This window comes from Tigheibacillus halophilus, assembly GCF_042683165.1.
Taxonomy (GTDB): Bacteria; Bacillota; Bacilli; order Bacillales; family Amphibacillaceae; genus Tigheibacillus; species Tigheibacillus halophilus.
This window is the reverse complement of the sequence record NZ_JBHUIZ010000005.1, coordinates 57,672-110,118: the sequence shown is the minus strand read 5'-3', so window position 1 is coordinate 110,118 and position 52,447 is coordinate 57,672. Positions and strand designations below refer to the sequence as shown.

Annotated in this window: 82 protein-coding genes and 2 tRNA genes (2 of these 84 only partly in view); 72 read left to right on the top strand and 12 right to left on the bottom strand. The window is 40.3% G+C overall.

The window, feature by feature from the left end:
- Both serS and ACFSMW_RS06855 read left to right on the top strand, forming a co-directional pair.
- A protein-coding gene (serS, locus tag ACFSMW_RS06860) for a serine--tRNA ligase (protein ID WP_390354238.1) crosses the window boundary here: on the top strand, positions 1–4 show its 3' portion. It extends 1,271 nt beyond the left edge of the window; the window shows 4 of its 1,275 coding nt (coding positions 1,272–1,275); its start codon lies beyond the left edge, outside the window; it ends in the stop codon at positions 2–4.
- 308 nt (positions 5–312) lie between these two features.
- Positions 313–405, top strand: a tRNA-Ser gene (locus tag ACFSMW_RS06855).
- A 155-nt stretch (positions 406–560) separates the two neighbouring features.
- Here the strand turns inward: ACFSMW_RS06855 and ACFSMW_RS06850 are convergent.
- A complete protein-coding gene (locus ACFSMW_RS06850) occupies positions 561–1,307 on the bottom strand; it encodes a GTP pyrophosphokinase (RefSeq protein ID WP_390354236.1) in 747 nt (248 codons plus the stop codon).
- Between the two features lie 164 nt (positions 1,308–1,471).
- Here ACFSMW_RS06850 and proC point away from each other — a divergent pair, with 164 nt between their 5' ends.
- Together proC and ACFSMW_RS06840 are read left to right on the top strand one after the other, a co-directional pair.
- Positions 1,472–2,287 carry a pyrroline-5-carboxylate reductase gene (gene proC, locus ACFSMW_RS06845; RefSeq protein WP_390354235.1) on the top strand — a complete coding sequence of 272 codons (816 nt, stop codon included), beginning with the start codon at positions 1,472–1,474 and terminating at the stop codon, positions 2,285–2,287.
- On the top strand, positions 2,287–2,595 hold the full coding sequence (locus ACFSMW_RS06840) for a TIGR04104 family putative zinc finger protein (protein ID WP_390354234.1): 309 nt from the start codon (positions 2,287–2,289) through the stop codon (positions 2,593–2,595). The genes proC and ACFSMW_RS06840 overlap by 1 nt, the downstream gene beginning before the upstream one ends.
- Positions 2,596–2,636: 41 nt before the next feature.
- Here the strand turns inward: ACFSMW_RS06840 and ACFSMW_RS06835 are convergent, their stop codons facing one another.
- Positions 2,637–3,320: a deoxynucleoside kinase gene (locus ACFSMW_RS06835; protein ID WP_390354232.1), complete on the bottom strand. Its 684-nt coding sequence runs from the start codon at positions 3,318–3,320 to the stop codon at positions 2,637–2,639.
- Between the two features lie 29 nt (positions 3,321–3,349).
- The gene (locus ACFSMW_RS06830) at positions 3,350–3,997 is read right to left on the bottom strand and encodes a deoxynucleoside kinase (RefSeq protein WP_390354230.1); all 648 of its coding nucleotides are present in this window, start codon (positions 3,995–3,997) and stop codon (positions 3,350–3,352) included.
- A 141-nt stretch (positions 3,998–4,138) separates the two neighbouring features.
- Between ACFSMW_RS06830 and ACFSMW_RS06825 the strand changes: the two genes are divergently transcribed.
- Positions 4,139–4,211 (top strand) — tRNA-Arg (locus ACFSMW_RS06825).
- 94 nt (positions 4,212–4,305) lie between these two features.
- On the opposite strand, the gene ACFSMW_RS06820 is transcribed toward ACFSMW_RS06825, so the two are convergent.
- The 5 genes from ACFSMW_RS06820 to ACFSMW_RS06800 form a co-directional block, all read right to left on the bottom strand.
- Positions 4,306–5,463, bottom strand: coding sequence for a site-specific integrase (locus tag ACFSMW_RS06820; RefSeq protein WP_390354229.1), 1,158 nt, complete (start codon positions 5,461–5,463; stop codon positions 4,306–4,308).
- Complete coding sequence (locus ACFSMW_RS06815; RefSeq protein ID WP_390354227.1) at positions 5,463–5,624, bottom strand: hypothetical protein; 162 nt, start codon at positions 5,622–5,624, stop codon at positions 5,463–5,465. The genes ACFSMW_RS06820 and ACFSMW_RS06815 overlap by 1 nt, the downstream gene beginning before the upstream one ends.
- Entirely contained in the window at positions 5,602–6,063 is a 462-nt protein-coding gene (locus ACFSMW_RS06810) for an ImmA/IrrE family metallo-endopeptidase (RefSeq protein WP_390354226.1), read from the bottom strand. The genes ACFSMW_RS06815 and ACFSMW_RS06810 overlap by 23 nt, the downstream gene beginning before the upstream one ends.
- 80 nt (positions 6,064–6,143) lie before the next feature.
- Complete coding sequence (locus tag ACFSMW_RS06805) at positions 6,144–6,674, bottom strand: hypothetical protein (RefSeq protein WP_390354224.1); 531 nt, start codon at positions 6,672–6,674, stop codon at positions 6,144–6,146.
- A gap of 74 nt (positions 6,675–6,748) precedes the next feature.
- Positions 6,749–7,165 carry a helix-turn-helix domain-containing protein gene (locus ACFSMW_RS06800; protein WP_390354222.1) on the bottom strand — a complete coding sequence of 139 codons (417 nt, stop codon included), beginning with the start codon at positions 7,163–7,165 and terminating at the stop codon, positions 6,749–6,751.
- A 160-nt stretch (positions 7,166–7,325) separates the two neighbouring features.
- Here ACFSMW_RS06800 and ACFSMW_RS06795 point away from each other — a divergent pair, with 160 nt between their 5' ends.
- The 59 genes from ACFSMW_RS06795 to ACFSMW_RS06505 all read left to right on the top strand — a co-directional run bounded on the left by ACFSMW_RS06795 (position 7,326) and on the right by ACFSMW_RS06505 (position 41,936).
- Positions 7,326–7,559, top strand: coding sequence for a helix-turn-helix transcriptional regulator (locus ACFSMW_RS06795; RefSeq protein WP_390354220.1), 234 nt, complete (start codon positions 7,326–7,328; stop codon positions 7,557–7,559).
- Positions 7,560–7,715: 156 nt separating this feature from the next.
- Positions 7,716–8,450: an antA/AntB antirepressor family protein gene (locus ACFSMW_RS06790; RefSeq protein WP_390354218.1), complete on the top strand. Its 735-nt coding sequence runs from the start codon at positions 7,716–7,718 to the stop codon at positions 8,448–8,450.
- A complete protein-coding gene (locus ACFSMW_RS06785) occupies positions 8,451–8,690 on the top strand; it encodes a hypothetical protein (protein ID WP_390354216.1) in 240 nt (79 codons plus the stop codon).
- Complete coding sequence (locus ACFSMW_RS06780; RefSeq protein WP_390354214.1) at positions 8,691–8,972, top strand: helix-turn-helix domain-containing protein; 282 nt, start codon at positions 8,691–8,693, stop codon at positions 8,970–8,972. It abuts the gene before it with no gap.
- A 125-nt stretch (positions 8,973–9,097) separates the two neighbouring features.
- A complete protein-coding gene (locus ACFSMW_RS06775; protein WP_390354212.1) occupies positions 9,098–9,379 on the top strand; it encodes a helix-turn-helix domain-containing protein in 282 nt (93 codons plus the stop codon).
- A complete protein-coding gene (locus ACFSMW_RS06770) occupies positions 9,376–9,657 on the top strand; it encodes a hypothetical protein (protein WP_390354210.1) in 282 nt (93 codons plus the stop codon). Before ACFSMW_RS06775 ends, ACFSMW_RS06770 begins: the two co-directional genes overlap by 4 nt.
- 97 nt (positions 9,658–9,754) lie before the next feature.
- On the top strand, positions 9,755–9,952 hold the full coding sequence (locus tag ACFSMW_RS06765; protein WP_390354208.1) for a hypothetical protein: 198 nt from the start codon (positions 9,755–9,757) through the stop codon (positions 9,950–9,952).
- Between the two features lie 198 nt (positions 9,953–10,150).
- Positions 10,151–10,372, top strand: a complete 222-nt coding sequence (locus ACFSMW_RS06760; RefSeq protein WP_390354206.1) for a hypothetical protein — start codon at positions 10,151–10,153, stop codon at positions 10,370–10,372.
- 99 nt (positions 10,373–10,471) lie between these two features.
- The gene (locus tag ACFSMW_RS06755; RefSeq protein WP_390354204.1) at positions 10,472–11,404 is read left to right on the top strand and encodes a YqaJ viral recombinase family nuclease; all 933 of its coding nucleotides are present in this window, start codon (positions 10,472–10,474) and stop codon (positions 11,402–11,404) included.
- A 1-nt stretch (position 11,405) separates the two neighbouring features.
- Positions 11,406–12,239, top strand: a complete 834-nt coding sequence (locus tag ACFSMW_RS06750; protein ID WP_390354202.1) for a recombinase RecT — start codon at positions 11,406–11,408, stop codon at positions 12,237–12,239.
- Between the two features lie 264 nt (positions 12,240–12,503).
- Positions 12,504–13,220, top strand: coding sequence for a hypothetical protein (locus ACFSMW_RS06745; protein ID WP_390354200.1), 717 nt, complete (start codon positions 12,504–12,506; stop codon positions 13,218–13,220).
- 10 nt (positions 13,221–13,230) lie between these two features.
- Entirely contained in the window at positions 13,231–14,019 is a 789-nt protein-coding gene (locus ACFSMW_RS06740) for an ATP-binding protein (RefSeq protein WP_390354198.1), read from the top strand.
- Positions 14,019–14,180 carry a DUF6011 domain-containing protein gene (locus tag ACFSMW_RS06735; protein WP_390354195.1) on the top strand — a complete coding sequence of 54 codons (162 nt, stop codon included), beginning with the start codon at positions 14,019–14,021 and terminating at the stop codon, positions 14,178–14,180. Before ACFSMW_RS06740 ends, ACFSMW_RS06735 begins: the two co-directional genes overlap by 1 nt.
- A complete protein-coding gene (locus ACFSMW_RS06730) occupies positions 14,177–14,701 on the top strand; it encodes a hypothetical protein (protein ID WP_390354193.1) in 525 nt (174 codons plus the stop codon). Before ACFSMW_RS06735 ends, ACFSMW_RS06730 begins: the two co-directional genes overlap by 4 nt.
- Before the next feature lie 52 nt (positions 14,702–14,753).
- Positions 14,754–14,882 (top strand): hypothetical protein, encoded by a 129-nt coding sequence (locus ACFSMW_RS06725; protein ID WP_390354191.1) that lies wholly within the window; start codon positions 14,754–14,756, stop codon positions 14,880–14,882.
- The gene (locus tag ACFSMW_RS06720) at positions 14,879–15,142 is read left to right on the top strand and encodes a hypothetical protein (RefSeq protein WP_390354189.1); all 264 of its coding nucleotides are present in this window, start codon (positions 14,879–14,881) and stop codon (positions 15,140–15,142) included. The genes ACFSMW_RS06725 and ACFSMW_RS06720 overlap by 4 nt, the downstream gene beginning before the upstream one ends.
- A 131-nt stretch (positions 15,143–15,273) precedes the next feature.
- The gene (locus tag ACFSMW_RS06715) at positions 15,274–15,828 is read left to right on the top strand and encodes a hypothetical protein (protein ID WP_390354187.1); all 555 of its coding nucleotides are present in this window, start codon (positions 15,274–15,276) and stop codon (positions 15,826–15,828) included.
- Positions 15,821–16,210, top strand: coding sequence for a YopX family protein (locus ACFSMW_RS06710; protein WP_390354185.1), 390 nt, complete (start codon positions 15,821–15,823; stop codon positions 16,208–16,210). The genes ACFSMW_RS06715 and ACFSMW_RS06710 overlap by 8 nt, the downstream gene beginning before the upstream one ends.
- Positions 16,210–16,596, top strand: a complete 387-nt coding sequence (locus tag ACFSMW_RS06705; protein WP_390354183.1) for a hypothetical protein — start codon at positions 16,210–16,212, stop codon at positions 16,594–16,596. The genes ACFSMW_RS06710 and ACFSMW_RS06705 overlap by 1 nt, the downstream gene beginning before the upstream one ends.
- Positions 16,596–16,904 (top strand): hypothetical protein, encoded by a 309-nt coding sequence (locus ACFSMW_RS06700; RefSeq protein WP_390354182.1) that lies wholly within the window; start codon positions 16,596–16,598, stop codon positions 16,902–16,904. Before ACFSMW_RS06705 ends, ACFSMW_RS06700 begins: the two co-directional genes overlap by 1 nt.
- Positions 16,891–17,298 carry an MreC domain-containing protein gene (locus ACFSMW_RS06695; protein ID WP_390354180.1) on the top strand — a complete coding sequence of 136 codons (408 nt, stop codon included), beginning with the start codon at positions 16,891–16,893 and terminating at the stop codon, positions 17,296–17,298. The genes ACFSMW_RS06700 and ACFSMW_RS06695 overlap by 14 nt, the downstream gene beginning before the upstream one ends.
- 141 nt (positions 17,299–17,439) lie before the next feature.
- Complete coding sequence (locus ACFSMW_RS06690) at positions 17,440–17,739, top strand: MazG-like family protein (protein WP_390354178.1); 300 nt, start codon at positions 17,440–17,442, stop codon at positions 17,737–17,739.
- Positions 17,736–17,885, top strand: coding sequence for a hypothetical protein (locus tag ACFSMW_RS06685; protein WP_390354176.1), 150 nt, complete (start codon positions 17,736–17,738; stop codon positions 17,883–17,885). Before ACFSMW_RS06690 ends, ACFSMW_RS06685 begins: the two co-directional genes overlap by 4 nt.
- A 3-nt stretch (positions 17,886–17,888) precedes the next feature.
- Complete coding sequence (locus ACFSMW_RS06680) at positions 17,889–18,164, top strand: hypothetical protein (RefSeq protein WP_390354174.1); 276 nt, start codon at positions 17,889–17,891, stop codon at positions 18,162–18,164.
- Between the two features lie 21 nt (positions 18,165–18,185).
- A complete protein-coding gene (locus ACFSMW_RS06675) occupies positions 18,186–18,506 on the top strand; it encodes a hypothetical protein (protein ID WP_390354172.1) in 321 nt (106 codons plus the stop codon).
- On the top strand, positions 18,499–18,714 hold the full coding sequence (locus ACFSMW_RS06670; protein ID WP_390354171.1) for a hypothetical protein: 216 nt from the start codon (positions 18,499–18,501) through the stop codon (positions 18,712–18,714). The genes ACFSMW_RS06675 and ACFSMW_RS06670 overlap by 8 nt, the downstream gene beginning before the upstream one ends.
- Positions 18,711–18,893 carry a hypothetical protein gene (locus tag ACFSMW_RS06665; RefSeq protein ID WP_390354169.1) on the top strand — a complete coding sequence of 61 codons (183 nt, stop codon included), beginning with the start codon at positions 18,711–18,713 and terminating at the stop codon, positions 18,891–18,893. Before ACFSMW_RS06670 ends, ACFSMW_RS06665 begins: the two co-directional genes overlap by 4 nt.
- Positions 18,890–19,156 (top strand): DUF3310 domain-containing protein, encoded by a 267-nt coding sequence (locus ACFSMW_RS06660; RefSeq protein WP_390354167.1) that lies wholly within the window; start codon positions 18,890–18,892, stop codon positions 19,154–19,156. Before ACFSMW_RS06665 ends, ACFSMW_RS06660 begins: the two co-directional genes overlap by 4 nt.
- A gap of 208 nt (positions 19,157–19,364) precedes the next feature.
- On the top strand, positions 19,365–19,811 hold the full coding sequence (locus ACFSMW_RS06655; RefSeq protein WP_390354165.1) for a DUF1064 domain-containing protein: 447 nt from the start codon (positions 19,365–19,367) through the stop codon (positions 19,809–19,811).
- On the top strand, positions 19,811–20,053 hold the full coding sequence (locus ACFSMW_RS06650; RefSeq protein WP_390354164.1) for a hypothetical protein: 243 nt from the start codon (positions 19,811–19,813) through the stop codon (positions 20,051–20,053). Before ACFSMW_RS06655 ends, ACFSMW_RS06650 begins: the two co-directional genes overlap by 1 nt.
- Before the next feature lie 26 nt (positions 20,054–20,079).
- The gene (locus ACFSMW_RS06645) at positions 20,080–20,232 is read left to right on the top strand and encodes a hypothetical protein (RefSeq protein WP_390354163.1); all 153 of its coding nucleotides are present in this window, start codon (positions 20,080–20,082) and stop codon (positions 20,230–20,232) included.
- Between the two features lie 21 nt (positions 20,233–20,253).
- A complete protein-coding gene (locus ACFSMW_RS06640) occupies positions 20,254–20,712 on the top strand; it encodes a sigma-70 RNA polymerase sigma factor region 4 domain-containing protein (protein WP_390354162.1) in 459 nt (152 codons plus the stop codon).
- Between the two features lie 157 nt (positions 20,713–20,869).
- On the top strand, positions 20,870–21,340 hold the full coding sequence (locus ACFSMW_RS06635; RefSeq protein WP_390354160.1) for a terminase small subunit: 471 nt from the start codon (positions 20,870–20,872) through the stop codon (positions 21,338–21,340).
- A complete protein-coding gene (locus tag ACFSMW_RS06630) occupies positions 21,333–22,619 on the top strand; it encodes a PBSX family phage terminase large subunit (RefSeq protein ID WP_390354744.1) in 1,287 nt (428 codons plus the stop codon). Before ACFSMW_RS06635 ends, ACFSMW_RS06630 begins: the two co-directional genes overlap by 8 nt.
- Before the next feature lie 64 nt (positions 22,620–22,683).
- A complete protein-coding gene (locus ACFSMW_RS06625; protein ID WP_390354158.1) occupies positions 22,684–23,304 on the top strand; it encodes an HNH endonuclease signature motif containing protein in 621 nt (206 codons plus the stop codon).
- 76 nt (positions 23,305–23,380) lie between these two features.
- Complete coding sequence (locus ACFSMW_RS06620; RefSeq protein WP_390354156.1) at positions 23,381–24,850, top strand: phage portal protein; 1,470 nt, start codon at positions 23,381–23,383, stop codon at positions 24,848–24,850.
- Positions 24,822–25,073, top strand: a complete 252-nt coding sequence (locus tag ACFSMW_RS06615; protein WP_390354155.1) for a hypothetical protein — start codon at positions 24,822–24,824, stop codon at positions 25,071–25,073. The genes ACFSMW_RS06620 and ACFSMW_RS06615 overlap by 29 nt, the downstream gene beginning before the upstream one ends.
- Positions 25,063–25,983, top strand: a complete 921-nt coding sequence (locus tag ACFSMW_RS06610; RefSeq protein ID WP_390354154.1) for a minor capsid protein — start codon at positions 25,063–25,065, stop codon at positions 25,981–25,983. Before ACFSMW_RS06615 ends, ACFSMW_RS06610 begins: the two co-directional genes overlap by 11 nt.
- Before the next feature lie 106 nt (positions 25,984–26,089).
- Positions 26,090–26,320 (top strand): hypothetical protein, encoded by a 231-nt coding sequence (locus ACFSMW_RS06605; protein ID WP_390354152.1) that lies wholly within the window; start codon positions 26,090–26,092, stop codon positions 26,318–26,320.
- A 198-nt stretch (positions 26,321–26,518) separates the two neighbouring features.
- Positions 26,519–27,166, top strand: a complete 648-nt coding sequence (locus tag ACFSMW_RS06600; RefSeq protein WP_390354150.1) for a DUF4355 domain-containing protein — start codon at positions 26,519–26,521, stop codon at positions 27,164–27,166.
- Between the two features lie 11 nt (positions 27,167–27,177).
- Positions 27,178–28,116 carry a phage major capsid protein gene (locus tag ACFSMW_RS06595; RefSeq protein WP_390354148.1) on the top strand — a complete coding sequence of 313 codons (939 nt, stop codon included), beginning with the start codon at positions 27,178–27,180 and terminating at the stop codon, positions 28,114–28,116.
- Positions 28,117–28,182: 66 nt separating this feature from the next.
- Complete coding sequence (locus ACFSMW_RS06590; RefSeq protein WP_390354147.1) at positions 28,183–28,425, top strand: collagen-like triple helix repeat-containing protein; 243 nt, start codon at positions 28,183–28,185, stop codon at positions 28,423–28,425.
- Positions 28,426–28,427: 2 nt separating this feature from the next.
- Entirely contained in the window at positions 28,428–28,772 is a 345-nt protein-coding gene (locus tag ACFSMW_RS06585) for a phage head-tail connector protein (RefSeq protein ID WP_390354145.1), read from the top strand.
- Positions 28,772–29,074, top strand: coding sequence for a hypothetical protein (locus tag ACFSMW_RS06580; protein WP_390354144.1), 303 nt, complete (start codon positions 28,772–28,774; stop codon positions 29,072–29,074). The genes ACFSMW_RS06585 and ACFSMW_RS06580 overlap by 1 nt, the downstream gene beginning before the upstream one ends.
- A complete protein-coding gene (locus ACFSMW_RS06575; protein WP_390354142.1) occupies positions 29,071–29,397 on the top strand; it encodes an HK97-gp10 family putative phage morphogenesis protein in 327 nt (108 codons plus the stop codon). Before ACFSMW_RS06580 ends, ACFSMW_RS06575 begins: the two co-directional genes overlap by 4 nt.
- Positions 29,398–29,406: 9 nt before the next feature.
- Positions 29,407–29,799, top strand: a complete 393-nt coding sequence (locus tag ACFSMW_RS06570; RefSeq protein WP_390354140.1) for a hypothetical protein — start codon at positions 29,407–29,409, stop codon at positions 29,797–29,799.
- Between the two features lie 11 nt (positions 29,800–29,810).
- The gene (locus ACFSMW_RS06565; protein ID WP_390354139.1) at positions 29,811–30,353 is read left to right on the top strand and encodes a phage major tail protein, TP901-1 family; all 543 of its coding nucleotides are present in this window, start codon (positions 29,811–29,813) and stop codon (positions 30,351–30,353) included.
- Positions 30,354–30,402: 49 nt separating this feature from the next.
- Positions 30,403–30,783, top strand: a complete 381-nt coding sequence (locus ACFSMW_RS06560; RefSeq protein WP_390354137.1) for a tail assembly chaperone — start codon at positions 30,403–30,405, stop codon at positions 30,781–30,783.
- Between the two features lie 20 nt (positions 30,784–30,803).
- The gene (locus tag ACFSMW_RS06555; protein WP_390354135.1) at positions 30,804–31,112 is read left to right on the top strand and encodes a hypothetical protein; all 309 of its coding nucleotides are present in this window, start codon (positions 30,804–30,806) and stop codon (positions 31,110–31,112) included.
- Positions 31,113–31,303: 191 nt separating this feature from the next.
- On the top strand, positions 31,304–33,619 hold the full coding sequence (locus tag ACFSMW_RS06550; RefSeq protein WP_390354134.1) for a tape measure protein: 2,316 nt from the start codon (positions 31,304–31,306) through the stop codon (positions 33,617–33,619).
- A gap of 2 nt (positions 33,620–33,621) precedes the next feature.
- Positions 33,622–34,542, top strand: a complete 921-nt coding sequence (locus ACFSMW_RS06545) for a phage tail domain-containing protein (RefSeq protein ID WP_390354133.1) — start codon at positions 33,622–33,624, stop codon at positions 34,540–34,542.
- 11 nt (positions 34,543–34,553) lie between these two features.
- Positions 34,554–36,932, top strand: a complete 2,379-nt coding sequence (locus ACFSMW_RS06540; RefSeq protein ID WP_390354132.1) for an SGNH/GDSL hydrolase family protein — start codon at positions 34,554–34,556, stop codon at positions 36,930–36,932.
- A 30-nt stretch (positions 36,933–36,962) separates the two neighbouring features.
- Entirely contained in the window at positions 36,963–39,398 is a 2,436-nt protein-coding gene (locus ACFSMW_RS06535) for a phage tail spike protein (protein WP_390354130.1), read from the top strand.
- Entirely contained in the window at positions 39,398–39,604 is a 207-nt protein-coding gene (locus ACFSMW_RS06530; protein WP_390354129.1) for a hypothetical protein, read from the top strand. Before ACFSMW_RS06535 ends, ACFSMW_RS06530 begins: the two co-directional genes overlap by 1 nt.
- 56 nt (positions 39,605–39,660) lie before the next feature.
- A complete protein-coding gene (locus ACFSMW_RS06525) occupies positions 39,661–39,951 on the top strand; it encodes a head-tail connector protein (protein ID WP_390354127.1) in 291 nt (96 codons plus the stop codon).
- A gap of 68 nt (positions 39,952–40,019) precedes the next feature.
- Positions 40,020–40,220, top strand: coding sequence for a hypothetical protein (locus ACFSMW_RS06520; protein WP_390354126.1), 201 nt, complete (start codon positions 40,020–40,022; stop codon positions 40,218–40,220).
- Positions 40,221–40,330: 110 nt separating this feature from the next.
- Entirely contained in the window at positions 40,331–40,633 is a 303-nt protein-coding gene (locus ACFSMW_RS06515; RefSeq protein ID WP_390354124.1) for a hypothetical protein, read from the top strand.
- A gap of 12 nt (positions 40,634–40,645) precedes the next feature.
- The gene (locus tag ACFSMW_RS06510; RefSeq protein ID WP_390354123.1) at positions 40,646–40,921 is read left to right on the top strand and encodes a phage holin; all 276 of its coding nucleotides are present in this window, start codon (positions 40,646–40,648) and stop codon (positions 40,919–40,921) included.
- Positions 40,922–40,964: 43 nt separating this feature from the next.
- Complete coding sequence (locus ACFSMW_RS06505; RefSeq protein ID WP_390354121.1) at positions 40,965–41,936, top strand: GH25 family lysozyme; 972 nt, start codon at positions 40,965–40,967, stop codon at positions 41,934–41,936.
- A 28-nt stretch (positions 41,937–41,964) separates the two neighbouring features.
- Here the strand turns inward: ACFSMW_RS06505 and ACFSMW_RS06500 are convergent, their stop codons facing one another.
- A complete protein-coding gene (locus ACFSMW_RS06500; protein ID WP_390354120.1) occupies positions 41,965–42,360 on the bottom strand; it encodes a YhjD family protein in 396 nt (131 codons plus the stop codon).
- The gene (locus ACFSMW_RS06495; protein WP_390354118.1) at positions 42,353–42,559 is read right to left on the bottom strand and encodes a helix-turn-helix transcriptional regulator; all 207 of its coding nucleotides are present in this window, start codon (positions 42,557–42,559) and stop codon (positions 42,353–42,355) included. The genes ACFSMW_RS06500 and ACFSMW_RS06495 overlap by 8 nt, the downstream gene beginning before the upstream one ends.
- A 262-nt stretch (positions 42,560–42,821) precedes the next feature.
- Between ACFSMW_RS06495 and ACFSMW_RS06490 the strand changes: the two genes are divergently transcribed.
- From ACFSMW_RS06490 to acsA, 5 genes are all read left to right on the top strand, one after another.
- Entirely contained in the window at positions 42,822–44,063 is a 1,242-nt protein-coding gene (locus ACFSMW_RS06490) for an FtsK/SpoIIIE domain-containing protein (RefSeq protein WP_390354117.1), read from the top strand.
- On the top strand, positions 44,014–44,586 hold the full coding sequence (locus ACFSMW_RS06485; RefSeq protein WP_390354115.1) for a replication-relaxation family protein: 573 nt from the start codon (positions 44,014–44,016) through the stop codon (positions 44,584–44,586). The genes ACFSMW_RS06490 and ACFSMW_RS06485 overlap by 50 nt, the downstream gene beginning before the upstream one ends.
- 10 nt (positions 44,587–44,596) lie before the next feature.
- On the top strand, positions 44,597–44,965 hold the full coding sequence (locus ACFSMW_RS06480; protein WP_390354113.1) for a hypothetical protein: 369 nt from the start codon (positions 44,597–44,599) through the stop codon (positions 44,963–44,965).
- Entirely contained in the window at positions 44,965–45,201 is a 237-nt protein-coding gene (locus ACFSMW_RS06475) for a hypothetical protein (RefSeq protein WP_390354112.1), read from the top strand. The genes ACFSMW_RS06480 and ACFSMW_RS06475 overlap by 1 nt, the downstream gene beginning before the upstream one ends.
- A gap of 482 nt (positions 45,202–45,683) precedes the next feature.
- On the top strand, positions 45,684–47,399 hold the full coding sequence (gene acsA / locus ACFSMW_RS06470) for an acetate--CoA ligase (protein ID WP_390354110.1): 1,716 nt from the start codon (positions 45,684–45,686) through the stop codon (positions 47,397–47,399).
- 53 nt (positions 47,400–47,452) lie between these two features.
- Here the strand turns inward: acsA and hmpA are convergent, their stop codons facing one another.
- Positions 47,453–48,688 carry an NO-inducible flavohemoprotein gene (gene hmpA, locus ACFSMW_RS06465; protein ID WP_390354109.1) on the bottom strand — a complete coding sequence of 412 codons (1,236 nt, stop codon included), beginning with the start codon at positions 48,686–48,688 and terminating at the stop codon, positions 47,453–47,455.
- 285 nt (positions 48,689–48,973) lie between these two features.
- Between hmpA and ACFSMW_RS06460 the strand changes: the two genes are divergently transcribed.
- From ACFSMW_RS06460 to ACFSMW_RS06450, 3 genes are all read left to right on the top strand, one after another.
- Positions 48,974–50,065 carry a hypothetical protein gene (locus tag ACFSMW_RS06460; protein WP_390354108.1) on the top strand — a complete coding sequence of 364 codons (1,092 nt, stop codon included), beginning with the start codon at positions 48,974–48,976 and terminating at the stop codon, positions 50,063–50,065.
- Between the two features lie 83 nt (positions 50,066–50,148).
- A complete protein-coding gene (locus tag ACFSMW_RS06455) occupies positions 50,149–50,586 on the top strand; it encodes an Rrf2 family transcriptional regulator (RefSeq protein ID WP_390354106.1) in 438 nt (145 codons plus the stop codon).
- Between the two features lie 71 nt (positions 50,587–50,657).
- A complete protein-coding gene (locus tag ACFSMW_RS06450) occupies positions 50,658–51,176 on the top strand; it encodes a type 1 glutamine amidotransferase domain-containing protein (RefSeq protein WP_390354104.1) in 519 nt (172 codons plus the stop codon).
- A gap of 159 nt (positions 51,177–51,335) precedes the next feature.
- On the opposite strand, the gene ACFSMW_RS06445 is transcribed toward ACFSMW_RS06450, so the two are convergent.
- A protein-coding gene (locus ACFSMW_RS06445; protein ID WP_390354102.1) for a LysM peptidoglycan-binding domain-containing protein crosses the window boundary here: on the bottom strand, positions 51,336–52,447 show its 3' portion. It continues 187 nt past the right edge of the window; only the last 1,112 of its 1,299 coding nucleotides appear in the window; its start codon lies beyond the right edge, outside the window; its stop codon occupies positions 51,336–51,338.

Here is a 52,447-nt window from a genome sequence, read left to right as displayed (position 1 = left end):
ATAAGCCGGACGTTTATTTAGAACATAGCAGGGAAGATTACGCCAATTGCTATGCGAATGATAGAATAAATAAAAATGTTGCATGGAATGTTTTAGCTATTTGCTATAAATACTTTACAGTAGAAAATCCAAGTTGGAGAGGGGTTCCTATCAAGAATCCCTCCTTTCTTTAACAAGGTTTTATCCTTCCTTTTGAAAACTTTTGGCAAAAATTTCTCCATGATTTTAGGGAGCAGTGTCTTCGATTTTTTACCTGTTTTTCGCTTGACATTGTTTTTAAATTAAGGTATATTTATTGATGTTGCTGTAAACGGAGGTATACCCAAGTCTGGCTGAAGGGATCGGTCTTGAAAACCGACAGGGGTGTCAAAGCCCGCGGGGGTTCGAATCCCTCTACCTCCTCCATTCAAATGAAAAGCGCATAAAATTTGGAGATAAAAACAACGCCGCTGTCTATCTGTCAGCGGCGTTGTTTTTTGTGAAAAGGCAAAAATCTGCCGTTTTCATCCGACCATGTACAATGTGCCTGGGCACAGGAGAAAAGTGGCAGTTTGATAGATTCATTCGTCCTCTTCCCTGCCCATGAAGGAGTTCAGCATATTCATCGGCAAATGGAATCGTTCGTTGTTGATTTGCAACAAATTCAAATCATCCTCTGCTTCTACTTGCAGTTCCTTGATATGCTGGACTTCACGATGAAGTTTTTCCATACGTTCATCCAGATTATTGGCGACGGCAGCCGTATCTCTCAATTCTTCAATCAGGTTTTCAGGTATATTTTTATTATATTTATAGTAGATCTTATGCTCCAAGCTTGCCCAAAAATCCATTGCCACTGTCCGGATCTGCAGTTCTACATGAACCTGTTCTTCTCTATCTGACATGAAAACCGGTACTGTAAGAATCAGGTGCAGGCTTTGATAACCATTCGGCTTTGGATGTTTGATATAATCCTTACAGGTTACAAGCGTTACATCCTTTTGTTGTTGGATCATCTCGCTCAGCCGGTAAATATCCGAGGTGAAGGAACAGACAATACGGAAACCGACGATGTCTTGAATATTTTCTTTGATAGCATCAAGAGTGACAGGTAAGTTTTTCCGGGTCAATTTTTTTAAAATGCTCTCTGGGGATTTAATCCGTGATTTGATATGTTCAATTGGATTATAATCGTGAAAATGCTGAAATTCCTCTTTTAAAATCATTAGCTTTGTATTCATTTCATCCAACCCGAATTTATATGTCATCATAAAGCGTGTCAAATCATTGCGGGCTTGCTTCATATGTTTTAATCGTTGTTCTTTCATTTGAATGCCTCATTTCTGATAAAAGCATATTGTATTACATACATTATATTAGAAAGCCTTACAGACACCAAATGAAAATATGATATACTGTTTTTATATTTGACAATTCTGATTTGAAAATTTATGCTAGAATACAATTATTTTGATTGAAATGAGGGTGGCGAATGGCTGACAAAATCGCATTTATTGGTGCGGGATCGATGGCTGAGGCAATCATATCCGGGATTTTGGAAATGGGTGTGTGCAGCAATGAACAAATTTTGGTAACAAATAAGGAAAACGAAGATCGGCTTGCATATTTAAAAGGAACCTACCATGTGCAAACTGGACAAAGTAAAGACAATATCATGCAAGATGCTGCCATTGTTGTACTTGCAACCAAACCATATGATATCAAGCAAGCGATTATGGGCATCAAACCATTTGTTAAGCCAAACCAGCTCATTATTTCCGTTGTAGCAGGGATTTCGACAGACTTTATTAGTACACTGCTCGATAAGAAGGTAGCTGTTGTCCGTGCTATGCCAAATACTTCTGCATCCATCGGTATGTCAGCTACAGCACTTGCCGCGGGAGAATTTGCCCTGACGGCGGATATGCAAAGGGCTAAAAAGTTATTTGAAACGATTGGAACTGCAGAAATTGTTGCTGAAGCAGATATGCATGCGGTCACAGCTGTTTCTGGGAGTGGTCCAGCCTATATTTATTATTTGGTTGAAGCAATGGAAAAAGCGGCTGTTCGAGCAGGATTGCCAGAAAAGGTTGCCAAACAGCTGATTGTTCAGACGGTTCTTGGTGCCGGGGAGATGCTGCAAAAAACAGGGGAAAGTGCCGATATGCTTCGGGAGAAAATCACCAGCAAAAAAGGAACGACAGAAGCCGGCATTAAAACACTCTCAGAAAATCATTTCTATGAAACAGTGATGGCCTGTGTTGAAAATGCCAGGAAACGCTCGATAGAGCTGGGCAAGCAAAACTGATGTCAGGGGGCGAATACATGCCGACATGCAGCCATTGTCATCGTGAATGGACCTATTGGCAGGCATTTAAACAATCTTTTCGGCTGACGAAAATATGCCCTTTTTGCAGGAAAGAGAATTATGAGGGCAACCAGAAGCAAGGCGGAATATATTCATTGATCCTTGTATTGTTATTCATTTTAGCAAACAGCTTTTTTGATATTCCTATTGCGTGGGTCCTTCCTATAGTGATCATTTATTTTGTGTTGTTCACCTTTATCAGACCATGTTTTATGAAGCTATATACCAAACAACAGCCGTACTGGTAAATAAAAAACGAGAACATCTGACAGTGTTCTCGTTTTTTCCTTCATTTAATCAATTGCCTTGAAGTCCAGCGCCGGGAATGCTGGATAGCCGTACCGATTTTATCAAGGATCGGTTCGATGGAATTTTTTTCATTCATTAAATCATAATCAGCTATGTTGAGTCTGAGAACGGGACAGGCGTTGAAATTATCAATCCATTCCTCATAGCGCCGGTACATCTCTTCCCAATAGGAAAGCGGCGTGGCCTTTTCCATCTCTCTGCCGCGCGTTTGGATGCGGCTGATGACTTCATCCAGGCTGCCTTCCAGGTAAATCAGCAGATCGGGATGCGGGAAATAAGGTGTCATCACCATGGCGTCAAACAGATTCTTATAGGTTTCATAATCAACCGGTGACATGGTGCCATTTTCAAAATGCATCCTGGCAAAAATACCAGTGTCTTCATAGATGGAGCGGTCCTGGACAAAGCCCCCGCCATACTCGAATATCTTCTTTTGCTCTTTGAAGCGCTCGGCTAGAAAATAAATTTGCAAATGGAAGCTCCAGCGTTCAAAATCTGCATAGAAGTTTTCCAGGTATGGATTGGCAGCTACTTTTTCAAAAGAAGTTTTGAATTTCAATGCATTTGCAAGACTTTGGGTCATCGTCGATTTCCCTACACCAACAGTTCCTGCGATGGTGATGATGCTATCATGCGGAATATTGTATTTTTCCCTGAGATTCATTGGATTAATTCCCCTTTAAATATATGTTATTAGGACTCGAACGTCGCAGCTGGTTTGTTTAGATGGGCGATGACCTGATTGAAGATCTGCTCCAGATCATCCTGATGCTGGACGAAATCGCAATGGTCGCCATCAATACGAATCACTGGTATTTCTGGATGCATTTTTTCGAATTCATCCATAAACGTTGCATAATCAGCTGCAAGCTGCATCAGATAGGAGGGCTGGATATTTTGTTCAATGTCACGCCCGCGGCAGGCGATGCGTTCCAGAAGTGTATCCAAACTGGCATGCAGATAAATCAACATATTAGGCAGCGGCATATCTTCTGTCAAAATAGCATAGATCTGCCGGTATTTCTCCAATTTATCTTCAGGCAGTGTCCGCGAAGCAAAAATCATATTTTTGGATATATGATAATCAGCAATTACCGGTTTTTGCTGCTTTAAATATTTTTTATCGATATCTTCCAGTTGTTTGAATCGATTGCATAAGAAAAACATTTCGGTTTGGAAACTCCACTCGGCAATATCGTCGTAAAATTTCCCAAGAAAAGGATTCTCTTCGACGATTTCTTTCAGCAAATGAAATTGCAGCCGGGCGGACAGCTTTTTCGCAAGTGAGGTTTTTCCAACTCCGATTGGTCCCTCAATAGCAATGAAAGGTACCTCAGCCATGAGTCTTCCTCCATTTCCTGTCCTTAACTAGTCAATCATTATTTTATCATATTGGGGACAATAGTACCATTGCCGAAAAATGAAAATGCTTGAGATTTATGCCATATATTGTATAATAGGATTGTTGCACTTATATATAATGCCCCCGTAGCTCAGGGGATAGAGCATCGGTTTCCTAAACCGTGTGCCGCAGGTTCGAATCCTGCCGGGGGCGCTATAACAAATGTAGTCACATCAAGGGTTTGGGAGTTATTTCATTCCTTGGGTGTTTTGTGCATTTAACAGAAGTGGTGCCAAATTGGTGTCCTTTAGTCTGTTAAAGCGAAATCTTGTTCTTGTTTTTCTTGTTCTTTTTTGAATGCAGATTCCAAACTTGCAGCTGCTGCTTCTTGCATATTCGGTACCATGTGTGAGTATTTATCCATTGTTACTTGAATAGAAGAGTGACCTAATCTTTCTTGCACGACCTTGGGATGTTCTTTCAAGGCAAATAGCATAGATGCATGGGTATGCCGAAGATCATGAAAACGAATCTTTTCCACTTCCACATTCCCGAGACAGCGCCGATATGCCCGCCCTAAATTGTTAGGTGTAACAAAAGAACCTGTACTTCCTGCGATAACTAAATTCTGATCCGCATAATCATTGCCCATTTTTAGCTTTATCTTACCTTGTTTTTTCTGATGTGTTTTTAAAGCGAATATGTCACTATCCGATATGGATATAGAGCGATAACTTGGGTCGTTTTTTAATTCGGATATTTCATATTTTCCCTTTTCTCGTTTCAATGCACGGCGTACATAAATCACTTTGTTATCCATATCCACACAATCCCATTTCAACCCTAATATCTCACCTTGCCGCATCCCGGTGAACAATGCTAGATACCAGGTAATGTAATGAAATTCTTGTATGGTTGCTTTTAAGAATTTATTAACACTGTCCATGTTCCAATATTTCATTTCATTTTTAGGCACCTTTACAGGTGATACAGCTTTCATAATGTCTCGAGGAATTTCACCAATCCTTGCCCCTCGTCCTATGGCATTTGACAGTATTCGATGTATATGGTGTATGGATCGGGCTGACAAAGTTTTGTTTTCCAATAGAGAATCATAAAATTGTTCCACTTGTCGTGTGGTTAAATCAGCAACCTTAGTATTGCCCAGCGCCGGTTTGACATGATTATTGATATACCCCTCATAATGCAAGTATGTAGCGTGTGCTACCCGTTTTTCCTTGAATTCAAGCCAATCCTCAAGATAGTCCGCAAGCTTCAAGGTAGTCGGTTCTACATACGTCCCTTTATTCAAATCGGCAATCATGTCTATCATGGCTTTTCTTGCCTTTTTTTCGCTGGTAAATCCAGAAACACGCTTTCTTTTCCGTTTTTTCGTGACGGGATCTCGACCGATGTCGATGACAAACGACCACATATTCCCGCGCTTTTTTACTGATCCTTGCATTAGTTGACTTCTCCTTCCGCTGGTAATAGTTCAACTGGCAATTCCTTGTATCCCTCTAATAGCCCCACCACCTTTCCATCGATCATTTTGATTTTAGAGAATACCGGAACCTGTTTTGTCTTTTTCACTTCGATTAAATTAATAGGCTGATGCTTGTCCATAAATTAGTCCTCCTAGTTTATTATTTTGATAGATTTCTAGCCGTCTGACAGCGAATTCATATTCAACATTGAATAAATTCATAATTTGTTTAACACTTATCCCAATTAATTGTTGCAACATGAAAGTTGGTACACAGAAATGATAAGCGAAATACGTTGCCTGATATTCTTGTAACTGTCGGAATAAAGGATGCATATTCAATTGTTGACCGCAGTGCCTAAGGTGATGGGCTAGTTCGTGTCCAAATTCTTGCCACTCTTTTTGTTTTGTTGATCGTACGAGAGTAATACTGTCATCTAATCGTATTGCGGCCTTGCGATAGAACACTTCAATTTTTAACTTTTTTGCGATTTCTGGTATGGATAATTGTTCAGGTTTATCAATGGACAATGACTTGTACAAATCGCAAATGTAATCTTCTAAATGTGTATAATGCACAACATCACCACCTAAACAGAATATATGTTCTTTTTAATTGTATAATATATGGTGTACATATTAATGCACACCATATATTACTACTTGATTTTCCATCCTTTATCCAATGTTTTTGGCTCGGCCGCCATTTTTCCATCCGTGTATTTGAAATATACCCAAATTTTATCAGATGTATCACTATGATAAATCCTAGAACGGACATTTCCCATTACTTTACCGCCAAACCTATCAACAAATTCTTGTTTTTCGCTTTTATTTAGCGCCTTAAAACTATCATCAACAAATACGTCTACAAGATCATATCTTTTATCATCTTCAAATTCTATCTTATGGATTGTATTGTTTGATTCGTCCATGATTCGCGTCCAAGATTCTTTCAGTCCATTCATGTCATCTTTGGTGAATTTTGGTGTATCATTCTTCTTTTCTTTTTTATCTACCTTATTTTTGGTATTTTTGCTGTCATCCTGTTTCGTATTAACATTGTCATCTTTTTTGTTTTCGATGCTATCGCCATTTATTCCATTAACAATAACAATGACTACAATCGCTGCGACCACCCAAAACCACCATTTTTTGTAAAGTGGTTTTTTTACTTTTTCTTTAGCCATAATTTCCCCCCTAAATTTAGTAAAATAGAACTATATAATATCTATAAATAAAACGACCAGAACGGATCGTATATTTATTTCTTTTGTTGTGATTTAAACTTTATAAATTCATACACATCTTCTAGTTGTTCCGCATCCAGGCTTGCCAGGTCGTGGAACATTAAATCTGCATCTGGAAATTCTTCAGATATTTTTTTAATAACATTCAACTTTTCTTCTTCCTTGGGATCTGCAGGAGAGAAGAACGCTTCTAAACCTACACCTTTTTTCAAAGGAGCATAGCCGGCTTTGACATACAATTCGCTTTTGTCTAATAGCAAAGCGTCAGCTAAAATTGATAAAGTTGTTTTAGTTGGTGTGTGTTCCCCACGTTCAATTTTACTCAAATGCGAGAAGCTAATACCAGTTTTTTTAGATAGTTCTCGAAGAGTAATATCGTTGTCTTTTCTATAGCTCCTTAGATATTCACCGATTTTGTTTTCTTCTATCATATATAAATCACCACGATTCTTTATATAACACGATTGTATCGTAACACAACACAAAAATAAATGTTTTTCACAAAAGTGTTGACAAGTGACACAAAACAAGTTATATTGGTGTCAGAACACAACACAACACAGTAAAGTGTATTCGGAAGGAGGTCTGGTTATGACTATAATTTTCAACAAGATTAAACAGCTAAGGAAAGAGAAAGGTATCAGTCAACAAGCGTTAGCAGACTATCTCGGGATTGAAAGGACTTCGCTTTCTAAAATCGAAAACATGAAATATAACCCTAGCGCAAGAATAATTACAGAAACGTCTAATTTTTTTAACTTACCAATTGGAGATATTTTTTTTAACACATCTGTGTCATCTGTTAACACGAAAGAAGTCATCTAACCAAAGCTTTTTCACATCCGAATTTCAACATCTAAACGAGCGGAGCGTGCCAAGACCTATCAAATGAGATAGCGAGCAGCAGCAATAGCCAATCGCCATGACTTTAGGTGCTGAAATTCGGGTGTGATGCAAAAGCGAATACAAGGAGGTAAGTCTATGAATCAATTAAAAGTAATTGCTGATGAAATGCTGCCAGTTTACGAAAGCGAAACCGGAGAAAGATTGGTGAATGCTAGGGAACTACATCAACAGTTATTAAGTAAACAAAAATTCACTGACTGGATCCAAAGAAAAATTGTAAATTACGGTTTTGTTGAGTCGGAGGACTTTTTCATAAGTTTAGGAAAAAGTACAGGCGGCCGACCATCAACAGAATATTTACTAATGCTCGATACCGCAAAAGAAATTGCGATGGTTGAAAATAACGAGCAGGGTAGAGCAATCAGAAAATATTTCATCCAGGTAGAAAAGCAATCCAGAGTTAAACAACCGCAAACACAAGCTGAAATGATGTTGATGTTTGCTGAACAATTCGTAAATCAAGAAAAAGAGATAAAGCAGATCAAGCAAGATAACCAAGCATTAAAACAACGAATGGATACCTTTGACAACCTTGATACAATCGGTGACTTGCAACAAAGACTCAACAAAATGGTCCAGAAATATGCTGCTCAAAATGGTGTATCTTTCCCACAGGCTTGGCGTGATTTCAGAAAATCATTTAATACAGCATACAGAACAAATTTGAAGATGTTGGTACAAAACCACGCTTTAAAACATGGTTTAAAAAGCTTGACAGCTCCACAATATCTTTCACTTACAAACAGATTGGAAGACGGAATCCGTGTTGCCGACAAAATGCTAAACCAATCAGAAAGAGAGGCCATATAAATGAACTATACAAAACTAAACTTATTTTTCAGCAATTGCGGCGCAGACATCACTTTAGAAAATAACGGTGATGATCAAGTCATTATTTGCATCAGTGAAATGGCAAAAAATGAAAGCAAATCATCTATAGACAACGAAGTTATCGAACCAGTGAGCACCACAGAAATATATTTGGGTGCAGAAGAAGCACACGCATTATTGAATGCACTCAACTACATTGTTCCAAGGGATGTGTTTTAAATGTCCATGGAAGAAACCATTCGCCAAATCATCCGTGAGGAAAACGAGAAGCACTTCCAGGACATAAAAGCACTGATCCAATCCTGTTCAGAACCGGAAGCACCTAAAACGCTATCAGTCAAGGAAGCTGCCAAAATACTAGGGTTTGGCGTAACGAAAACTTACGAAATGATTCAACAGGCAGAGCATACGGGATTCCCACATATTAGAGATGGCAACAGGATAAGAATCCCGTATCAGGCTTTAATGCAATGGATGAATCAAGCTTCTAAAGCTATCTAATACCGATAAGGGGGTCGGTAATTACATCTTACGAAAAACAACAAGAAAAGTCTTTGCCCCGAAAGCAAAAATCATTGCTGCAGTAGCAAATTTGCTCACAAAGCAAAAGTAAGGGGGTGAACGGAATGGAATTCGGTTCTATTTTACGCAAGACACGTAAAAAAGCCGGGATGAGCCAAGAAGATATGGCTCTCGAACTACATATGTCAATTAGCAACGTATCCCGACTCGAAAGCAATAAGTACGAATTGAAAGCTGCGGATTTAATTAGGTGGTGCAACATCACAAATGCGCAAGAGGTACTAATAGCATTGCTTTGTGGCATGGACGGAATCACAATCATGCAACAACTAATGGACACAGCAACAACACTAGTCGGAACCATAATAGGAGGGTTATTTATATGATCGTTTCACATACACACTTTTTAGAGCAGGATCTAAACCAAGCGTATAAAGAGCAAGAATGTCTGCAAGCTCTTGTCAAATCGGTTACAAATCACATCAAACAAGGCGAATTCGAACTGGCGAAACATCGTTCACAGGATATGCTGTTGTCGCTTCACGAACTATCTCAACTTGCTTACAAAAAGAAACAGTATGATCGCGCTGGAAATCTATTAAACCGAATGGAAGCTATGGGAATCCATGTGGAAGTAGTCAGGGGGCTTATCAATGGAAAATGAACCGACTTGGGCCAAATGGTTTTATCCGATCGTATTCGGAATCAGTCTAGTATTTCTATATTTTTCTTTAACAAACGCATAGGAAGGGGTGAAGCGCATGGAAGTAAGAGAACTAATATCAAGAATTAGAAAACTTGAATGTTCGCAGAAAAACACAATCTTGTGGGATTTGCTGTATGAAGCTGATGAAAGCCAATTGCAGAGCGTTGCAAAAGATGTAGAGATTTATGAACAGAACAACTCAGAGATTGAAATGGAAATAGAAAACGCCCACCGCAGCAACGGAAGGCGCTAAACAAACATCATAGTAATTCTATTTTACCAAAAAGGAGGTAAAAATGCAAGGCGCTTAAAGAGCGCAATAACCACTCTATATATTGTAAGGTCGGGCCTTGTCAGCCCTTCCTTCATGGGCAAGAAAATAACTCTACCATATCACAATTCTTGCCTGTGAAGGGTCGGCTGACCCTAATAAATGAAAGGAGGAATACACATGCTGGATTTAGAGCATCCAATGATCACACGCATGGAAAGGACGGGCATTCCATACAGCGCCAAACGAGAAGCATATGGCAAAGATCCATTCGAAAATGAAGTTTGGCCAGGTGATCAAATTCTGATGCTGGATGATGATTTTTATCTGGTTGATGAGTTACCAGCAGAAGCAATTGAAATATTGGAACGTCACGGTGCCAGTTATCGAATTGCGCAATAAAAAAACATCCTTGGCGCAGGATGTTTGAAGGTCTTTCAAATTAAATATCGTGCTCTTATTATAGCCTATCCAACGGATAAGGGCAAGGGGAGGAAAATCATGGTTAAAAATACAGTCGATATGACACACCAGGAATGGCTGCAGGAACGCACTAAGGGCATCGGCGGCAGTGATGCTTCTATCATTCTTGGATTGAATAAGTATAAAACGCCTTTTGAATTGTGGTTGGACAAGACAGGACAAACCACATTGGAAGATCAAACGAGTGAAGCTGCATATTTTGGAAACATATTCGAGGACATGGTTGCCAAAGAATTCGAAGTGAGGTCCGGAAAGAAAGTGCGCCGTAATAACTTCATGCTACAGCATCCAGAGCATCCGTTCATTAAAGCAAATATTGACCGCAAAGTCGTTGGCGAAAACGCAATATTGGAATGCAAAACTGCGAGCGCTTATCTTGCGAAGGATTGGGAAAGTGACGAGATCCCGGAGAATTATCTTGTCCAGGTACAGCATTACCTTGGTGTTACCGGATATGTTCACGCCTATATCGCTGTTTTGATTGGCGGTCAACGTTTTGTATGGAAAGACATTGAAAGAGATGACGAACTGATCAAAATGATTTTCGATGCGGAAATCCATTTCTGGAATCATCATGTGCTTGGAAATGTACCGCCTGCGTTGGATGGATCTAGTGCTGCAGAGAAGTTCTTGAAGGAGAGTTACCCTGAAACGGAAAAAGGAAAAACAGTGGACCTTGGCTCTGATTACAAAAAGAGCATTGATAATTACTTGGAATTAAAAGAAAACATCAAACAGCTGCAGACACTTGCTAAGGAAACAGAGAACAAACTGAAACATGAATTAAAAGAAGCTGAAACTGGTTTTATCAATAACTATCAAGTTGATTGGAAGCCAGTAACCTCTAATAGAGTCGATAGCAAGCTTTTGAAAAGTAAATATCCCGATGTATACGAAAGTGTTTTAAAAGCTTCTACATCACGCAGATTCAATATAAAGGAGATTGGATAATATGGCGACAAATAATACTTTAAAAAACCAAATTGCAAATAAAGGTAAAAGCAACAACGCACCATCTACACAAGGAACTACGATGAAAGGATTGCTTGCTAGCCCGGCTGTAATGAAACGATTTGAAGAGGTTTTGGGCAAGCGTGCGAATCAATTCACTGCATCCATTTTAAGCTTATACAACAGTGAAAAAATGCTGCAAAAAGCAGAGCCTATGAGTGTTATTTCATCAGCTATGATTGCGGCGACTTTAGATCTGCCGATTGACAAAAATCTTGGCTATGCCTGGGTGGTTCCATACGGCGGCAAAGCACAATTCCAACTTGGTTACAAAGGTTACATTCAATTGGCATTGCGCACAGGACAGTACAAAAACATTAACGTCATCGAGGTGTATGAAGGGGAGCTTCAATCTTTCAATAGGCTTACAGAAGAAATTGAGCTTGATTTTGATTGCAAAGAGTCGGACAAGGTGATTGGTTATACCGGATATTTTGAACTGATCAACGGATTCAGAAAGACGGTTTATTGGTCAAAGGAACAGATTGAGAAGCATAAACAAAAATTCAGCAAGTCGGCATTCGGATGGAAAAACGACTGGGATGCCATGGCTAAAAAGACTGTTATCCGTAACATGTTGAACAAATGGGGCATCTTATCCATTGATATGCAGACAGCTGTTATTACTGATGAAAATGCTGTTGTGCAGGATTTTGACGATAAAGACGGCGGCGTGATCATTGATGCGGATTTCACAGAATTAGAAGAACACCAAGAAACCAACACAAAGTCGAATGAAGAAATTGCCGAAGAATTGACTTTTGAAGATGCATAATCAGTCAAATGTGCGGCTCCCGGATTGGATCTGGGAAACCGCACATGATAAAGAAGATTTAAAACAGCTTATTCTACAGTATATGCGTCGTTATGAAGGATATACGGTTTTGAAAGTAAAAGGTCGGATTGCAGTTTGCGAGATTCCTAGATAAAAGGTGAGAGGGTGATGATGGTGCAAGGATATATCAAGTTATACAGAAAATTGATGGACAGTCCTGTTTGGAGTGATCCAAATTACCTCAAGTTATGGATGTACTGTTTAATGAAAGCCACTCATAAACAAAGAGAATTAATTTTTGGTAATCAAGTCATCACCCTTGAACCCGGGCAGTTCGTCACAGGCAGAGAATCTCTTGCAGATGATTTGAATAAGGGCACCAAACCTAAACAAAGACTTTCAGAAAAGACATGGTATCGGTACATCGGAAATCTAGAAAAGTGGCAAATGTTGACCATCAATAAAACAAATAAATACAGCGTCATATCAATATGTAAGTGGTCAGAGTATCAGGATAGTGACCAACAAATGTCCATCAGTTGTCCATCAGATGACCATCAGATGTCCACAAACAAGAATGTAAAGAATGAAAATAATGATAAGAAGAATAAAGACTATACGTCAAAAATCAAAGATTTGTTGCCGGTCTTTTCTTCCATAAATAATTTCAATCAATTGAACAAGCGTTACTGGGATGCCATAAGAGAAACACGAAAAACAGGTCAAGTCTCCAAGAGTGTTATTTACAACACCATGAAGAAATGGGAGAAATACAATCCGGTTGTTATTGAGTATGCTTTGAAATCTCATATTGATTTACACGTTGGCAAAAAAGAAGAATACACAATCGGCATCATGAGAAACACCAGTGAGGAAGAAGCTAAAAGCCGGATGACCATCAAGGACAACACTATACCATTTAAGCCGAAAACCAAGTCAAGAGCAGAATCACGGTACGACAACATTGATTACGGATTCTAGGGGGTTCGCTATGAAATCTGTGGATATGATCAATCAAATAACCAAGCCGAAAGAGCGATTTATCAAAGAATATGTTTGTCCAGATTGCAATATGACAGTCACGCAAAAAGAGTTAGTCATCCCTATGGGCCCTAGAAAGGGCGAAACAGTCGTTGCTAACTATGGTTGCGTCTGTGCAGATATAAAACTAGCAGAAGAAGCGAAGAAACAACGTAAACAGCTTCAAAACGACAAAATGAAACAACTGTTTGATTACTACTCGCTGCTGAATGGTGCGCTGCAAGAAGCAACACTGGAAAACTATGAACCTACCAGCAAAGAACTAGCAAAAGCCAAGCGAGACATCGAGAGCTACATAGACAACTTTGACGGTAAAGAGAATCTGTTGCTGCATGGTGGTTACGGAACCGGAAAAAGCCATTTGTCGGTTGCTGTTACCAAAAAACTGATGGAACAAGGGAAAGAATGCTTATTCCTTTCATTGCCAAAGTTGCTGACAAAAATCAAAGAAACGTACAACAACAAAGGAGTTACAGAGGATGAACTGCTGGAAGTGATTAAGCGAGTGGATCTTCTAGTATTGGATGATCTAGGAGCAGAGCATAACACCGATTGGGCGATATCTAAGGTATTTGAAATACTGGATGATCGGTCTGGAAAAGCAACAATATATACCACAAATTTAAACAGTGAGCAATTGCGGGAACGTTTCAATGAGCGAAACTTCTCCAGGCTTCTTGAAAACACAAAAGTAATTGTTATGAATGGTGAAGATTACAGGAGGAAGGTGAAGTTTTAATGAATTATACAGAATGTATCACCTGTGGCAGAAAGTTAAAGGACAAGAAGAGTATCGAACGCGGTTACGGGCCAGTCTGCTATGAAAAACTCATGAAAGCATTCGAAGATCAAGAAAACCAAGTAACTATTGATGAGGTTATAGAGGGGGATGCGGTGTGAAAGCAAATATAGCATTGGAAATTAATAAAAATGATCTAAATTATGAACTGGAAAAATTAGTAACGAGAATTGCTTCAGAAGAAATAGAAATAATGGTGAGAGAACAAGCACAGCAGATGGTCAAGGAAGAAGTTAAGAAAATTATTTCTCCAATCGTTGATAGTTATCTAAATAATGCGGTTGTAGGAGAAGAATATCAGTCATACCACAGCAGCAAACCTCCAAGAAGTGAGGTCGATAAGTACATCAAAAGAGTTTTACAAGATTATTTAGATGAACCTTGTTATGAGTTTTCTAAAAGCTCTAGTAAATTATCTGAGAAGTATAGGCCATCTGCATCTGGCGGTACAAGGACAACTAGAGCAGAGCATTGGATTGCTGATAAAGCAAGAAAATATGTTGATGAGGAACTATTCAAGAAAATGGAAATGAAGATTGAAGAAACAGTTAAATTAGTGACTCCAAATGAAGAAGAAGTACAAGAAATAATTAAACGCGAAATACGAGAAAAGTTTAATTAAAAAGGGGATAAATCCAATGTGTAAAACATGCAACGGCGAGGGTGGGCTAGTAGTGAAACAGTCGTGGGGATATAAATTCATCCCCTGCCCGGATCCGAAATGCGATTTCAATAAGAAACAAGCGCAACAGAAGGTGTTTTCTGACCTTGACAGATTGATGGAGAAAAAGGTGAGCGCATGAGCCTAGCTGATCCGAGGTTCGGAAACCCGAGTTTTCAATATAAAAACAATGTGATTTTACTTGAGGACCTGGATTTTTCTATGGATAAGAAGGAATTGAACGAGATTACTGCACTACACAATGCTGGATGGGATTACCGTAAGATTGCTAAAAAAGTGAAACGGAATAAGTTTGAAATCATCATAGCGCTACTGCATCAGGTGAAGAAAGGAAAGCCCATGAGACCATTTGCAGCACTCTTAAAGGAGGAAACCATATGAACTGCATCAAATGCGGGGATAAAGCATGGAACGATAGAGCGAGCTTATGTCAATCATGTATGGATGCGTTGCTGGAACGGAATATCGATACACCGGCGGAGAAGATGTTTTAAAAAAATGGAGGGATTAGGATGGAAAAAGTGAAAATTACTCAAGAGCAAGCTGATGCAATTGAATATTTCAAAGAACACTTGGAACCAAAATTGAAAGGAATGCTCAATAGAGATTTAATAGCTGCCTTGAGTGACGGCTATGAAGTGGAACCAGAGTACCAATGTGGAGAATGGATTGCGTATAAAAGGTCGGACGGAACAACAATAATAGCAAAAATCGTTGAGGTTGAAGATGATTCGGTTTTAACAGATTACCAAGTAGCTGTATGTAATCAAAGATTTTATTTTCCTTCAATTCGTCACGCCACACCATCAGAAATAGCTGCTGAAAAAGAGCGGAGATTTTGGAGTGAAAATAACAGAAACACTTGGGAGCTTAAAGAAAATGATGTCATATATGACGAATCAGAACAGTATGCCACTGTTGTGGACAAAGTTCATATTGATAGCAAACGTGAGACGATAGTTATTTTTAAAGATGGAGAATGGGAGTTTCGTGACAATGTGGTTGAACAGTTCAAGGTGCTGTGCTTCGCTGAATCCCGTCTAGATAGAGGTGATGAGCATGCGTGAGATAAAGTTTAGGGGAAAGATTGCAATATCAAGCGGTTGGGCGTACGGACACTATGCACTAGTTAAAGAAAATGGACAAGAATATCCAGTTATATATGAGAATGGAAAACCTATAGTTGTTAGAACTCATACGGTCAGTCAATACACAGGCTTAAAAGACAAGCATGGCAAGGAGATTTATGAGGGGGATGTTGTAGAAGCTCCATATGACGGAGAAGGATTTACAGGGGTAGTTGTTTATGACTTATCAGAATTAGATTTCAAAGCAACGAACGGACAAGAAAATTATGGAAGTAACTTTCAATATCTAACTTGTGCTGATGAGATTAAGATTATCGGCAACGTACACGAAAACCCAGAATTATTGCGAGGTGATGAATAGTGAATGAAAAGGAAAGTATCCAAGAAATGCGCCAGAAATTGAATAAAATAGCATGGCAAAAAGAACAATCTGATAAAGAAAAACTATCATATGATTTTATTGCAATGTATTCTGGTTATTTAATCACCAAAGCAGAAGAAAAGATAAAGCTGCAGGAACGTGTGGACGGGATAATGCAAGAATACATTGCGCTAAAAAATTTGCATAACATTTCTGTTAAAGCAAGCGATATGACAACCAAAGAAAACCAACGCTACAAACAGGCTTTGGAGTTTTATGCGGATGAAGGTAATTATGTATTATGGAACTCTATGGTCAACAGCCAAACCGAGATAGAAAAAGATAAAGGCAAGAAGGCACGTCAATCATTACGAGGTGATGAGTGATGGACGATAAGGAACGGTTGGAAGAGATAGAAAAGGATATATTCATCAACAGAAAATCTGATATGACAAAATTACTTCATGGAGATGCGTTATGGCTTATCCAACAGGCTAATCGTGTGGAGAAATTGGAAAAGGAAAATGCTGTAATTTCAATTCAGTTAAGAACAGCAGAAATAAAAAGTATTGAATACAAACAGGCTTTGGAGTTTTATGCTAATCGAACGGAATGGATTGAAGGAGATATTTATTTGGACGCCGGAGAAAAAGCACGCCAATCCTTACGAGGTGATTCCCATGACAGTGTATGAAGAAGAAACCCACATACCATCCATCAGCGAATTACGTCAGCTGGAACATCGGAACAGTGTATTGCAGGTAGAGAATAATGAACTGCGACGGAAGCTTCGGAAATCAAATCAAACACTTGTGAAAGAGAATGAAAGCCTAAAAGAGCGCAATTACAGGCTTGAAAGACAACTTGAAGGTGTAAGAGTTAAAAAACAAGTAAAAGCTCGCACGATAGCTGTATATGACATTTACGATAACGGAAAACACGTATTTACCGGAACGGTTAAAGAATGTGTGGAGCATTTCAACATAAGTAGGAAAACGGTCTATTACTGGAGGGACCATCCGGGGAAAATGTCAGCGGTAATCGTCAAAGAAATAGGCTTAGAAGAATACAGGAAGCGAATAAGTTAGGTGAATATCTATGAATCTAACACATCTCATCACCAAAGCACGTGAAGCACTCAACCAGGGAGATCATGCTGCTGCAAGTAAATTATTGAAACAGATAAATGAGTTGTTGAACGCTAATAGATAAAGGGAGGAAAACAGAATATGAACGAATTAATCAAATTAGTTGAGGAATGGGCAAAAAATAAAGGATTGGACAAGGCAGATTCGAGTAAGCAATTTCTGAAAGTTACAGAGGAAGTGGGCGAGGTAGCTGCAGCGTTAGCAAGAGGTGATGTGGATTTACTACGTGATGGGATTGGCGATGTAGTGGTAACGCTTATTATCTTGGCTAGACAAAACGACATGGATTTATACGAATGTTTAAACCAAGCATATACAGAAATCGCAGACAGGAAGGGCCAAATGGTGAACGGGGTATTCGTGAAAGAAGCAGACCTATGATTAAAACCCTATACAAGCGCATAGAGGGGCAAACGTTAGTCATCGTGGGTGAATTATCGAATCAAGAGATAAAAGACCTTAAACAGGCTGGATATCGTTTTGAGGAACCGAATGTAAATAAACATGGGATAAGGGTGGAGGTGTAGAGGGTGGAAAACGCAAAAAAATTAAATTTGGATAATGTTTCATATGAACAACTAGAAGAGATGGAGCATGCTTTAGGTATGCCGAGGAAAGCAAGACCTTATAGGAATTATTTCAATTGTAGTGCCGATGACAAAAATTGGAACGACTTAGTCGATAAAGGATTTGCAACAAAGAGTAAATCATGGTCAGAAGACAAAGCTAATTTTCACCTAACTTATGAAGCAACTAAGCTTGTGTACGGTAAGCGAATGTCGAAAAAGTATTATAACGATTTATAAACCACAAGGGAGGAATGGGGTATGGCGAAAGCGATGGAATTAAACATAAAGGGTATCAAATGTGACAACTGCGATTACAAAAATATGGGTGTAAAGTTCGAGGAATACGACCAATGGTTGAATAAACCTTGTCCTAAATGCGGCGCAAATCTTCTGACACAAGAGGATGTAGACAGTATGGATATGTTAATACAAATTGCGGAAATGACAAACGAAATATTTCCTGATGGTTTTGATGGAGATGATTCCAAAGGGGAGGAATTTAACAAACGGATTAAAGGCGTGGTGAATATGGATGGCTCTGGCAAAGTGGATATTTCTTTAAGTGATGCCGATGACTAAACCCACCACCAAAGTAACAGGCCAAACCAAATTCGAATTAGTCTACCATATCCGCAAGAAAAAGGCAGAAGGATGGAAGGCTGGTAAAATACGTTACGAAGAAAAACGAGCTAAGCATTTCAGACAGCGTGGGAAATTCACCGAATATGCAGGGGATAGCATCACACAGCAGTATGTGTGCCATATGTGGAAGGAGGATGGGAGATGACACCAAACGATAAGGAATTGTTAGTCCAAGAAAATGATTATATGAAAAAGGAACTTAAGGAACGCAGAGAAAAGATTGAACAGCTTAGGCAAGATGTGAAGCGAGCTTATTTCGATGGATATAAGCAGGGCAGGTATGACGAACAAATGTGCATTTTGAATAAGGAGGACAAGTCATGAACCACATAGAAAAACCTAAGACGAGAAGCGAAGTGATAAACGAGCACTTCAAATCCGTCAACCATCCATCACACTACCAAGGCAAGACAGAAGTAATCGACATCATAGATCAAGCAGTAGATGGATTATCTGGCTCTGCTGCCTTTAACCGAGGGAATGCAGTTAAGTACATTATGCGTGCTGGGAAAAAAGGGGACGCTGTCACTGATCTTGAAAAAGCAATTTGGTATATAAAGAGGGAGATTGAATTGGAGGGGAAATGATGTTAAGCAAATTAGCAATCTGGTATCTAAGAAAGAGAAAAAAGTCAGTAATGATTGGGATGTTAGCGAACGGAGGTAACATTCAACAAAATAATAGGAACAGTTTCTTATATGACAATCATCTTTGCAACGTAAATTATTTCACATATGACGGTAGTCGTCTGGATTTACCTGAAAGGAAATTCCATTTCGAACTGGAGGGGAAATGATGCCAAGACGGCGGAAGAAATATAATGCTAGAAAAATAGCCTTTCAGGGCAACGAATTTGATTCCAAAGCAGAATATGAATACTTTCTCATCCTCAAAAATGACAAGCTGGTCAAAGACATAGAATTACAGCCGGAATACACGATCATAGACCCGTACAAGGTCGAATGCGGTCGATGTGATGGTAGAGGGCAGATATATAACCAACGCACTGGAAACTTTAATAAATGCACGTTATGCAAGGGATATGGAACAAGGACAAAGCAAGGGGCAAAGTATACAGCGGATTTCAAAGTTACTTATATCGATGGTCATGAAGAAATTATTGATGTTAAGGGCGGACCAACAAGCAGGGATTTTACATTAAGGCGCAAGCTGTTTGAAATTCAATCGGGCAAAGAACTGGTTATTGCGAAAAAGACACGAAAAGGGTGGGAGGTCAAATAGTGGACGATTTGCAAAGGAAAATCATTATGTGGAAAAAAGAGCTTGAAAGACAAGAAGCTAGTATGGGAGTCAAAATGATTTTTGACAGTATATGTGTTTATTTGGGAGAACAGGAACGGAAAAAACAGGAATTGATAGACAAGAATGAGCTATTGAATAACAAGTTAGACACCTGGATGCAAAGAACATTTCAAGCACAAGAACGCACTGAAAAGCTCTACAGGATAACCAAAGATTGTTAGAAAAACGAATGTAGGGAGGTCAAATAATGGTGACAGCCTTTCAGGTGCTTTTAATCATCATCATGGCGATAACAGCACTGGGAGCAATCGGAGAAAAAGATAGGAAACAGGCAAGCAACATGGCATGGGTTTGCGTCTGCAGCATGACGGCATTCATCGCAGCAACAGTCTGGCTTTAATATCATAAGGGGGCGGTATTGATGGACGAAAAGGCAGTTGAAAATTTAATCTATGAGTACCATTGGCGGCAAAAAGAAATGAACAGGATTAGTGGTATTTTATGGGGCGGGTTTTCCAGAGGCTCATCATTCGGACTAGTACAACAGTATGGAGAAGAAGCTGCCATGCCGAAAGCGAATGTTAGCATTAAGAGCGCAGCCGAGATCGATGCAATGGACAGAAGGGAACAACGGCTGTATAAACGCTGGGAAGAATATTACCACCATGTAAACGCTATAGAATCTATCGGGGACTATTTAGAGGATGAGCAACAGCAAATTATACTAGATTGCATGATGGAAGGGATGAGTTATCGTTCCATCGCTGATCATCTGGGAGTGAACAGAAACAAAATAAGGGAGTTAAAGGACAGTATGCTGTGCCAAATATGCCAAAAATGCCATTTCTTGCATGATTTGATAGATAAAAAATCGGCATGATAGACTGGAAGGGAGGACGGCGAGGTAAAATTCCCCAGGATAAGCGCTGACTCGATAAGAGTTGGTGCTTTTTATTTAGTATGTATTTAAGACCGTAAGGTCTATTAAGAATAAGCACTATAAATATTATGTAGTGGGGAGGAATGGTGATGCGATAATGGACAAATTTAGTGCAAAACAGCAGATTTTCGTGGATGAATACATTATTGATATGAATGCTACTCAAGCAGCTATAAGAGCTGGTTATAGCAAAAAAACAGCAAGACAGCAAGGACAGCGTCTGTTGACAAAAGCTGTCATTCAACAGGCTATTGAAAAACGCTTGGATGAGAAAAAAGAAGAGTTGATTATGAAGCAAGATGAAATACTCATTCTACTATCAGAACAAGCGAGACGCCAAGCGACCGATTATCAAGTAGTGTTGACTGAAAAGCCGAGGTTTGACGATGATGGAAATTTTCTTGGGATAGAAAAGAAACCGGAGATTGTAGAAGTGCCTACTCAAAATAAAGATGCCATCAAAGCACTTGATCTGCTAGGTAAACGCTATGCCATGTGGACTGAAAAACAGCAAGTCGAGAACATTACACCGGTATTCGTGGATGACATACCTGATGACGATGACTAAGCAACCGCAAATATCAATTGCTAAAGAAATAGGCGGTGGCTATAACCGTTTCTGGCATAATAAGCAGTTTTATAGAGTCGTTAAAGGCAGCAGGGGTAGCAAGAAATCCAAGAACACAGCACAGAATTTCATTTATCGCATTATGAAGTACCCATGGGCCAATTTACTTGTCATTAGACGGTACTCCAATACAAACAAACAATCCACATATACGGATCTCAAATGGGCGGCTAACAAATTAAAAGTTAGTCACCTTTTTAAGTTTAATGAAAGTATGCCGGAAATCACCTATCTACCAACTGGACAAAAAATATTATTTCGTGGCCTGGATGATGAATTAAAAATCACATCGATTACGGTGGATGTCGGTATCTTGTGTTGGTTGTGGGCAGAGGAAGCATATCAGATTGAGAATCCGGACAAGTTTAGGACGGTTGTTGAATCAATTCGCGGTACCTATGATGACCCGGAATTTTTCAAGCAAATAACTGTCACCTTTAACCCGTGGTCGGAGCGTCACTGGCTCAAACCGATGTTCTTCGATGAGGAAACCCGTGAAAAAGACACATTTGCTTATACAACCACATTCAGATGTAATGAATGGCTTGACGATGTAGACCGTGCCAGGTATGAGGATTTGTACCGAACCAATCCAAGGCGTGCCAGAATCGTTTGTGACGGTGATTGGGGCGTTGCGGAAGGTCTTGTATTTGAGAATTTTGAGGTTAAAGAGTTTAATCCGTTGGATAAAATCAAACAGATACAGGAAACTACGCACGGTATGGATTACGGCTTCACGAATGACCCGACAACGCTTGTTGGGTCTATTGTGGATCTGGCTAATAAAGAAATATGGATATATGACGAGCATTACGAAAAAGCTATGACAACGCAAGATATCTACACCATGCTTTCTGAAAAAGAGTTGCTTAAAACATCTATAACGGGAGATAGTGCAGAACCAAGGCTAATCAAGGAATTGGTATCTAAGGGTGTTAAAAGGCTTCACAAGTCCGTTAAAGGAAAGGACAGTATTATGCACGGAATAAACTTCTTGCAGGGATTTAAAATATACATCCACCCGACTTGCGAACACACTATTGAGGAATTCAATACGTACACCTTCAAGCAAGACAAAGAAGGGAAATGGTTGAATGAACCGATAGACGAAAATAACCATCTGATCGATGCCCTACGCTATAGTTGTGAAAGGTATCATTTAGGAAAAGGTAAGGATAAAAAGGATAAGTATAAAGCCCTCCAATCACTCGGTTTATAAGAGTTTTATACATTGACTTCATAGACGCATTACGTTATACTTTAGAGTATAGGGAGTGGTGTTTGTGAAGTATCTTTACTATAATGGATTGAAGTTCACGAGGGATGAAGATACAGGTTATTATCTCAACTCTTCGATAGGAAAAAGGATTCACAGATATGTGTGGGAGAAAGAGAAGGGCGCTATACCAAAAGGTTTTCATATACATCACATTAACCATGATAAGAGCGATAACAGGATAGAAAACCTTGAATTAGTGGAAGCAGGGAAACATCATAGCTACCATGGAGAAATAAGGGCAATCACCGACTACGACAACATGATAAAAAACCTAGATGAAGTTGCCCGACCTAAAGCTAGTGAGTGGCATGGTTCAGCTGAGGGAATCGCGTGGCACAAGAAACAATATAAGGCGACTAAAGATAAATTGCATGAAAAAGTGGTTTTGACGTGTGAACATTGCGGAGAGAGATTCAGTAACATAAAGCGCACGAGGTTTTGTTCTAACAAATGCAAGGCTGCTTGGCGAAGAGAAAGTGGTATAGATGATGAAGTAAGGGTGTGCGTTGAATGTGGTGAAAAGTTCACAATTAACAAGTACAGAAAAACGCAATGTTGCAGTAAGTCTTGTTCAAATAAACACTTCCCCAGATTACCGCAGTTAAAAAATATGATTGATTCTTAACATCTACATTCAGTAGGTGTTTTTTTATTACAAATACAAAGCGTTGCAGTCTCTAGGATTGTAGGAAGGAGGACATATGGCACAAGTAAATGAGTTTGAAACAGCACACTACAACTATGAATCTAACACAAAACAGCGCTTCTCTGATGAAGCGAACACGCATTATACCTATTCAAGTTCTGATAATCTTGTAAATAATCTTGATGATTTGAGCGAGATGATACAGCACCACCGACAGCACCAGCGACCTAGATTACAGGAATTGCAAGAATACTACAAAGGAAATAACAGCACGATATTACGTAACAAACGAAGAAAAGAGGATCACCTTGCGGACCACAGAGCAACACATAACTTCGCTAAATATGTGAGCCAGTTTATACAAGGTTATATGGTTGGTGTCCCGTTGAAAACGACATACACCAAGGGTGATGCGATAAACGAGAAAATACGTGATATGAACCGTGAAAACGATGCAGATGAACATAATTCTGATTTGGTGCTGGACCAATCAATATACGGCAGGGCATACGAACTGTTGTACCGAAATAAACAGGATGACACCCGATTCACCATCCTGAACGTGTTGGAAACGTTCGTCATATACGACGATACGGTGGAAATGAACCCTATAGTGGGTGTTCGGTATATTGGGAATAGATTCCAAGATGATGTGACTGTTTATGTGTATACAGACAACGAAATCGTCACATACAAAATGGATGATGCTTTCAATTTGACGGAAGATGACAGAAAACCGCATTATTTCAAAGGTGTTCCAATTATTGAATATGATAATAACTCATTCAGACAGGGTGACTTCGAGAATGCGATGAACTTGATCGATTTATACGATGCAGCGCAATCCGACACAGCAAATTACATGTCAGATTTGAATGATGCAATGCTGAAAATAAAAGGAAGTCTTGATTTAGATGTGGAAGAAGCCAAGAAGATGAAAGAAGCCAACATTATTATGTTGCAGTCGGAACAAAGCACAGACGGACGTTTCTCTGATGTAGATGCTGATTACATTTATAAAAAATATGATGTTCAAGGAACTGAAGCATATAAGGACAGGGTATTCAATAACATCCTCCTATTCACATCTATACCGAACTTGCTTGATGATAAAAAAGGATCTAGCCCACAGTCTGGTGAAGCGCTCAAAATGAAGCTGTTTGCCTTAGAACAAATGAGGGCAATAAAAGAAAGACTGTTTAAAAAGTCGTTACGTGACCGGTATCGATTAATAAACAACATAATGAGCATGGCATCCGAGGGTGAATTCGATGTCAATGATCTATCAATATCGTTTACTGAAAACTTACCAAAAGCAGTAGACAAAGAGATTGATTGGTTTAGCAAGATGGGCGGCCAATTATCACTAAGAACCATGCTATCTCAATTATCATTTGTCGAAAATCCCGATGAGGAAATGGAACAGATCGAAGAAGAAAATAAGTTAAACCAAGAATTGTATGGATTTCCAAAGAATGCGCAGGAGGTGACAGAGGATGCCGAGGAGGAGAATGAGTCAAAATAAAGAGACCCTACCTTCGACTGAACCTGATTTGCTTGATTTCAAGGAAGGTGTGAACGATTTTTTGGATAGAGGAGCCAAAATCGCTGTCTCTTTTGTAAAGCAAAATGATGGTACCGTGTCAGTGATAACTACCGATGGGGATCCTGTTGAAGTTATCGGACTTATAGACGTAGGGAAACAACTGGTTTTTGATGATAGATGGAGAAACAACAATGACGAATAGCTATTGGAAAAAGCGAGAACAAGACCACATAGCCAAACAACTTAAAAACGATGCAGCCATAGCGAAGCGCATTCGCCAGAAATACATGGATGCTATGGAGGAAATCCAAACGCAGATAGAAGCGTTTTACGGACGTTATTCTGAAAACGAAGGTATAAGCATGAGTGAAGCCAGAAAACGTGTCGGCAAGCTTGATATTGACAAATACAGCAAGAAAGCAAAGAGGTATGTCAAGCAAAAGAAATTCACCAAGCGAGCCAATGAGGAAATGCGTCTGTACAATGCCACCATGAAGATTAACAGACTGCAACTGCTTCGTCTAAACATCGAGTTGGAGTTAATGGCTGCCGTTAGTGATGAAGAACGTATATTGCTGCAGGAATTGACCAAACAGGCCAGGAGCGAATACCAAAGGCAGGCTGGCATTCTTGGTGAGTCGCTTAATTACAACGAAATGAGCATCGCTACTATCGTGAACGCTTCTTTCCTATCAGCAACATGGTCTGATAGACTATGGTCTAATCAGGCGGCTTTACGTGCTGAATTGGATAAGCTACTGAACCGAGGTATTGTTCAAGGTAAGAACCCTCGGGAATTGGCCAGAGACTTGCGTAAGACATTCAACACTAGTGTTTATAACTCCGAAAGATTGCTAAGAACTGAAATGGCAAGGGTGCAACAAGATGTATTTCAAGACAGCATGAAGCAAGCTGACATAGAAAGATATGAATATATCGCAGAACCGACAGCGTGTGATGTCTGTAGTGCGCTGGATGGTAAGATATTTAAGTTGTCAGATGCTGAACCAGGTGTAAATGCATTTCCCATGCATCCAAATTGTCGCTGCAGTCAAGCGGCTTATGTTGATCGTGAAGCTTGGGATGCTGAATTGAGAGCGAGGGGATTGTGAATGGTTGTATTGAAAGCATTGCTTTTGGGCTGGTTTCAGCAGAAAGGTAAGGTGATCCATTATCTCCCGCCCCTGGGTTACGGGTAATCTGTTTAGGTGGTGCGTTATGATTATTTATGAAGCTTATATTAATGGTGGAGATTATTACAATCCAATTCAAGAAGTAGGCATTTACAATGACTTTGAAATTGCGAAGAAGGAGGTGGAAAGTGCCTCTGAATATATAGAAGAGTTGTATGTAAATGTTTTGGAATTGAAAGGTAATCGATTCGAAATAACAGAAAGATGGTCACTAGATAAAAACGATAAAAACTCGATATGGAAGAAGGAAGAGTAATATTTGTCTTTAGCCAACAGACGCCATAAACAGGGCTATTTATTATATCTAAAATCAATCGTGCATGGGCATTTAACAGCTTAATAGAGTAATTGCATTCAATTAGTCGTATAAGGGCTTAAATAGCGTTTATGGGGCTTTTTTTCATGCCATGAAATAGAAAGCGAGAATGCGTGTGTGGGAATCGGAGGAAATGAAATGTCAAAACCAATAAATGTATTAAGCAATGATTTTTTCAAAAAACAAGCTGACCCATTGAAATTGAATTTGCAGTTCTTTGCTGAAGGTGACGAGGATCCACAGAACCCACCAGGTGATAGCGGTGAAGATAAAGGAGATGACTCACCAGAAAAGATTGAATTAACTGCTGATGAGTTAAAAAAGAAGATTGAATCAGAAGCAGATCGCAAATTAAACAGCGCCCTTGAAAAGAAGGAAAAAGAATGGCAAAAACAGCAACAAAAAGCCATCGATGATGCCATAGCCGAAAAAGAGCGCCTATCTAAGCTGTCTGAAAAGGAACGTAAAGAAGAACAGATGACCAAGCGTGAAAAGGAACTAAACGACAGACTGGCGGAGATCGAACGTAAAGAATTGCGTGCAGATGCCGTGTCGGATTTGAATGATAAAGGTTTGCCTGCTGACTTCGCTGACTTCCTGTTGGCAGACAACGCTGAAAACACGCTTGAGAATATCAACACTTTCAAAGATGCGTTTGACAAGGCTGTCAATGAAGCTGTTAAGGAGAAATTACGTCAGGACACGCCGAAAATAGGCGGTGGTTCAGGTGTGAATAAAGTACCATCAGTAAAAGAAATCGCAGCACAAAACAGATTGATAAAATAGGAGGAATTTACATGAAAAACAAACCGGAATTGTTGAAACTGAACATCCAACACTTTTCTGAATTTAATCCAGATAACGTATTATTGCAGGATGCAAGATCAGGTAAGATTCCAGAGGAACAAGGAACATTAATTTTGAAAGAAACAATCTCTAATTCGGTCATGATGCAACTGGCCAAGTACGAGGAAATGACAAAACAAAAGAAAACATTCAACTACCTAGCAGAAGGCGTGGGCGCTTACTGGGTTGGTGAGGGTGAAATCATCAAGACAAGCAAACCACAATGGCTCACTGCTGAAATGGAAGCCAAGAAACTAGGTGTCATTGTACCTGTTTCTCGTGAATTCTTGCAGTACAGCGTAACAAACTTCTTTTCGGAGGTGCGTCCGTTAATTGCGGAAGCGTTCTACAAGAAGTTTGACGAAGCAACTATTTTGGGTGTAGACAATCCATTTAGTCAGTCTGTTGCAAAGTCTGTAACAGATTCAAACCACGTGGTCGAGGGAGAGTTGTCTTATGAAACTCTCATGGACTTGTATGGACTTCTAAACGATGCAGACCATGATCCTAATGCGTTTATTTCCCGGAAAAACAACAATTCTGCATTCCGTGGCATTGTTGAAACATCAGGAAATATGAGCGTCCCTTTGTACGATCGTAATGCCAACACGTTAGACGGTATCCCAATCGCGAACTTGAAGTCTAGCGAATTGAAGAAAGGCGAACTGTTCGGTGGCGACTTTGACTTCGCTCGATACGGCATACCTTATAACCTGAACTATGCTATTTCCGAAGAAGCGCAACTTTCCTCTATTACAGGTGAGGACGGAAACCCAGTAAACTTGTTCGAGCGTGAGTTGATTGCTATTCGTGCGACTATGGACGTTGCGTTTATGGTGTTGAAGGACGATGCGTTCGCCAAACTTGAGCCAGGGGAAGATACTCCCTAAGGTTCCGCCGATTGGCGAGGCGGAGATTGGAAAAACATTCGAAATACAATAAGGAGCTGATAACGCATGGCTAAAACGAAAGAAGAATTAAAAGAAATGTTCAGCACTGGTAAAAAGCCTACAGGTGATGATTTTGCTGAATTGATTGACGGTGTGGAAGGTCCCCAAGGTCCAAAAGGCGATACAGGAGCTAAAGGCACCAAAGGAGATAAAGGTGACCAAGGACCAGTTGGCGCCGATGGATTCGGAACAGAGGAACAATATAACGATATCATTTCCCGATTAGAGGCTCTCGAAGGGGCTGAATAATAATGATGATAGATCGCATCAAAACATTATTAGATATTGAGGACGACAAGCAAGACAAAGTCCTCAATATCATTATCGAAAACGTGACAAGTCATTTATTTGGTAAATTAAAGAAAGTGAACAAGACTATCACGACCGTTCCGAGTGAGTTGGATTATATCATCGAAGAAATATCTATCAGAAGGTACAACCGCATTGGAACTGAAGGGGCTAAATCCGAATCTGTAGAAGGACACACGATTTCCTATTATGAATTGGATAAGGATTTCACTCCCTACGATGAGATCATTGATGACTACGAAGAAACACCACCAGAACCAAAAAGGGGAAAGGTGATGTTTATCTAATGAGATTTTCAGATAGAATTGCCTTTGTCAATGAAGGTGAACCATACTACGATCCGGTGAAAGGCGAGTATGTGGAGGGTGAACCAACTACTGATATAAAACCTTGTAAACTTTCTACAATGGGTGTAGACAGGACAAATGAGTTGTTTGGGCAGATTGATAGAGTTGTCACGATTGCTCGTCTACAGCACCCTTATAACAAGGAATTTGACTATGTTCTAATCAAAGAACAAAAATACAACGTAAAACGCCAATCTGATTACAGAAAAGGCGTTTTTTATTTGGAGGGTGTTTCTTCATGAAACTTAAAGGCGCTGATCAACTCATCGGTAAATTGAAACGAAACGCCAATCTGGGTGATGTGAAAAACGTCGTTAAGATGAACGGGTCAGAGATGCAAAGGAGCGCGCAAAGGTATGCACCAGTCGATACAGGTAATTTAAAGCGTAATATCAAATACAATTCCCAAGATGATGGATTTACCGCGCAAGTGGCGAGTGAAGCTGAATATGCAGCTTACCAAGAATATGGAACACGTTATCAAAGTGGTAAGCCACATGTTAGGCCAGCTTATCATGAACAAAAATCAAAGTTTGTAACAGATATGAAACGACTTATGAAATAAGGTGATGAAATGCCAATTGATCTAAAATCACCACAACAGCAGATATTCGATGCGGTTTATGCTGCATCGCTTAAGTTAGGGTATGCAACATTCGACTATTTACCAGCGAATAAGGTTGCATACCCTTTTGTGTTTGTTGGAGAGCAATCTGATCAAGACAGACGTAACAAATCCATCATATATGGTGATGTTCAGCAAACAGTGCACATCTATCATAACTATAAAAAACGTCGTGAATTAACAACAATGATGGACAAGTTGAAGGTGTCCTGTAGGTCACTTAAAAGAACTGAAAACTTTTATGTCACTTGCAAGAACATCACAGCGCAGACTATTACTGATGACAGCACTGCAGATCCGTTGCTACACGGCATTTTAGAAGTTGAATTTACATTCAATTAGGAGGTAATACCATGGCAGAAGAAGCACGCAAAGGTATGTTGCAAGGAAAAAATAAAATTCTATTGTTTCGTTTGTTGAAGGAATCAGAGAAAGAGGCTGCTAAGCTATCATTTCAGACGGGCCATACATTCTCCCTATCCAGGGATTCCGATTCCATCACCACAAAAGACGGTAAAATCGTCAAATTAGGTGAATTGGAAGGGGAAGTAACTGGCATTGAAGCTGTACAATCCAAAGATGATCCAGTCGCTGATATGTTGCTACAGGCAATGCTCAATGGAGAAAAACTGGAACTGTGGGAAGTAACGGTGGATGAAGATGTAAAGAACGAAGAGGGAAAATATCCAGCCATGTATGCGCAAGGGTATCTCACTTCATGGGAAGAAGAAGCAAGCGCCGAGGACGAAGCAACGTATTCTGGTGACTATTCCATTGACCTGGTACCGCAATTTGGGTTTGCTACTCTTACACCAGATCAAGAGGAAGCTGTCCAATATGCATTTCGCGATGTAAAAGCAAATTCAGAACCAGAAACAGAGCAAGAAGGAGAATAAGAGAGGGCAAATGCCTTCTCTTTTTTAATTTGAAAGGGGATAAACGTACATGGAAATGAAAATCAATGGTAAAGATGTAAAACTAAAATTTGGTGTGAAATTCTGCCGTATCATGGATGAAAAGCACAAGATCGATTATGAGGGCATGCAATTTGGTATGGGTGTGGTCAATGCACTCTTGGGATTAGAACAAAAAAATGTATCTGTCCTTTCTGACATTATCGATGCAGCGACCAAAAGCGAATACCACCAGGACGATGTAGACGATGCGATTGAGGATTATGCCGAAAGAGAAGGCGGACTCAAAAAGTTGTTTGAACAGGTTAAGAGTGAAATGGGAAAGTCTCCGGTCGTCCAGGAGACGGAAAAAGCATTCAAAAACGCCCCGAACGATACAAAAACCAATCAAAAGAAACCTACGAAGGCATAATATTAAACTGTTTTCGCTACTTGGGATATAAACATTTATCCGAAATTGAGGATATGAGTCTGTATGAGTACGAAATGAAGATGCAGGCATTTAATCTGTCACAAGTGGATAAACAACATGAAATGCATATGCAGGCATGGTTGAACCACCAAGTAACTGCCACAAAAGAATCTGGTAAAAAACAAGTTCCTGTATTCAAAAAATACGAGGACTTTTTTAATTACGAAAAATCACTGAAGCAAGTTGAAAAACCAAAACAGAAGTCTATTTCGCCACGAATGAAACGAATGGCAAGAATTGCCGCCAAATTAAATCGTGAAGGGAGGTAATCGTTATTGCCGAAACATATTCCGTAGAAGCATATTTAAAAGCCACTGGCGCCGATAAGTTTGCATCTGCATTTAAAAATGCATCTACCCAAGTAGACGGATTTAAAGGACATGTTGATAAGGCGTCATCTGGCATTAAAGGATTTTTAAAGGCTGCTGGTATCCTCTATGTCGCCAAAAAAGGTTTCGACATGGTTAGAGAGTCGGTCACCGGCGCTACCAAGCGCATTGACACGTTTGAACAATTCGAGCGAGTTATGAAAGCTGTCACCGGAAGTACATCAGAAACGAATAAAGCGCTGGACAAAACCAACGAGATTGTAACAGGCACGGGGTATACGCTAGACGGCGCGGCACAAGCTGTGCAGAATTTTGTTACGCGCGGATCAACCGTAGATAAAGCGACAAAGTATGTGGAAGCCTGGGGGGATGCCGTAGCCTTCTATGGTGACGGTTCGCAGGAGCAATTCGCTAACGTTACGGATGCGCTGGCTAAGATGAAAACCAAAGGCACGGTTGGCATGGACCAGCTTAACAGACTATTTGATGCCGGCATTGATGCTGTAGGCATGTATGCCAAAGCAACTGGCAAAAATGCGGATGAAGTACAAAAAGCGTTGTCGAACGGTAGTATATCAGCCGATGATTTTATTGATACAGTATCAACAGCCATGATGGAAGGCACAAATGGTGTCATTAAGATTAAAGGTGCAGCCAAAGATGCTGGGGCTACCTGGGGAAGCACCTTCGCTAACATGAAAACAGCAGTTGCTCGTGGTGTAGCCAACATTATCACAAGCATCGATGACATGCTAACAAGTAATGGATTGCCAGATATGCGTGCTATGGTTAAGTCCTTCGGGGACAAGTTTGAATCAGTGTTGTCAGGAATAGCAAAGGGAATACCCGCGGTTATTAACAAAATAAAAGGATGGTATGATGCAGCACAAGAATATATAGGGCCTGTTGGAGATTTGTGGGACAGTTTAAAAGACAAAATTGAGAAGTTCAAAGAGATCCTTTCACCAATCTTTGATAGTATGAAAAATTCTTTTCAAACTCTTTTAGATTCGGTCGGTCCAATAATGGAATCAATAGGCAATCTTTTTGAAAGTTTATGGCCGATTATAAAAATGGTCGCAGCGGTAATAATGGGTTCACTTATAGTTGCGTTTGGAGAGATGAGTGCTTGGTTTTCGGCAATTGTAGCATCTGTAGGTCCTATAATAAAGGCATTTTTTGACTTGATCGACATGTTCGTTAACGTCGGTAAAGCGATTTATGCATTGTTTACGGGCGATTTTTCCGGAGCGCTCGATTATTGGAAGCAAGCAACGGAAGATTCGATATCTGTTGTTAAGGGATTGTGGGATGGTGTTGTTAACTTTATTAGTACATTCGTGGAGACAATCATCGGGTTCTTTAAAAATCTGTGGGATGTGCTGGTTGGTCACTCTATTATACCAGATACAGTAAACGCCATAATCGATTGGTTTACTAAGTTGTTTACCGAAGGACCGAAGATTATATGGAATATGGTTAAAAAAGTAATTGGTTTCTTTGGAGACTTATTCACTAATGCTGGCAAAAAAGCAACCGATTTATACAACGGAGTGAAACAGAAATTCGGTGAAATGAAAGACGCCGTGGTCAAAAAAGTATCTGAACTTTATCAAGGTGCAGTTGATAAATTCAACGCGATGAAAGACAAAGTTAGCAGCGTTATGGGGCAAGTGAAAGGATACGTGTCTGATAAATGGAATCAAGCTAAAGACGCAACAGTGACGGCTGTATCAAATATTAAGACGGCGGCTGCTGATAAGTTCAATCAGGCGAAATCTGCTGTATCAGAAAAGATGTCATCCATTAAAAGCACAATATCCGACAAATGGTCACAGGCGAAGTCTAAAACGGTCGAATTTGCGGGAAAGATACTTTCATCTGTAAAAGATAAATTCGGAAAAATGAAAGGTGCAGTATCAGAGAAGTTCGAAAGCGTTAAGGGGGCAGTGTCAAAAGGGATGTCGGGTGCCTTAGAAAAAGTAACTGCTATGAAAGACCGATTCTTTAGTGCTGGCAGTAATATAGCCGGGACAATCGCCGATGGTGTTCAAGATGGCATTGGAAAGGTAAAAGAAGCTATTGGAACAGTTACTTCTAAGATACGTAATTTCTTGCCATTTTCCCCAGCTAAAGAGGGACCGTTACGAGATTTAAATAGACTTAATTTCGGAGGGACTATTGGAGACAGTATTAGACACGCATTACCCCAAGTACAAAAACAAATGAACCGTTTAGTTGCGTTGCCAGATATAACTTCGCCGGACATTGGAGGGCAAGTCGCAAGTATAAACAGAATGGCCAATAAGCGCATTACAAGTGATATACAAAGCAATGTAACGGTAGGTAAGCAACCTATCGTGGTAAACGTGTACGATAACAAAGAAGCTGTCAGAGCGTATGTTAACGAAAATAACGCGGTAGATGCACAGATAAGGAGGTTTTGACGATGGACGCGCAAATATATAAGCCAAGCGGCGAAACCTTCACATTAGAGGAATACGGCATCATTGCGCATGATTTCAAAGTATCATCTATAGAGATCAGTCCGGAATATCAACAGGTTGACGGCGGGGATGGAAATATTGATTACGGCGCTGTGTTTGGCAATCGTACAATTTCCGTCCCCTTTACGATGAAAGCGTACGATTTAATGGATTACCCATTGTTGCGCGATAAACTGTTCTCTTTAATTTTGGATAAGCGTCCGTTTTATATCAGGGAATTGCGACGTTCTAAATATCAGGCTTATTCATTTGTTGATCTACATGAACCGGCGAAAAACAGTGAAGAATCCAGCAACATGTATGTCGGCGGAAAACGGTATTTGGTTCGATTGCAGAACACTTTCGAATTAGAACAGATGCTCAAATACGGTGATGGTGAATTAGTATTTGAAACAACCAATTTACCATTCGCCGAGTCCATCGGCACCACAGCAGACATTGATAAAAATGGCTTAACCTATGACTCTGGTATATGGGCATATGGAATGGGATTACTATACGAAGATGAATCCCACCAGTACACGCACACCGGCACATCATTCAGGATATACAATGCTGGGAATGTCCCATTGCATCATCCGTTTGAAGAAGAATTAAAAATAACCATCAGTGATGTTTTAGGATCGTCTAGTTATCTGGAATTAACCAATACAACCACCGGAGATACGTTTCGTGTCAATGAAGGTGTGGGCAGTGATAAAACTATCGTATTAGATGGCCCGAATATCACAAATAACGGATTACAGTACTTCAGAAAGACGAACAGAAAATTTATAACATTGGTTCCCGGATGGAATCAGTTCACGATAAAAGGCGCATCGAGTGCGAAGGTTTCATTCGATATGCCTTTTTATTATTTGTAAGGGGTGACAGCATGGAACAAAAACATATAGGAAATGCGATGGATAGGGAGCAAAGGGACGCTCATGAAAGCAACTATACAACATTGTTTGAAAAGGTTAATGACATAGCTGGTTCTATCACAGATGCAGTTTACGCCGAAATAGTGGATAGCGCAAAGCTTGAATGGAAAGAACCTGTGGAGACAATGGATGATTTACCATCTGATGCTGAACAAGGGGAGACACGACAATCGAGAGACACAGGAAAGGTTTATCGATTCAGTGATGGTGATTGGAAAGAAATACAGCAGATTGATGCAGGTCCGGTTAATGAAGTTGATAAAAGACTTACAGCACAGGTATTACGAAAACCAAGCGAAAACCTAATCGAACGCATTAAAGAAGGGTATATTTCTTGGTCTACTGGCGAATACGTTGATAACTCCGGAAGTGATTCGCATGACGCTTCCTCTGATTTTATACCTGTACAAGAGGGACAGTACACTTTTAGTATCGATGGAGAAAAAAGCAATGAGATAGATTGCAGGATATTTTTGTATGATGGGGAAAAGAACTTGGTTGATAAATATGGCTTGAAAACAGATGAACCACCTTTCACCTTTTCTGTTCCCGCCAATGTCAAATACGTCAGGGTTAATACACAACAGTATTACCTGTTTGGCGGGACAATAAAGATGAAGTTGGAGGACGGAACCCAGGTGAGTTATTGGACCCCTTCATCTTTAGAAACTGCGGATATTCTACAAAAACAAGCGTCGTTTGGCTTGCAGACAGGGAAATTCGGGAATTTAATTAAAAAACTGCATAGCAAGCAGGATATCAAGATTATCACAAAGGGTGATTCCCTTACCTATGGATGGGATAATCATTCTGCTGATAAAAGGGAGCCCATTGGAGAAGCAGATAATGGCGATATTATTTCCGATTACAGGGCAAGTACCACTTACCCGGAATCCCTTCAGGAAAAATTACAGGCGATATACAATAATAACGTAACTGTCGTTAATAAAGGTTTCCCTTCCGATACAGCGGTTTTATCATATGAGCATTGGGATTTTGAACCGGCTGATTTGACAATTATCATGTTGGGAACAAACGACTCCCATTCCTTTTCACCGCAACAATTTGCAAACAACATGCGAAGATTGATAGGTAAAGAGCTATCTGGCGGGAATCCAGTCATGTTACTTACTTTACCGTTAATAGAAGAATCAGGAACTGATAAAGCTTATGGGTATCAACCATACAGACACGTTGTTATTTCACTAGCGAAAGAATACAACATCCCTGTGATGGATATGGTTGAAACCACTGAAAACATGATATATGACAGTCATTCTGGTAACGTTCATTTTACAGGAAAAGGTTATGACTACATTGGATCCAGAATAGCTGCTGCATTGACAGGAAGTTCCATAATTAACCCGATTACAGCATCAGACGGTATCAAGTTGCTTGGAAGAAGAGCGGTTGATTCTGTCGTTTACAGTTCTGGAACAATAGAATATCTAAGCGAATCGTCCGGAGATCAGCCTTACCCCACGCCGGAGGAAATGGATGCCGGTAGGGGAACGAAGACTATGTTGCATGCTGGCGCCAAAATAACTTTCGGGTTTTATACAGAAACAGATGACTTGATTGCAGTGCCAAACATCATCATCGTGGGTAACAATAATACGTTAAAATGCACACTTGATTTTGGATTGGGTATGCAGCAACAATCGAACTATTGGTCAGATCATTTAAACTATGGTCAAAGGGCTAACCGAAACACTTTGGTGGATGTTGAAATAAAAGGAACAGATGCCAATTGGTTTTACAGCGCTGACTATGGACCATTTGGATACTCCGAAATGGGATTCACTGATATTAATGGCAAAGCGCTTCACATTGCCAAAAAAGGATGGCATACGATTACGCTCGAGAACAAATCAAACGATTCGTATATTCATTTTTACTCTCTCAATTTCATTTCCAAGCAGAACCTGTTGAATTTTATCAAGGCCAAAAGAAAAGGCAGATATGAATTTGTTATTGGAACAACTGCTTCTGGAAGCACACCGACAACAGAGTCAAAAATGGATTGGGTGATGCTTCGAAATATGCTTGATTTACGCGAGAACAATAACAGCTGGTGGAAGAATCCACCTATTAAGGTAACCGTTCATAATTGGGGACAAAATGTGCTTACTTATACTGTAATCCCTGGTTCTACAACCGTGGGCGATAATTGGTCCATTGTAGATACACAAGAAATTAAAATAGCATCTAGTCCAAGTTCATATCGGAGTCTATCTGGTGTTTCTTTTGATGTGAGTGGCCAACAGTTCACTTTAAAATGGGGAGGAAAAACTGACAGATCTTCGGTTATAACAATAGGCGTATCATAGAAATCCGCTATTACCGGAGGAGGTGAATAAATGCACGTCATAGACCTAGAAGGCAACGAATACCCCTTACAAGCCACATCAACGAACGAAGGGGAAGTAAACGGCAACCAGTCGCTATCAGCTGCTATATACGCCACAAAGGTTAATAAACCTTTTATAGGGAATATAGCTGAAATGTGGAATGTGGTTGACCATGATAACGTTGAACAAAAAATCATATATTGCAAACGCCAAGGTAAAGGCGATTTAATGACAGCGGAGATTAAGGCAATCCCGCTGTTTTTTGATGTCTTGGATAATGACAGGATTTACGAACGCATTGACAAGCACATGACAGCAATGGAAGCTTTCACAAAAATATTTGCTGATACTGGATTTACGTTCGTATTATCCGATCAGTTCGATGCAGTGGAGTGGGAAGGATTTGGAGATGGCGAGTCTAAACTAGAAACCTTCAAACGTGCTATAGAGCGGTATAAATGCGAGTTTCGTATATCAGGTAAAATTGTGTATCTTGAAAACCAAATTGGTCGTGATACACAGTTCATGTACAGATATCGGCTGAACGCTTCTAACATCGTACAGGAAATAGATGCTAATGAGATGTGGACGTATGCTAGGGGTTATGGTGATTACGGTGACGGAGAAGGCGGGGAAGATTGGCAGAGTGCTAAACTTTTTCGGGAATACACTTCACCGCTTGCAAAAATACCCACTATAGGAATACGTCATGCTCCAAGAATAACGGATGGCAATATTAAAGATAAAGACACAATGGATACAAGGTTAAAAGCACTTGTTGATGAATCATTGAAAATCAGCCTAACAGCCGACCTGCAAGACTTACAGGAACAAGGTTATCCTATTGCCCAATCTGAATTGGGGGATAGGGTATTTTTGATTGACGAAAGAATCGGTCTTGATGAGGAAATAAGAGTAGTTGCTCATTCCAAGACGAGGGACTGGCGTGGGAAAGTGATAGACCTTACAAACACTTTTGGTAGTGAGGGGCTAACAAAACGCCACCAATCACAAATGAACACTGCCGCAAAACAAATAAACGACTTAATTGCAGGAAGAAAAAAGCTTCCATTCAGCGTACTTCCAGAAGCGAAGCAGAACGCTATTAAAGCGTTGGAGTCTGCACAAACAGAATTAATATTCGGAGATGCTGGAAACGGTGTGCAAGGGATTATAGCGCAGGATAAGAACGACCCTAACAAACTAGTTTGGTTGAACTCTGCTGGTTGGATGATTTCTACAGACGGTGGAGCAACGGCTACAGTTGCTGCTACTGCTGACGGAATTGTGGCGGATGTTATCACTGCTGGAATACTAAATGCCGATCAAGTGGCTATTCGTGGTGGGAGTGGTAAGAATTACGTTTATATTTCAGGGGATTTGCTTGAACAGTCAGGAACGTATACCCGTACTTGGAAAGGCCAAACATCAACCAACGAAGCGAGTATAAAACTCGAAAACGGATATATCAGATTACGTGATGAAAAAAGAGGTTTATCTCGATACATCATGCCTAACGGTGACTCTACTTTTATGGATGGAGAAGGAGAATATTTAGATCAACCAGGCTCATCCGGCACAATTGAATGGTGGGATACCACATATTCACCTAGTGGTGCTCACGGTATAACAATGTCCAGTTATGGCGGAGCGGTTGCGTTGCGATCTGATTTAAGTCACGTTGTTTTGGATTCTTATCAATCTGTGGATATATATAGCAAGAATTCCGTTGTTTATATCACGCCAAAGTCGAACGAATCTGGGAATAGTAATTTCTGGTTCAACCGAATTGATGGAACTAATGATGGTTTCTTGATGTTCGGATCAAGAGAAACGCAGCCTGGTGTAGGATTGCGATTTTCCAAGTCTGGTGCAACATTATCTGTAGTGGATAAAGACTATAACCGCGGTGGTGACACTACGTTTGATGTGGGCAGCATCAAGGTCAATAACATTACTAAACGTAATTCCAACACTGCGCCATATTGGAACAACACCAGCGGTGGCAGCACAAGCATAGAGGTGAATCCTGATGTTTTTAGAGCATCGGGAATTCGTGCTATAACCGGATCAAAAGATATATTCTTTGCAACGAATGAAGGAGGTTGGGTTCGTGCTACCAATGAACTTGGAAACAATCAAGGCGGAGAGATAACCTATCGAGGTTTTGTGGGGAGTGAATTCCGAAAAATAGAAAATGGCGCATCGGCAGCGGGAACATTTAGTTTAATGTCTTTACGCCCACAAGTAGATGAAGCTTCGAAGATTATATATGATTTGGACATATCTAGGCGTACCGAGAATGGCAATCCGGCATTTTATCTTATGCAGGAATCTCCAATTCATAGCGGAGAGGGTACGGATATAAGCAAAGCCGTTATGTATCTTTTGAAATCCCAACAAGAAGTGTTAAGTAGGGTTGATAAATTAGAGGGGGTAAGTTAATGGAACAAAAAATCGAATTTAATGACGTGGTGGAATCTTTAACAAATCAAGTAGCAGGATTGTCACGATCAATCGCATACAATGAAGCTGTGATAAAGCAAAAAGACATCGAGTTAGCAGAACTAAATAAGGAACTAGACAAGATGAAAGAGGAACAGGTAAAGCGGTTGGATGAGGAAGCGGAAAAAGAAAATAAAAAGAAATAAAAGCAGGTCTTTGGTCCCCTCTTGTCGAATGTAGTAGATTAGGAGGGGATTTAATAATGACTCAGACTATTGAGGATATTATAGAAATGAAAAATCACACAAATGATTTTGGGATTAATATTTATGATTGGTTTTTCAATGATTTAGAAAACAACTATATATCTAAACTTAATGGCACAAAAAGAAATGTTTCAATCTTGGAAAAGTACAACAAGGAGGCTCAATCCTATATAATTCATCAATTATTTTATATAAATAAAGATGCCTCGGATGAATTGATGAAAGAACTTAAATTAGTTGAGCCGTTTGTATCAAATGAAAATCATAGTCATATTAACAAACCTTAAACGATAACTAAATTTTATTAAGCACCCCCTATGGTGCTTTTTTATATGAGAATAAAGGAGATGGAACAATGCTAGTAAGTAACAATAAGGAAACGGTAATTCGCGAAGATGGAACAGTCGATATTCGTAATGTGGTAATAGAGGAATTACACCCGGAGGATGAACCGTGTGGAACAGATACAAAATTTGTAATCAATCATTCAAACGAAACACTTGGAACAGATATGAAAATAACAACAGGTACTCTGTACGCCGAAAAAGTGAAATGAGATTTTTATAATGAAATAAAGGGCAGCCGCAACTGCCCTAGCCGTCATGGGTCACTGTGACGGCTTATTTATATAGATACGAGTAACGTCGGAACGTAAGGGGGTCGAGCATGTCACAAGACAAGGAGATGGACGACATGGCGATTTGGCAAAACCACGAGCAACGAATAACCACTCTTGAGGTTCTCACGTCAAATATGCAGGGTGAGTTTAGAGAAGTTAAAGATAAAATTGACAAAGGAAATGACGAACAAAAGCAAAAGCTTGACGTGATTGACAAACGATTGATGGATGAGTTTTTTCACAAACGAACATCCACACGGGATAATGCTTGGAAATTAGCTATGAAAGTTTCCGGCAGTTTGTTAGGCGCTGGTGGAGTTGTTTATTTTATTGTAGATAAATTTTTCTAGGAGGATGATTACATGAAAATCAATTGGAAAATCAGATTTAAAAACCCGAATTTTATTGCACAGTTTGTGCTAGCCATCTTTGTACCAATCCTGGCATATGCCGGGATTACCGCCCAGGACCTCACGTCTTGGCCGATTGTAGGCAATCTATTGTTAGATGCCGTCAGTAACCCATACGTGCTTGTATTGGTTGCCGTGAGTATATATAACGCTGTAACTGACCCAACTGTAGATGGTGTGGGAGATAGTACGCAGGCGCTGACATATCAAAAACCAAAACAGAAATAAGGCATCCATATGGATGTCTTTTAATTTATAAGGAGGAATACAAATGAAGCTCATAGACGTATCTCATTGGCAGGGTAATATAGATTGGTCTAAGGTAGCCAAAGACGGCATACAAGGTGCTTATATTAAAGCCACAGAAGGCTCTGCTGCCGGTTCTGCATTCGTTGATAATAAGATGGATGCGAATTTTAAAGGGGCTACCGCAAACGGATTGCATGCGGGATTTTATCACTATGCGAAATTCGTTTCTGTTAATGATGCCATCGAGGAAGCGAAATGGTTCGTGAAGCACATCAAAGGTTATAAATTCAACATGCCACCAATGTTGGACCTTGAGGAAAACCACTGTGGTTCTGATGCTAACATGAATAAAGCTGCCAAAGCATTCATGGAGCATGTGGAGAAAGAAGTAGGTTCCGTTGGTTTGTACAGTTTCGGTGTGTTCTTTGCTGACAATGTGGACAAGGCGCTGCTTAAAAAATATGCTTACTGGCACGCTCGATATGCCAATGATCCAGTAAACGTGAAACTGAATGATATTTATCTATGGCAGCATAGCGATAAGGGCAAAGTAAACGGCATCAGTGGTCCAGTGGATATGAATAAGGTTGGCGGTAAGTTCTTTACACTAGACGAGAAGAAAGCAAATAAGCCAGCTTCTAAACCTATAGCTAAACCAGCGGCAAAGAAAAAGCCAGCTGCCAAAGCAACAACTCATACCGTAAAGAAAGGCGAAACCCTATCCGGTATCGCTAAAAAATACGGTACTACTGTTAATAAATTATCTAATCTGAACAGCATTAAAAATCCAAATATCATTCATCCTGGTGACAAATTGAAGCTTACAGGAACGGTCAAGAAAGCGCCAGCTAAGCAATACCACACTGTAAAGAGTGGCGACACTGTGAGTGTGTTAGCCGTTAAGTATGGTACTACTACAGCGAAAATAAAGTCATTGAACAATCTCGCAAACGTGAACAAAATTTATGCTGGTCAGAAATTAAGAGTGAAATAACACAAGCCCCCACTCAGGGGGCTGTGTTTTAAAATACTGGTGGTTTCGGATCGCTCATGTTATCACCTCCTCCATATTTATACATCAATTCCGCAACTATATCCTTCGTATGCTTCAATATCATCGGATTAAAGTACCTTACTTCCTTATGCTTACCATTACTGAAAAACTCATATCCCGTAAACAGTCTATCCTCATCCCGAAATACATACTTCAAGTTGTTATCCTGCATCGTTTTAGTTAATTCCCTGCGCTCATCCTTGGCAGTGGTCAACATCCTGTCCAGCATTTCGACATACAGCTCATTAATTTTAAGCGGAGCATCTTCGAAATGTGCTTTATCTTCTTCGATTTGTTCAATTGCTTTCGATAAAAAGAGATGCTTTTTCAGGATCTTTGCATCTTCTTCCGGAAAGTTAATCATTCGAATCCCTTTCGTATAGATCGTCTGCTGTACATTCCAATAAGTCTGCAAGTATGAATAGCTTTTTTACAGAGGGCATACTTTTATTATTCGCCCACCTGGACACGATTTCCGGAGATGTGTTCAATTCTTTTGCAAGCCATTTTGTGGTTCTCCCTCTTTGTTCTTTCCAGTAATTAATTCTGCTTTTCAATTCCATTTTTATCACCTATATATTATTTCTTCAAATATACTTCAATTTCCTGCAAACGAATTAATCAATAAAAAAAGAACTAATTAGTCATAGGACAATCAATCACTACAATACAATGAACTATACAAAAGGAAATGCGCTAAGCGTATCGCTGTTTGTATTACTAATAATCCTATCAATCTAAACAGTCTCACGATGTCCACCACATGTCCTTAAATACACTTTAGCAGGGACTATCTATAAATAGATATCCAAAAGGAGGTGCGGGATGATTTACGAAATATTAACTACATCGAGCATGGCTGCTATAGCTGGTTCAACTTATTTCTTTCGGAATAAAAATTCCAATGATCACGAGAAGATAAAAACCATCGCTGATGCGGCAGGGCTCAAAACGAAGGAGGGAACTATCCGGATTTACCGGAAAGTTAAAAAGAAGGATTATACAGAGTACATTTACAAAATACCGTTAGGGTTGTCTTTTAAACAATTCCAAGAGCATAAACAACTATTTATAGATGGCTTGAATAACAAAAGCCAATCGGATATTAATCTGAAAAACTTCAAAAATATCGATTGGAAAGGGGATGTCATCAAACAAGTGAAGGACATCTTTAATAATCGGGTGAAGCTTGATAAGCAAATAGAAATGGAATATGACGGCATGTTACGATTTAAAATTTACGAAAAGGGGCTTGATACGATGTATCCATTTAATGAAGTAATGCTGCAAAATAAGTGGGTTGTACCCATTGGCTATACCTACAAAGATTTACTGACACACGACTTCGAAAAACGCCCCCATATGATTGTGGCTGGGGCTACAGGATTCGGGAAATCAGAATTTCTTAAACTGTTAGTATCTGTCTTGGTTAAACAACAACCAAATCACCTCCGGTTGCATCTAATTGATTTAAAAGGCGGTAATGAGCTAGGACCATTTAAAGATATGAAACAATGTGTAAACTTCGCAAGGGAATCCAAAGGCGCTAAACGTGTATTAGAGGACATTCAAAAAGATATGAATAGGAAGCTTGATGATTTGTTCGAAAAGGGGATAAAAGATGTCAAGCGTGCCGGACAACAAGAAAGAGACTTTGTATTTATAGATGAATCTGCAGACTTAGACGAAGATAGCAGGGATATTGTGGTGGACATTGCCAGACGTGGCAGATCAGCGGGCTATCGATTGATATATGCCACACAGTACCCAACGAATGAAACGCTGCCTTCACAGGTTCGGGCGAACATCGGAGCAAGGGTATGCTTCCGATTAGAAACGAATACGCAAAGTCGAGCTGTCCTGGATGAAGGCGGGGCAGAAGAATTACCAGAAATCGAAGGCCGGGCCATTTTCCGAAGGGTGAAAAACCATATCGTACAGACACCTTATATAGAAGAAAAAGAAATTGACGAGATCATCGGGCCGCATATTCGAATAAAAGCAAAGGGGGAATCCAATGTTAAGCGAGCGCCAAGAGCAAATACTGTTAAGTTTGAAGCGCTTTGACTATTTGACCGTGAAACAGCTACAGCAATTACATGATTTAAAAGGTAACCGTAATGCCTACAGAGTTATGAAACAATTAGAGCCATATCTCCACACTTTTAAAGATGATGGTGTGAATATCTATTATTTAAATAAGAAAGGCAGAGAAGCTGTTGCATGTGATAAAGAGCGCAAAAAACTGACTACAGCCAGACACTATATCATGCGAAATAACTTGTACATCCATTTGGATCAGCCGGCGAATTGGGAAAATGAAGTAAAAATAACTTTGGATCCCATTTCCGTTATCGCCGATGCACATTTTATAACGAATCGACATTACCTTGTCGAAATAGACCACGTGCAAAAGATGAAGGCGAACGAAAAGAAAATCGAAAAGTACCGGCGACTGATTGAAAGAAATGCTTTTAAAGGAATGCCAGGCGTAATTTGGGTTACAACAACGCCATATAGGCGTGATAGGCTCATGGAATTATGCGAAGGTCTGGACAGCTTAATTTTATTGGATACTGATATTAAATAGGAGGGAAACGATGAAAACCAAAACGTATGATTTCAGATCGTTTGTGAACCGTCAGCACGAACCGAAGATAAAACATCCCACCATCTCATTAATCCCGCTAGCAGTCGCCCCGTTCGTTCCTGCAGCAGTGCATGCAGAAAGCGCAGAAATAAAAGGTAAAATGATGCAGGCTTTTGCGCCAATCATTGATCTAATTCAGGGCATGGCTTATCCAGTTGCTATGGTAGTTGTATTAGGTGGCGCTATATTCGTGATGATCGGCAACAGTGAAAAAGGATTTAGCATGATGCAAAAAGCCGCACTAGGCTATCTAATAGTTATGATTTCTCCAATGATACTAAATGTATTAGTGGATGCGGTATCGGGGGTGGCTTCATAATGCAGGAATTTCACGATTATATATTAAAGAACCCGATATTAAAGGTGTGGGATTTCTTTGTAGACAAAATAAAATCGGGATTTGCCGACATAGCTGCAGACTATATAACGGCATTCCCGATTATGGTAGGTGTATCAATTGCAGTATATGCGCTTGTTTCGATGTTTAGTTCTAAGTTAGCGAAATTAGGCGTTGTTGGTGTATTCGCTTACGGTGCACTTGTGGTAATTGCATAGTGGTGACATAACTGGTGTCGAATCAAGCGAAATTAAATGGAACCAATTAAAATATTGAACTTGTATTTTAAATAGAAACCTATTCAAAACAGCGATTTAAAATGTCACGAAATCAGCTAAAGCGCCCCTTGTCGGTTTCCTAAACCGTGTGCCGCAGGTTCGAATCCTGCCGGGGGCGCTTAAAAGCTGAAAGCAAGAGATGCAGTTTCTGTATCCTTGCTTTTTTTGTTTGAAAAAATCGAGGGGCAAATTTGTCGAATCTCGATAGAAATACATGTTCAGACAGCGGCTTGCCAAACTCATCCAAATCAGGAGATAACTATGCTGTTTTACCACAAAAAATAAACATATATGCTTTTCACTTTAAAATGTTCACAAACTGTTCTAAAATAGGAATTACTTCAGTAAATGTTCCAACTATTTTACAATTTTATTTTATTCGGTATGTAACCGATTTCAAATCTTTTTTTGAGGTGATTAGGATGGATATGCAAAAGGTTCCTGCGAGAGAAGGCAACTATAATCTGAAAGACTATCAAAAAATGAAAGAAAATTTCTCTTGGGACGATATGAAGGAAAAATTCAGCTGGAATGAATCAGGCAAGGTCAATATTGCCTATGAATCTATCGATCGTCATGCTGAAAATCCGGATAAAAAGAATAAAACAGCATTGATTTATTCTTCTCCGGATCGGGAAGAAACCCGTACATTTGATGAATTGCGCAAGGAAAGCAATCAATTTGCCAATGTGCTTAAAGAACATGGTGTCAAAAAGGGTGACAGGGTTTTTCTTTTCATGCCGCGGAGCCCGGAATTTTATGCAGCATTTTTTGGCATTTTAAAAATAGGCGCCATTGCCGGACCTCTTTTCGAGGCCTTCATGGAACAAGCAGTCCGGGACCGTCTGCAGGACAGTGAAGCAAGTGTGCTCATCACTACACCTGAATTGCTTCCGCGTGTTCCACAGGAGGATTTGCCAGACTTGAAAAAGATTGTACTTGTTGGCGAAAATGATCAATCAGGTGAAAAATTCATCGATTATGATAAAGAAATGAAGACAGCCTCCGCAAATTTCGATATCGAATGGGTCGATTTGGAAGACGGTATGCTGCTGCATTATACCTCCGGTTCCACAGGGAAGCCAAAAGGGGTTTACCACGTCCATAACAATATGCTTCAGTTGTATGCAACGGCTGAATGGGTGCTGGATTTGAAAGATGATGATATTTACTGGTGTACTGCAGATCCAGGGTGGGTGACCGGCACAAGTTATGGTATCTTCGGCCCGTGGTTGAAAGGGGTGACCAATGTCGTCCGCGGTGGACGTTTCACTCCTGAATCCTGGTATGAAACATTGCAAAACAAAAAGGTTACTGTATGGTACACGGCACCGACTGCTTTGAGAAAAATGGTCAGTGCAGGAGAAAATTTGCCAGACGAATATGATTTGTCTGCACTCAGACATGTTCTCAGCGTTGGGGAACCGTTGAACCCGGAAGTCGTCACGTGGGGATTAAAAGCATTGAACCTGCGTATTCATGATACATGGTGGATGACAGAAACCGGAGCGATGCTGATTGTCAATCTCCCGTCTGAAGAAATCCGCCCTGGCTCCATGGGGCAGCCTATCCCAGGTGTGGAAGCCACTATTGTCGACAATGAAGGAAATGAGATCCCGCCGAACCAAATGGGAAATTTGGCAATCAAAAAAGGTTGGCCATCCATGATGCGAACTATCTGGAACAGACCGAACAAATATGAGAGCTATTTTGTCAATGACTGGTATGTATCCGGTGACAGTGCTTATCGGGATGAAGATGGTTATTTCTGGTTCCAGGGACGTCTGGATGATGTCATCAATACTTCCGGGGAACGCGTAGGACCTTTTGAAGTGGAAAGTAAGCTGATTGAACATCCAGCTGTGGCGGAAGCAGGCGTTATTGGTAAACCGGATCCAGAACGCGGGGAGATCATCAAGGCATTCATTACATTGAATGAAGGCTATGAAGAATCGGAAGAACTTTTGGAGGAGATTCGTCAATTTGTCAAAACCGGTTTGAGTGCACATGCAGCACCAAGACAGCTGGAAGTCAAAAAATCAATCCCGAAAACACGCAGTGGTAAAATCATGCGTCGTTTGCTGAAGTCGTGGGAACTTGGGCTTCCTACCGGAGATACCTCAACATTGGAAGAATAAGCAAAACAAAAAACGTTGGCCATTTGGTCAACGTTTTTTTGTTTGTTGCAGCATTAATTTTTAATATCTGTGGCTGGTCCAAAAATTTCAAAGTGAATGTCATCTTCAGCTGCGTCAAGGGATTTTAAGTTTTGATACATGGCTCGCATGAATCCTTTAGGCCCACAGAAGTAAAATGCAGCGTCCGTAGATGGCAACACTTTTTTCAAAAAAGCAGTATCAATATAGCCTTCTTTGTCAAAATGGCCTGCATCGGATGTGGCCGGGTTGTCGTAAATCGTGTAGGTTTTCACTTGCTTGCATGCTGTGGCCACTTCAAGCAAGCGTTCTTTCATAGCGTGGAAGTTACCTGATCGAGCAGCATGCATAAAGATGACTTCTCTTTCCGGCTGCCATAATAGCGCGCTTTCCAGCATGCTCATCATTGGTGTCAGTCCAACGCCGCCGCTGATCAAAACCAATGGGCGGGTATCGTTCATATCCAGAACGAAATCCCCGGAAGGACAGCTGATGGACAGCACGCTTCCTTCTTCTACTTGCTGATGCAAGTAATTTGATACGACGCCTGCAGGGTTTTCGCCAATCGCGTCCTCTCTCTTTACGCTGATGCGGTACATATTTTCATTTGGTGCACATGATAGGCTATATTGTCTTTGGTGTGTGTAATCATGGCCGTCAATAGAGGCTTTAACGGTAATATACTGGCCTGGTTTAAATGAAGGAAGCGTCTCCCCATCGGCAGGTTTCAGATAGAATGATGTGATGACATCACTTTCCTTGACCTTACTGACAACCTTAAAGTCTTTATAATCTGTCCAGCCGCCCTTTTTGACGTTTTCTTCGTACATTTCTTTTTCAATTCCGATGAAAGCTGCAGCGATTTCACCGTAAGCTTTTTCCCAGGCAGCGATAACTTCATCCGTTGCAACCTCTGCGCCAAGAACCTCCCGCATGGCAAGAAGCAAATTTTCTCCCACTAATGGGTAATGTTCAGGTTTGATATTCAAGCTTGCATGCTTATGTGCTACAGGCATGACTTGTGGGATGATTTCTGCCAAGTTATCGATATGAAGTGCAGCAGCATATACCATGTTTGCCAATGCAATTGGCTGATCGCCTTTTCGTTGATTTGTCTGGTTGAATATGTTTTTCAATTCTGGGTGGTTTTTAAACAACAGTTGATAAAAACGTTTGGTGATTTCTGCACCACGTTTTTGTAAAACCGGTACAGTGGCTTTCACAATATTTTTATATTCCTGTTCCAAACGGCTAGTTGTTTCTGTTGTCATCTATAAACACTCCCTCGCGTTTTTAAAAGATGTATTTTGAATACATGTTAATTGTATAAAACTGTAAACACTGTATCAATAGGAAAAACATGATAAGTGTTACAATATTGTGAAGGAATGTACAAACTCATTTCCGGACTAATGAACACAAAATTTAACGCCAAATTACGCTATTATTCTACAAATCTTACATAATATGTTTTTAAATGTAGACATGCAGGGTATCATTTCTATAAAGTAGATAGTACGAAAAACTTTTATGCGCGATACATAAGGAGTGAAAAAATGCACCAAAAAATGACAATACTTTCTATCATTCTTTGTCTTGCGGTTCTCGGTGGGTGCAGTGAAAAAGCAAGCACGAATGGAGAAGGAAAGTTGCCAGTACATAATCAGTCCAAAATGAAAACAGCGGCGCAAGAAAAAGGCATCTATTTCAAAAATGCTTATGCAGCAGTCAAACCACGAAAAGATGCTGCCAAACTGCAAACGCATTATACGAAAGCGGAAAAAGCTGAGATGCCTGTGCACGAAGCACACGGTGGGGAAATCAAAAGAAGTGTGCCGCTTGGCCAAGTTCTTCTAAAGGGTAAGAAGGATACATCAAACGGACCATTGAAAAAAAATCGACTTGTCGCGTATTATGGTACGCCACTATCAGAAAACATGGGTATCCTTGGGACTATGTCTCCTGAAAAAATGATGCAAAAACTGAAACAGCAGACACAGGAATGGTCTGATATCGATCCCGAGCGTCCATCAATCCCTACTATTGAACTGATCGCTACAGTCGCACAGCGCAGTCCAGGTCCCGAAGGTTTGTATATTACCCCGCCTAACGACAAGGTAATTAAGGAATATGTCGAACTAGCCAAAAAGCACCATGCCTTATTGCTATTGGATGTACAATTAGGACGAGCAGATGTTATGGAAGCTGTGAAGGAAGTGGAGCAATATTTGAAGCTGCCATTTGTTCATCTGGCAATCGACACGGAATACAGCGTTGGTGAAGGGCAGGTGCCTGGCGAAGATTTAGGGCACGTAGAGGGCGCTGATATCCAGGAAGCTGTGGAATATGTCGATGATATGGTTAAAAAGTATCACCTCCCTGATAAGATGGTGCTTGTTCACCAGTTTGGCAATGGCATTGTCAGAAATAAAGAAGCGATTCATCCAACAGAGCATGTAGAAGTACCGCTCAATTATGATGGATTTGGAGATGCTGCTATCAAAATGAGCGCATACGGTAAGCTGGTTCGCCAGCAGCCGATCCAATATGGCGGTTTCAAGCTTTTTACAAAAAATGACAAACCCATGATGACGCCGAAGCAAGTATTGCAGCTCGACCCCGCTCCGGTCATTATCAATTACCAATAGAAGGGACAGACTCACGTTGCATGTGGTAAAGTAGTAGAGGGACGGGGGTCTTTCCCCTTTTTTTAGAAGGAGCGTTCAATCAGATGCAATTGAAAAAATACACGGACTATGCATTAAGAGTGTTGATATTTTGCGGGACAAAGCCGAATGGCGAGCTGGCCAATATCAAAGAGATTTCGGAAACCTTTGCTATATCACAGCACCATCTTGGCAAGATTGTTTTTGAATTGAATAAATTGGGACTGCTTGAGACTATTCGTGGCCGCAATGGAGGCATCCGTCTCAGAAAAAAAGCTGAGGAGATCAATGTGGGTATGGTCGTCCGTCACATGGAAAATGACTTCAACCTATTGGAGTGCTTTGACAGAGGCACTGATCATTGTGTCATTTCCCCGGCCTGCAAGCTGAAACATGCGCTGCATCGCGCTATGGGCGCCTTTTTACACGTGCTGGATCAATATACTATCAAGGATCTGGTTGTCAATGGTGATCAACTGCGGAAACTGATGAATATGACATAACATGTTTTAAAATAGTACAAGCGGGAAGACATGATAGTGTAGAAATTCAATTGAAGGAGTGTCAAACTATCATGAGTAAAAAAATAGCGTGTGTTATCACAGATATGTTTGAAGACGTTGAATATACGGAACCTGCCCAGGCATTTCAGGATGCAGGGCATGAAGTGGTGACAATCGAAAAGGAAAAAGGCAAAAAAGTGACCGGTAAAAATAAGGAAGCGACTGTAACAATCGATGCAGGTATTGATGATGTGAAGCCTGAAGATTTCGATGCGCTGTTCATTCCCGGCGGATTTTCACCAGATCAGCTTCGGGCGGATGATCGCTTTGTGACCTTTGCCAAACATTTCATGGATGAAATGAAGCCTGTATTTGCCATCTGTCACGGGCCGCAGCTGCTGATCACGGCAAAATCACTGGAGGGCAGAAAAGCAACTGGTTTCCAATCCATTCGTGTAGATATGGAATATGCTAAGGCAAGTGTAGTTGATGAGGAAGTAGCTGTATGCAAGGATCAGCTTGTAACAAGCAGACAGCCTGGCGATATCCCGGCATTCAACCGCGAGGCATTGAAAGTATTAGAAAAGTAATCTTCAATGGATAGTAACTCTCCCTTTTATGAAAATATATATAGCAGTCCTGCCCATCAACGGGCAGGACGTTTTTTGTCAGCAGGTATTCATTCGTCTTTAAAATTGGTTTCTGCGCTATTTTACCAGTCAGGATACATTTTCATACATACCCACTCATTATTCACTACTTTGCTTCTTCACAATATGAAAATTACTATCCAGCAGCAGCCAGTTCTGTGGAAACGCAAGCCCGAGTTTCCAGTAGCTGATTCCTCTCAGTGCAAATTCTTTGATCAAATTAAATTTTGCCTGGATGGAGCGTGCATCTTCAAACCAAACGACGTGTCTTTTTCCCTGCTCATCCGTGTAGTAGAAATAAGGTGCCTGTGCAGTGGTATCATAAGAGATTGCAACCCCGTGCTGCCTGGCGATATCGATAGCCTGCTGCGGGCTGACGGCTCGCGCCGGTTGGCCGCCTTGTTCAAAAGGAAGCGTCCAGTCATAACCATACAAATTTTGTCCGAGAAGTATTTTGTCAGCCGGAATCTCTGTTACAGCATACTGCACGACTTTGCGTACCTCATTGATTGGAGAAACAGCCATTGGAGGCCCGCCACTATATCCCCATTCATATGTCATCAGCACGACCATATCGACTATCTGCCCATGTGCTTTGTAGTCGTGTGCTTCGTATAGCAAACCTTGCTGTGTTGCGCTTGTTTTTGGTGCCAGTGCCGTAGATAGCAGTAAACCTTCTTGTGAAAAACGCTGTTTCGCTTTACGTAGAAAATCAATGTATGCCTGCCTGTCGTCAGGGCTCAAAAATTCAAAATCGAAGTGAACGTCTGTGAAACCATTCTGTTGAGCCGTTTGTACGATGGTATCCAATAATGTATTTTGCACGGCCTGGACAGTCAGTATGATATGGCCGAGTTCTGTACTGAATGCTCCTTCTTCCAAATTGGTGATTGCCATCATCAAGTTGACCCTTTGCGCATCGGCGATACTTTTGAAATTGTCTAACGGGGGCGCTGTCAACGTTCCATCGCGATTGACCCGGTAACTGAATGGTGCGAGATAAGTCAGGTATGGTGCTGCCTTTTGTGCGGAATTGATCAAAGTTTGCGAAACTGTATTGCCATATGGTTCAATATAGGCATTTGAAGTGATATTGCTTTTCGGGGTTTCAGGAATGTACAGACGCTGTCCAATCTGCAGAGGTGCTGCTGCAGAAATGTGGTTGACACGGGCAAGTTCCTGGTATGATAATCTAAACTGCTGAGCGATCG

What these genes read in the sequence shown, in the direction of transcription:
- ACFSMW_RS06850 (WP_390354236.1), bottom strand. Translation starts at nt 1,307, where the DNA reads ATGAAAGAACAACGATTAAAACATATGAAGCAAGCCCGCAATGATTTG.
- proC (WP_390354235.1), top strand. Translation starts at nt 1,472, where the DNA reads ATGGCTGACAAAATCGCATTTATTGGTGCGGGATCGATGGCTGAGGCA.
- ACFSMW_RS06840 (WP_390354234.1), top strand. Translation starts at nt 2,287, where the DNA reads ATGTCAGGGGGCGAATACATGCCGACATGCAGCCATTGTCATCGTGAA.
- ACFSMW_RS06835 (WP_390354232.1), bottom strand. Translation starts at nt 3,320, where the DNA reads ATGAATCTCAGGGAAAAATACAATATTCCGCATGATAGCATCATCACC.
- ACFSMW_RS06830 (WP_390354230.1), bottom strand. Translation starts at nt 3,997, where the DNA reads ATGGCTGAGGTACCTTTCATTGCTATTGAGGGACCAATCGGAGTTGGA.
- ACFSMW_RS06820 (WP_390354229.1), bottom strand. Translation starts at nt 5,463, where the DNA reads ATGCAAGGATCAGTAAAAAAGCGCGGGAATATGTGGTCGTTTGTCATC.
- ACFSMW_RS06815 (WP_390354227.1), bottom strand. Translation starts at nt 5,624, where the DNA reads ATGGACAAGCATCAGCCTATTAATTTAATCGAAGTGAAAAAGACAAAA.
- ACFSMW_RS06805 (WP_390354224.1), bottom strand. Translation starts at nt 6,674, where the DNA reads ATGGCTAAAGAAAAAGTAAAAAAACCACTTTACAAAAAATGGTGGTTT.
- ACFSMW_RS06800 (WP_390354222.1), bottom strand. Translation starts at nt 7,165, where the DNA reads ATGATAGAAGAAAACAAAATCGGTGAATATCTAAGGAGCTATAGAAAA.
- ACFSMW_RS06795 (WP_390354220.1), top strand. Translation starts at nt 7,326, where the DNA reads ATGACTATAATTTTCAACAAGATTAAACAGCTAAGGAAAGAGAAAGGT.
- ACFSMW_RS06790 (WP_390354218.1), top strand. Translation starts at nt 7,716, where the DNA reads ATGAATCAATTAAAAGTAATTGCTGATGAAATGCTGCCAGTTTACGAA.
- ACFSMW_RS06785 (WP_390354216.1), top strand. Translation starts at nt 8,451, where the DNA reads ATGAACTATACAAAACTAAACTTATTTTTCAGCAATTGCGGCGCAGAC.
- ACFSMW_RS06780 (WP_390354214.1), top strand. Translation starts at nt 8,691, where the DNA reads ATGTCCATGGAAGAAACCATTCGCCAAATCATCCGTGAGGAAAACGAG.
- ACFSMW_RS06775 (WP_390354212.1), top strand. Translation starts at nt 9,098, where the DNA reads ATGGAATTCGGTTCTATTTTACGCAAGACACGTAAAAAAGCCGGGATG.
- ACFSMW_RS06770 (WP_390354210.1), top strand. Translation starts at nt 9,376, where the DNA reads ATGATCGTTTCACATACACACTTTTTAGAGCAGGATCTAAACCAAGCG.
- ACFSMW_RS06765 (WP_390354208.1), top strand. Translation starts at nt 9,755, where the DNA reads ATGGAAGTAAGAGAACTAATATCAAGAATTAGAAAACTTGAATGTTCG.
- ACFSMW_RS06760 (WP_390354206.1), top strand. Translation starts at nt 10,151, where the DNA reads ATGCTGGATTTAGAGCATCCAATGATCACACGCATGGAAAGGACGGGC.
- ACFSMW_RS06755 (WP_390354204.1), top strand. Translation starts at nt 10,472, where the DNA reads ATGGTTAAAAATACAGTCGATATGACACACCAGGAATGGCTGCAGGAA.
- ACFSMW_RS06750 (WP_390354202.1), top strand. Translation starts at nt 11,406, where the DNA reads ATGGCGACAAATAATACTTTAAAAAACCAAATTGCAAATAAAGGTAAA.
- ACFSMW_RS06745 (WP_390354200.1), top strand. Translation starts at nt 12,504, where the DNA reads ATGAAAGCCACTCATAAACAAAGAGAATTAATTTTTGGTAATCAAGTC.
- ACFSMW_RS06740 (WP_390354198.1), top strand. Translation starts at nt 13,231, where the DNA reads ATGAAATCTGTGGATATGATCAATCAAATAACCAAGCCGAAAGAGCGA.
- ACFSMW_RS06735 (WP_390354195.1), top strand. Translation starts at nt 14,019, where the DNA reads ATGAATTATACAGAATGTATCACCTGTGGCAGAAAGTTAAAGGACAAG.
- ACFSMW_RS06720 (WP_390354189.1), top strand. Translation starts at nt 14,879, where the DNA reads ATGAGCCTAGCTGATCCGAGGTTCGGAAACCCGAGTTTTCAATATAAA.
- ACFSMW_RS06715 (WP_390354187.1), top strand. Translation starts at nt 15,274, where the DNA reads ATGGAAAAAGTGAAAATTACTCAAGAGCAAGCTGATGCAATTGAATAT.
- ACFSMW_RS06710 (WP_390354185.1), top strand. Translation starts at nt 15,821, where the DNA reads ATGCGTGAGATAAAGTTTAGGGGAAAGATTGCAATATCAAGCGGTTGG.
- ACFSMW_RS06700 (WP_390354182.1), top strand. Translation starts at nt 16,596, where the DNA reads ATGGACGATAAGGAACGGTTGGAAGAGATAGAAAAGGATATATTCATC.
- ACFSMW_RS06695 (WP_390354180.1), top strand. Translation starts at nt 16,891, where the DNA reads ATGACAGTGTATGAAGAAGAAACCCACATACCATCCATCAGCGAATTA.
- ACFSMW_RS06690 (WP_390354178.1), top strand. Translation starts at nt 17,440, where the DNA reads ATGAACGAATTAATCAAATTAGTTGAGGAATGGGCAAAAAATAAAGGA.
- ACFSMW_RS06685 (WP_390354176.1), top strand. Translation starts at nt 17,736, where the DNA reads ATGATTAAAACCCTATACAAGCGCATAGAGGGGCAAACGTTAGTCATC.
- ACFSMW_RS06675 (WP_390354172.1), top strand. Translation starts at nt 18,186, where the DNA reads ATGGCGAAAGCGATGGAATTAAACATAAAGGGTATCAAATGTGACAAC.
- ACFSMW_RS06670 (WP_390354171.1), top strand. Translation starts at nt 18,499, where the DNA reads ATGACTAAACCCACCACCAAAGTAACAGGCCAAACCAAATTCGAATTA.
- ACFSMW_RS06665 (WP_390354169.1), top strand. Translation starts at nt 18,711, where the DNA reads ATGACACCAAACGATAAGGAATTGTTAGTCCAAGAAAATGATTATATG.
- ACFSMW_RS06660 (WP_390354167.1), top strand. Translation starts at nt 18,890, where the DNA reads ATGAACCACATAGAAAAACCTAAGACGAGAAGCGAAGTGATAAACGAG.
- ACFSMW_RS06655 (WP_390354165.1), top strand. Translation starts at nt 19,365, where the DNA reads ATGCCAAGACGGCGGAAGAAATATAATGCTAGAAAAATAGCCTTTCAG.
- ACFSMW_RS06645 (WP_390354163.1), top strand. Translation starts at nt 20,080, where the DNA reads ATGGTGACAGCCTTTCAGGTGCTTTTAATCATCATCATGGCGATAACA.
- ACFSMW_RS06640 (WP_390354162.1), top strand. Translation starts at nt 20,254, where the DNA reads ATGGACGAAAAGGCAGTTGAAAATTTAATCTATGAGTACCATTGGCGG.
- ACFSMW_RS06635 (WP_390354160.1), top strand. Translation starts at nt 20,870, where the DNA reads ATGGACAAATTTAGTGCAAAACAGCAGATTTTCGTGGATGAATACATT.
- ACFSMW_RS06630 (WP_390354744.1), top strand. Translation starts at nt 21,333, where the DNA reads ATGACTAAGCAACCGCAAATATCAATTGCTAAAGAAATAGGCGGTGGC.
- ACFSMW_RS06620 (WP_390354156.1), top strand. Translation starts at nt 23,381, where the DNA reads ATGGCACAAGTAAATGAGTTTGAAACAGCACACTACAACTATGAATCT.
- ACFSMW_RS06615 (WP_390354155.1), top strand. Translation starts at nt 24,822, where the DNA reads ATGCCGAGGAGGAGAATGAGTCAAAATAAAGAGACCCTACCTTCGACT.
- ACFSMW_RS06610 (WP_390354154.1), top strand. Translation starts at nt 25,063, where the DNA reads ATGACGAATAGCTATTGGAAAAAGCGAGAACAAGACCACATAGCCAAA.
- ACFSMW_RS06605 (WP_390354152.1), top strand. Translation starts at nt 26,090, where the DNA reads ATGATTATTTATGAAGCTTATATTAATGGTGGAGATTATTACAATCCA.
- ACFSMW_RS06600 (WP_390354150.1), top strand. Translation starts at nt 26,519, where the DNA reads ATGTCAAAACCAATAAATGTATTAAGCAATGATTTTTTCAAAAAACAA.
- ACFSMW_RS06595 (WP_390354148.1), top strand. Translation starts at nt 27,178, where the DNA reads ATGAAAAACAAACCGGAATTGTTGAAACTGAACATCCAACACTTTTCT.
- ACFSMW_RS06590 (WP_390354147.1), top strand. Translation starts at nt 28,183, where the DNA reads ATGGCTAAAACGAAAGAAGAATTAAAAGAAATGTTCAGCACTGGTAAA.
- ACFSMW_RS06585 (WP_390354145.1), top strand. Translation starts at nt 28,428, where the DNA reads ATGATGATAGATCGCATCAAAACATTATTAGATATTGAGGACGACAAG.
- ACFSMW_RS06580 (WP_390354144.1), top strand. Translation starts at nt 28,772, where the DNA reads ATGAGATTTTCAGATAGAATTGCCTTTGTCAATGAAGGTGAACCATAC.
- ACFSMW_RS06575 (WP_390354142.1), top strand. Translation starts at nt 29,071, where the DNA reads ATGAAACTTAAAGGCGCTGATCAACTCATCGGTAAATTGAAACGAAAC.
- ACFSMW_RS06570 (WP_390354140.1), top strand. Translation starts at nt 29,407, where the DNA reads ATGCCAATTGATCTAAAATCACCACAACAGCAGATATTCGATGCGGTT.
- ACFSMW_RS06565 (WP_390354139.1), top strand. Translation starts at nt 29,811, where the DNA reads ATGGCAGAAGAAGCACGCAAAGGTATGTTGCAAGGAAAAAATAAAATT.
- ACFSMW_RS06560 (WP_390354137.1), top strand. Translation starts at nt 30,403, where the DNA reads ATGGAAATGAAAATCAATGGTAAAGATGTAAAACTAAAATTTGGTGTG.
- ACFSMW_RS06550 (WP_390354134.1), top strand. Translation starts at nt 31,304, where the DNA reads ATGGTTAGAGAGTCGGTCACCGGCGCTACCAAGCGCATTGACACGTTT.
- ACFSMW_RS06545 (WP_390354133.1), top strand. Translation starts at nt 33,622, where the DNA reads ATGGACGCGCAAATATATAAGCCAAGCGGCGAAACCTTCACATTAGAG.
- ACFSMW_RS06540 (WP_390354132.1), top strand. Translation starts at nt 34,554, where the DNA reads ATGGAACAAAAACATATAGGAAATGCGATGGATAGGGAGCAAAGGGAC.
- ACFSMW_RS06535 (WP_390354130.1), top strand. Translation starts at nt 36,963, where the DNA reads ATGCACGTCATAGACCTAGAAGGCAACGAATACCCCTTACAAGCCACA.
- ACFSMW_RS06530 (WP_390354129.1), top strand. Translation starts at nt 39,398, where the DNA reads ATGGAACAAAAAATCGAATTTAATGACGTGGTGGAATCTTTAACAAAT.
- ACFSMW_RS06525 (WP_390354127.1), top strand. Translation starts at nt 39,661, where the DNA reads ATGACTCAGACTATTGAGGATATTATAGAAATGAAAAATCACACAAAT.
- ACFSMW_RS06520 (WP_390354126.1), top strand. Translation starts at nt 40,020, where the DNA reads ATGCTAGTAAGTAACAATAAGGAAACGGTAATTCGCGAAGATGGAACA.
- ACFSMW_RS06515 (WP_390354124.1), top strand. Translation starts at nt 40,331, where the DNA reads ATGTCACAAGACAAGGAGATGGACGACATGGCGATTTGGCAAAACCAC.
- ACFSMW_RS06510 (WP_390354123.1), top strand. Translation starts at nt 40,646, where the DNA reads ATGAAAATCAATTGGAAAATCAGATTTAAAAACCCGAATTTTATTGCA.
- ACFSMW_RS06505 (WP_390354121.1), top strand. Translation starts at nt 40,965, where the DNA reads ATGAAGCTCATAGACGTATCTCATTGGCAGGGTAATATAGATTGGTCT.
- ACFSMW_RS06500 (WP_390354120.1), bottom strand. Translation starts at nt 42,360, where the DNA reads ATGATTAACTTTCCGGAAGAAGATGCAAAGATCCTGAAAAAGCATCTC.
- ACFSMW_RS06495 (WP_390354118.1), bottom strand. Translation starts at nt 42,559, where the DNA reads ATGGAATTGAAAAGCAGAATTAATTACTGGAAAGAACAAAGAGGGAGA.
- ACFSMW_RS06490 (WP_390354117.1), top strand. Translation starts at nt 42,822, where the DNA reads ATGATTTACGAAATATTAACTACATCGAGCATGGCTGCTATAGCTGGT.
- ACFSMW_RS06485 (WP_390354115.1), top strand. Translation starts at nt 44,014, where the DNA reads ATGTTAAGCGAGCGCCAAGAGCAAATACTGTTAAGTTTGAAGCGCTTT.
- ACFSMW_RS06480 (WP_390354113.1), top strand. Translation starts at nt 44,597, where the DNA reads ATGAAAACCAAAACGTATGATTTCAGATCGTTTGTGAACCGTCAGCAC.
- ACFSMW_RS06475 (WP_390354112.1), top strand. Translation starts at nt 44,965, where the DNA reads ATGCAGGAATTTCACGATTATATATTAAAGAACCCGATATTAAAGGTG.
- acsA (WP_390354110.1), top strand. Translation starts at nt 45,684, where the DNA reads ATGGATATGCAAAAGGTTCCTGCGAGAGAAGGCAACTATAATCTGAAA.
- hmpA (WP_390354109.1), bottom strand. Translation starts at nt 48,688, where the DNA reads ATGACAACAGAAACAACTAGCCGTTTGGAACAGGAATATAAAAATATT.
- ACFSMW_RS06460 (WP_390354108.1), top strand. Translation starts at nt 48,974, where the DNA reads ATGCACCAAAAAATGACAATACTTTCTATCATTCTTTGTCTTGCGGTT.
- ACFSMW_RS06455 (WP_390354106.1), top strand. Translation starts at nt 50,149, where the DNA reads ATGCAATTGAAAAAATACACGGACTATGCATTAAGAGTGTTGATATTT.
- ACFSMW_RS06450 (WP_390354104.1), top strand. Translation starts at nt 50,658, where the DNA reads ATGAGTAAAAAAATAGCGTGTGTTATCACAGATATGTTTGAAGACGTT.